The organism is Campylobacter sp. US50a (genome assembly GCF_004379015.1).
GTDB classification, from domain to species: domain Bacteria; phylum Campylobacterota; class Campylobacteria; order Campylobacterales; family Campylobacteraceae; genus Campylobacter_D; species Campylobacter_D jejuni.
Genome location: NZ_RYYJ01000001.1, coordinates 173,624 through 231,294, shown reverse-complemented (window position 1 = coordinate 231,294; position 57,671 = coordinate 173,624). Strand labels below are relative to the sequence as shown.

The 57,671-nt window shown below is 30.3% G+C and carries 48 protein-coding genes, 1 tRNA gene, 1 other RNA gene and 2 pseudogenes (1 of these 52 cut by a window edge); 27 read left to right on the top strand and 25 right to left on the bottom strand.

Annotation, left to right across the window (positions count from 1 at the left end; translation table 11 throughout):
• The 3 genes and pseudogenes from ELQ11_RS01140 to ELQ11_RS01130 all read right to left on the bottom strand — a co-directional run.
• Window positions 1-745, bottom strand: the 5' portion of a protein-coding gene (locus ELQ11_RS01140; RefSeq protein ID WP_126264538.1) for a PLP-dependent aspartate aminotransferase family protein. 419 nt of this gene lie to the left of the window's left edge; only the first 745 of its 1,164 coding nucleotides appear in the window; the start codon lies at window positions 743-745; its stop codon lies beyond the left edge, outside the window.
• Between the two features lie 12 nt (window positions 746-757).
• Window positions 758-2,171: pseudogene (gene dcuC / locus ELQ11_RS01135) on the bottom strand (C4-dicarboxylate transporter DcuC).
• A gap of 3 nt (window positions 2,172-2,174) precedes the next feature.
• The gene (locus tag ELQ11_RS01130) at window positions 2,175-2,537 is read right to left on the bottom strand and encodes a RidA family protein (RefSeq protein ID WP_126233342.1); all 363 of its coding nucleotides are present in this window, start codon (window positions 2,535-2,537) and stop codon (window positions 2,175-2,177) included.
• 168 nt (window positions 2,538-2,705) lie between these two features.
• Here ELQ11_RS01130 and ELQ11_RS01125 point away from each other — a divergent pair, with 168 nt between their 5' ends.
• The gene (locus ELQ11_RS01125; protein ID WP_126264539.1) at window positions 2,706-3,362 is read left to right on the top strand and encodes a transcriptional regulator; all 657 of its coding nucleotides are present in this window, start codon (window positions 2,706-2,708) and stop codon (window positions 3,360-3,362) included.
• Here the strand turns inward: ELQ11_RS01125 and ELQ11_RS01120 are convergent, their stop codons facing one another.
• Both ELQ11_RS01120 and ELQ11_RS01115 read right to left on the bottom strand, forming a co-directional pair.
• Window positions 3,363-3,833, bottom strand: a complete 471-nt coding sequence (locus ELQ11_RS01120; RefSeq protein WP_044778870.1) for a Cj1386 family hemin-binding protein — start codon at window positions 3,831-3,833, stop codon at window positions 3,363-3,365. It abuts the gene before it with no gap.
• A gap of 56 nt (window positions 3,834-3,889) precedes the next feature.
• Window positions 3,890-5,314 carry a catalase gene (locus ELQ11_RS01115; protein ID WP_052950116.1) on the bottom strand — a complete coding sequence of 475 codons (1,425 nt, stop codon included), beginning with the start codon at window positions 5,312-5,314 and terminating at the stop codon, window positions 3,890-3,892.
• 170 nt (window positions 5,315-5,484) lie between these two features.
• Here ELQ11_RS01115 and ELQ11_RS01110 point away from each other — a divergent pair, with 170 nt between their 5' ends.
• Genes ELQ11_RS01110 through fldA form a run of 3 tightly spaced genes read left to right on the top strand, consistent with a single transcriptional unit; the run spans window position 5,485 to window position 6,988 of the window.
• The gene (locus ELQ11_RS01110) at window positions 5,485-5,799 is read left to right on the top strand and encodes a DUF2325 domain-containing protein (RefSeq protein ID WP_002870622.1); all 315 of its coding nucleotides are present in this window, start codon (window positions 5,485-5,487) and stop codon (window positions 5,797-5,799) included.
• Window positions 5,800-5,801: 2 nt separating this feature from the next.
• Window positions 5,802-6,497 carry a hypothetical protein gene (locus ELQ11_RS01105; RefSeq protein WP_134225104.1) on the top strand — a complete coding sequence of 232 codons (696 nt, stop codon included), beginning with the start codon at window positions 5,802-5,804 and terminating at the stop codon, window positions 6,495-6,497.
• Window positions 6,497-6,988 carry a flavodoxin FldA gene (gene fldA / locus ELQ11_RS01100; protein ID WP_002871975.1) on the top strand — a complete coding sequence of 164 codons (492 nt, stop codon included), beginning with the start codon at window positions 6,497-6,499 and terminating at the stop codon, window positions 6,986-6,988. The genes ELQ11_RS01105 and fldA overlap by 1 nt, the downstream gene beginning before the upstream one ends.
• 43 nt (window positions 6,989-7,031) lie before the next feature.
• Here the strand turns inward: fldA and ELQ11_RS01095 are convergent, their stop codons facing one another.
• The 4 genes from ELQ11_RS01095 to selA are packed head-to-tail and all read right to left on the bottom strand — an operon-like array spanning window position 7,032 to window position 11,451.
• Window positions 7,032-7,562 (bottom strand): hypothetical protein, encoded by a 531-nt coding sequence (locus tag ELQ11_RS01095; RefSeq protein WP_002930951.1) that lies wholly within the window; start codon window positions 7,560-7,562, stop codon window positions 7,032-7,034.
• A gap of 5 nt (window positions 7,563-7,567) precedes the next feature.
• Window positions 7,568-8,278, bottom strand: coding sequence for a DsbA family protein (locus ELQ11_RS01090; RefSeq protein WP_052858252.1), 711 nt, complete (start codon window positions 8,276-8,278; stop codon window positions 7,568-7,570).
• Between the two features lie 48 nt (window positions 8,279-8,326).
• Window positions 8,327-10,132 (bottom strand): selenocysteine-specific translation elongation factor, encoded by a 1,806-nt coding sequence (selB, locus tag ELQ11_RS01085; protein WP_002893949.1) that lies wholly within the window; start codon window positions 10,130-10,132, stop codon window positions 8,327-8,329.
• Window positions 10,129-11,451: an L-seryl-tRNA(Sec) selenium transferase gene (selA, locus tag ELQ11_RS01080; RefSeq protein WP_134225103.1), complete on the bottom strand. Its 1,323-nt coding sequence runs from the start codon at window positions 11,449-11,451 to the stop codon at window positions 10,129-10,131. Before selA ends, selB begins: the two co-directional genes overlap by 4 nt.
• A gap of 77 nt (window positions 11,452-11,528) precedes the next feature.
• On the opposite strand from selA, the gene ELQ11_RS01075 reads away from it, so the two are divergent.
• Window positions 11,529-13,202: a 4Fe-4S dicluster domain-containing protein gene (locus tag ELQ11_RS01075; protein WP_126232382.1), complete on the top strand. Its 1,674-nt coding sequence runs from the start codon at window positions 11,529-11,531 to the stop codon at window positions 13,200-13,202.
• A 2-nt stretch (window positions 13,203-13,204) separates the two neighbouring features.
• Here the strand turns inward: ELQ11_RS01075 and ELQ11_RS01070 are convergent, their stop codons facing one another.
• The gene (locus ELQ11_RS01070; RefSeq protein WP_134225102.1) at window positions 13,205-14,506 is read right to left on the bottom strand and encodes an MFS transporter; all 1,302 of its coding nucleotides are present in this window, start codon (window positions 14,504-14,506) and stop codon (window positions 13,205-13,207) included.
• A gap of 166 nt (window positions 14,507-14,672) precedes the next feature.
• On the opposite strand from ELQ11_RS01070, the gene rdgB reads away from it, so the two are divergent.
• Window positions 14,673-15,275, top strand: coding sequence for an RdgB/HAM1 family non-canonical purine NTP pyrophosphatase (rdgB, locus tag ELQ11_RS01065; RefSeq protein ID WP_044778863.1), 603 nt, complete (start codon window positions 14,673-14,675; stop codon window positions 15,273-15,275).
• Between the two features lie 31 nt (window positions 15,276-15,306).
• On the opposite strand, the gene ELQ11_RS01060 is transcribed toward rdgB, so the two are convergent.
• The 6 genes from ELQ11_RS01060 to mqnE are packed head-to-tail and all read right to left on the bottom strand — an operon-like array spanning window position 15,307 to window position 21,951.
• Entirely contained in the window at window positions 15,307-17,778 is a 2,472-nt protein-coding gene (locus ELQ11_RS01060) for an RND family transporter (RefSeq protein WP_126254452.1), read from the bottom strand.
• The gene (locus ELQ11_RS01055) at window positions 17,778-18,347 is read right to left on the bottom strand and encodes a phospholipid-binding protein MlaC (protein ID WP_002862046.1); all 570 of its coding nucleotides are present in this window, start codon (window positions 18,345-18,347) and stop codon (window positions 17,778-17,780) included. Before ELQ11_RS01055 ends, ELQ11_RS01060 begins: the two co-directional genes overlap by 1 nt.
• Window positions 18,348-18,356: 9 nt before the next feature.
• Complete coding sequence (locus tag ELQ11_RS01050; RefSeq protein WP_002862045.1) at window positions 18,357-19,055, bottom strand: VacJ family lipoprotein; 699 nt, start codon at window positions 19,053-19,055, stop codon at window positions 18,357-18,359.
• Window positions 19,056-19,099: 44 nt separating this feature from the next.
• Complete coding sequence (locus tag ELQ11_RS01045; RefSeq protein WP_002862044.1) at window positions 19,100-19,543, bottom strand: phosphoribosyltransferase; 444 nt, start codon at window positions 19,541-19,543, stop codon at window positions 19,100-19,102.
• 14 nt (window positions 19,544-19,557) lie between these two features.
• Window positions 19,558-20,877 carry an NCS2 family permease gene (locus ELQ11_RS01040; protein ID WP_002893965.1) on the bottom strand — a complete coding sequence of 440 codons (1,320 nt, stop codon included), beginning with the start codon at window positions 20,875-20,877 and terminating at the stop codon, window positions 19,558-19,560.
• A gap of 9 nt (window positions 20,878-20,886) precedes the next feature.
• On the bottom strand, window positions 20,887-21,951 hold the full coding sequence (gene mqnE / locus ELQ11_RS01035; RefSeq protein WP_002862042.1) for an aminofutalosine synthase MqnE: 1,065 nt from the start codon (window positions 21,949-21,951) through the stop codon (window positions 20,887-20,889).
• 143 nt (window positions 21,952-22,094) lie between these two features.
• On the opposite strand from mqnE, the gene ELQ11_RS01030 reads away from it, so the two are divergent.
• From ELQ11_RS01030 to fumC, 4 genes are read left to right on the top strand one after another with little or no spacing between them, the layout of a single operon-like run.
• Entirely contained in the window at window positions 22,095-24,443 is a 2,349-nt protein-coding gene (locus ELQ11_RS01030) for a nucleotidyltransferase (protein WP_044778859.1), read from the top strand.
• Between the two features lie 4 nt (window positions 24,444-24,447).
• A complete protein-coding gene (gene glmS / locus ELQ11_RS01025) occupies window positions 24,448-26,244 on the top strand; it encodes a glutamine--fructose-6-phosphate transaminase (isomerizing) (protein WP_002871078.1) in 1,797 nt (598 codons plus the stop codon).
• Window positions 26,245-26,246: 2 nt separating this feature from the next.
• Entirely contained in the window at window positions 26,247-29,372 is a 3,126-nt protein-coding gene (locus ELQ11_RS01020; protein ID WP_052858241.1) for a S8 family serine peptidase, read from the top strand.
• A gap of 55 nt (window positions 29,373-29,427) precedes the next feature.
• Complete coding sequence (fumC, locus tag ELQ11_RS01015) at window positions 29,428-30,819, top strand: class II fumarate hydratase (RefSeq protein ID WP_002854099.1); 1,392 nt, start codon at window positions 29,428-29,430, stop codon at window positions 30,817-30,819.
• A gap of 28 nt (window positions 30,820-30,847) precedes the next feature.
• On the opposite strand, the gene ELQ11_RS01010 is transcribed toward fumC, so the two are convergent.
• Together ELQ11_RS01010 and ruvB are read right to left on the bottom strand one after the other, a co-directional pair.
• Window positions 30,848-31,891 (bottom strand): AI-2E family transporter, encoded by a 1,044-nt coding sequence (locus tag ELQ11_RS01010; RefSeq protein WP_044780168.1) that lies wholly within the window; start codon window positions 31,889-31,891, stop codon window positions 30,848-30,850.
• A 3-nt stretch (window positions 31,892-31,894) separates the two neighbouring features.
• On the bottom strand, window positions 31,895-32,902 hold the full coding sequence (gene ruvB, locus ELQ11_RS01005; RefSeq protein WP_002862037.1) for a Holliday junction branch migration DNA helicase RuvB: 1,008 nt from the start codon (window positions 32,900-32,902) through the stop codon (window positions 31,895-31,897).
• A gap of 90 nt (window positions 32,903-32,992) precedes the next feature.
• Here ruvB and ELQ11_RS01000 point away from each other — a divergent pair, with 90 nt between their 5' ends.
• The 3 genes from ELQ11_RS01000 to capC all read left to right on the top strand — a co-directional run bounded on the left by ELQ11_RS01000 (window position 32,993) and on the right by capC (window position 36,223).
• Window positions 32,993-33,403, top strand: coding sequence for a hypothetical protein (locus ELQ11_RS01000; RefSeq protein WP_002783915.1), 411 nt, complete (start codon window positions 32,993-32,995; stop codon window positions 33,401-33,403).
• Window positions 33,404-33,762: a transfer-messenger RNA gene (gene ssrA / locus ELQ11_RS00995) on the top strand.
• A 205-nt stretch (window positions 33,763-33,967) separates the two neighbouring features.
• Complete coding sequence (gene capC, locus ELQ11_RS00990; RefSeq protein WP_134225101.1) at window positions 33,968-36,223, top strand: autotransporter adhesin CapC; 2,256 nt, start codon at window positions 33,968-33,970, stop codon at window positions 36,221-36,223.
• A gap of 141 nt (window positions 36,224-36,364) precedes the next feature.
• Here the strand turns inward: capC and ELQ11_RS00985 are convergent, their stop codons facing one another.
• Complete coding sequence (locus ELQ11_RS00985) at window positions 36,365-38,449, bottom strand: RNA degradosome polyphosphate kinase (protein WP_134225100.1); 2,085 nt, start codon at window positions 38,447-38,449, stop codon at window positions 36,365-36,367.
• A gap of 187 nt (window positions 38,450-38,636) precedes the next feature.
• Here ELQ11_RS00985 and nrfH point away from each other — a divergent pair, with 187 nt between their 5' ends.
• From nrfH to ELQ11_RS00965, 4 genes are all read left to right on the top strand, one after another.
• Window positions 38,637-39,152, top strand: coding sequence for a cytochrome c nitrite reductase small subunit (gene nrfH / locus ELQ11_RS00980; RefSeq protein WP_010891930.1), 516 nt, complete (start codon window positions 38,637-38,639; stop codon window positions 39,150-39,152).
• Window positions 39,153-39,166: 14 nt separating this feature from the next.
• The gene (locus ELQ11_RS00975; RefSeq protein ID WP_126223059.1) at window positions 39,167-40,999 is read left to right on the top strand and encodes an ammonia-forming cytochrome c nitrite reductase subunit c552; all 1,833 of its coding nucleotides are present in this window, start codon (window positions 39,167-39,169) and stop codon (window positions 40,997-40,999) included.
• 126 nt (window positions 41,000-41,125) lie between these two features.
• The gene (locus ELQ11_RS00970) at window positions 41,126-41,680 is read left to right on the top strand and encodes a membrane protein (protein ID WP_002871401.1); all 555 of its coding nucleotides are present in this window, start codon (window positions 41,126-41,128) and stop codon (window positions 41,678-41,680) included.
• 63 nt (window positions 41,681-41,743) lie between these two features.
• A tRNA-Ser gene (locus ELQ11_RS00965) sits at window positions 41,744-41,833 on the top strand.
• Between the two features lie 72 nt (window positions 41,834-41,905).
• On the opposite strand, the gene ceuB is transcribed toward ELQ11_RS00965, so the two are convergent.
• From ceuB to ELQ11_RS00935, 6 genes are all read right to left on the bottom strand, one after another.
• Window positions 41,906-42,898: an enterochelin ABC transporter substrate-binding protein CeuB gene (ceuB, locus tag ELQ11_RS00960; RefSeq protein ID WP_052949159.1), complete on the bottom strand. Its 993-nt coding sequence runs from the start codon at window positions 42,896-42,898 to the stop codon at window positions 41,906-41,908.
• Between the two features lie 12 nt (window positions 42,899-42,910).
• The gene (locus ELQ11_RS00955) at window positions 42,911-43,666 is read right to left on the bottom strand and encodes an ABC transporter ATP-binding protein (RefSeq protein WP_126223058.1); all 756 of its coding nucleotides are present in this window, start codon (window positions 43,664-43,666) and stop codon (window positions 42,911-42,913) included.
• Window positions 43,663-44,601, bottom strand: a complete 939-nt coding sequence (locus tag ELQ11_RS00950) for an iron chelate uptake ABC transporter family permease subunit (RefSeq protein ID WP_002881476.1) — start codon at window positions 44,599-44,601, stop codon at window positions 43,663-43,665. The genes ELQ11_RS00955 and ELQ11_RS00950 overlap by 4 nt, the downstream gene beginning before the upstream one ends.
• Window positions 44,594-45,562 (bottom strand): ABC transporter permease, encoded by a 969-nt coding sequence (locus ELQ11_RS00945; protein ID WP_002881475.1) that lies wholly within the window; start codon window positions 45,560-45,562, stop codon window positions 44,594-44,596. The genes ELQ11_RS00950 and ELQ11_RS00945 overlap by 8 nt, the downstream gene beginning before the upstream one ends.
• A gap of 85 nt (window positions 45,563-45,647) precedes the next feature.
• Complete coding sequence (locus ELQ11_RS00940) at window positions 45,648-46,637, bottom strand: phospholipase A (protein WP_134225099.1); 990 nt, start codon at window positions 46,635-46,637, stop codon at window positions 45,648-45,650.
• Window positions 46,634-47,209, bottom strand: coding sequence for a molybdenum cofactor guanylyltransferase (locus ELQ11_RS00935; RefSeq protein ID WP_002871407.1), 576 nt, complete (start codon window positions 47,207-47,209; stop codon window positions 46,634-46,636). Before ELQ11_RS00935 ends, ELQ11_RS00940 begins: the two co-directional genes overlap by 4 nt.
• Before the next feature lie 61 nt (window positions 47,210-47,270).
• Here ELQ11_RS00935 and ELQ11_RS00930 point away from each other — a divergent pair, with 61 nt between their 5' ends.
• The 10 genes and pseudogenes from ELQ11_RS00930 to ELQ11_RS00885 all read left to right on the top strand — a co-directional run.
• Window positions 47,271-48,578 (top strand): NFACT family protein, encoded by a 1,308-nt coding sequence (locus ELQ11_RS00930; protein ID WP_070284897.1) that lies wholly within the window; start codon window positions 47,271-47,273, stop codon window positions 48,576-48,578.
• 1 nt (window position 48,579) lies between these two features.
• Window positions 48,580-48,918, top strand: coding sequence for a hypothetical protein (locus ELQ11_RS00925; RefSeq protein ID WP_052949164.1), 339 nt, complete (start codon window positions 48,580-48,582; stop codon window positions 48,916-48,918).
• An 8-nt stretch (window positions 48,919-48,926) separates the two neighbouring features.
• A complete protein-coding gene (locus ELQ11_RS00920) occupies window positions 48,927-49,652 on the top strand; it encodes a phosphatidate cytidylyltransferase (protein WP_134225098.1) in 726 nt (241 codons plus the stop codon).
• Entirely contained in the window at window positions 49,649-50,719 is a 1,071-nt protein-coding gene (dxr, locus tag ELQ11_RS00915) for a 1-deoxy-D-xylulose-5-phosphate reductoisomerase (protein WP_134225097.1), read from the top strand. The genes ELQ11_RS00920 and dxr overlap by 4 nt, the downstream gene beginning before the upstream one ends.
• 1 nt (window position 50,720) lies before the next feature.
• Entirely contained in the window at window positions 50,721-52,115 is a 1,395-nt protein-coding gene (locus ELQ11_RS00910) for a M99 family carboxypeptidase catalytic domain-containing protein (protein ID WP_070317612.1), read from the top strand.
• A complete protein-coding gene (gene tsaD, locus ELQ11_RS00905; RefSeq protein WP_126228988.1) occupies window positions 52,112-53,119 on the top strand; it encodes a tRNA (adenosine(37)-N6)-threonylcarbamoyltransferase complex transferase subunit TsaD in 1,008 nt (335 codons plus the stop codon). Before ELQ11_RS00910 ends, tsaD begins: the two co-directional genes overlap by 4 nt.
• Window positions 53,120-53,635, top strand: coding sequence for a prepilin-type N-terminal cleavage/methylation domain-containing protein (locus ELQ11_RS00900; RefSeq protein ID WP_134225096.1), 516 nt, complete (start codon window positions 53,120-53,122; stop codon window positions 53,633-53,635).
• Entirely contained in the window at window positions 53,635-54,885 is a 1,251-nt protein-coding gene (locus ELQ11_RS00895) for a DUF2920 family protein (RefSeq protein ID WP_126224892.1), read from the top strand. The genes ELQ11_RS00900 and ELQ11_RS00895 overlap by 1 nt, the downstream gene beginning before the upstream one ends.
• 9 nt (window positions 54,886-54,894) lie before the next feature.
• Window positions 54,895-56,721: a motility associated factor glycosyltransferase family protein gene (locus ELQ11_RS00890; protein WP_134225095.1), complete on the top strand. Its 1,827-nt coding sequence runs from the start codon at window positions 54,895-54,897 to the stop codon at window positions 56,719-56,721.
• A gap of 82 nt (window positions 56,722-56,803) precedes the next feature.
• Window positions 56,804-57,671, top strand: a pseudogene (locus tag ELQ11_RS00885) (flagellin hook IN motif-containing protein); the annotation flags it as partial.

The following is a 57,671-nucleotide window of genomic DNA, read 5'->3' as shown; positions in this document are numbered from 1 at the left end:
GTACTAAGTAAGCATCATCAGGGCTTGTTGTAAAGCCTAAAGCTTCTGGAAGTTTGTCAAAATTTTTCCATTCTTTTTCGTTGATTACTACTATACCCATGGTTACATCAGAGTGTCCGCTAAGATATTTTGTAGCGGCGATAACTGAAATATCCACCCCAAGTTCTAAAGGATTTAGAAAATATCCACTAGAATAAGTATTATCAATGGCTACAGGGATATTATGCGCATGGGCAATTTTGCAAAGTTTTGGTAAATCTATGATTTCATAAAGTATAGAACCTGGACTTTCACATAGGATAAGCTTGGTATTAGGTTTGATTTTTTCTTCTACATCACTTGCATCAGCTTTTAAAAAATCAATTTCAACTCCCATTTTGTCTAAAAATAATTCGCAAATCGTTCTTACAGGCCCATAAATTGCATCAGTAATTAAAAAATGTGCATCTTTGCTTGCATAGTTTAAAAGCACCATAGCTAATGCTGCAAGTCCTGTTGGGAAAAGTTGTGCTCTATAGCCACCCTCTAGAGTGCAAATAAGTTTTTCAAGTTCAAAATTGGTTGTTGTTCCTCTAGCTCCATAATTTAAAACACGATCTGTTTTTCTTAATTCTCTGTATTTTTGCCAAGTTGCGTGATCTTTAAAAAGTATGGTTGATGCACGCATAAGTGTAGGATTAACTGATCTTACTTCAGCGCCTTGATCACCTCTACCACAATGAATAAGTTTAGTTTTTGAGTTCATTTTTTCTCCTTTTTAAAGATAAATATAAGTCATAATAACATTTACAATAGCTGCTACAAGCATAGGAATAGCTGTTCTTTTAACCACGGCAAAAGGACTTACTTTTGCAATAGCTGAGATAGCTAAGATTGCTGGCGCAATAGGACTAACACATCTTCCAAAGCCCGTCATGATTTGAATTGGTGCTATCATGGTGATAGTTTCAACTCCAAAGTGTTTTGCTATATTTGGGATAAGTGGAGCAAAACTAAAAAATGCTGCATTTCCTGAACCCATTAAGAAAGCACAAACTGCAAGCAAGATTGAAACGACGATAATAATAGCCAAAACTCCAAATCCTGCATTTTTGCAAAATTCTATTAAAGTATCTACAAAACCTACAGATAAAAGACCACTTGCAAATACTTGACCACAAACGATGAGTGAAACTGTGATAACAAATAAATGTCCCATTCCTTTAAAGAAAATCATAATAGAATTAAGAGTTTCTACTATACTTTTATAGCGTATCATTTCAAAAATAATAGCCACAAAAGTTGAAATCACCATTGCTACTGGAACATTCATTTTAATGGCAGTGCTAGCAGCTGCTTTAACTTCTTCAGCACTACTTATTCCCATTAAAACCAAGATGCTATCAAGCACGGAACTAAATCCTAGGATTAAAACCAAAGGAATTATAGGTAAAATCGCATAAATTCTAGGAGGCTTTTTAAGTTCTTTTTCTTTACCTTCATTTTCATTTAGTTCTTTTTCAATTTCTTGTGCATTGAAGACAAAATTATCTTTTTTATCAAAAAATTTATTGCAAAGATATATCGCAATACCTACAGCTATAATGATAGGCAAGGTTGTAGGGAGTTGATAATGAACAAAATAAATTGCAGGATCAACTTCAGCTTTTTCTGAGGCCATGATCGATATATTGACAAATAGCAATCACACTTAAGGCAGAAAGTTTTGAAACGCCAGAACGTACAAGTATAGGATACATAGTAACCATAAGTAAAAGTGCCAAGCCTGCGTGAGAAGGGATGAAAAGAACTAAAAATTGCACGATAAAATAAGCAACTATGAGTAAAACATAAGGAGATTTTACGGCTTTTAAAGGTTTTTCAAAAACTTTAAAAAGTGCATAAGAAGCCCCTACATGATCCATATAAGCAGAAAAACCTGCTATAGTCATAAGTGTAAGTCCAAGTCCTGCTAATGTACTTGACATGGTTTGATTGAAAACTTGAAAAATATCAAAAAAACTTAAATTTAAAGAACCTTTTGCGACAATGTGTGGAGAAAGTCCAAAAATAGCAGCTAAGGAAAGTAAAAGTAAACCACTTAAAAGCAATGCCATGTGAGCATTGATTTTTTTATAAAGCATAAAAACAAGTAAAAAAATGCTAAATAGAGATAAAACAATACCTAGCATGTTTTATTCTTTTTGAGCAATGATCTCTATCTCTACTTTAGCTTTTTTTGGCAGATCTTTTACTGCAAAAGCACTTCTTGCTGGATAAGGAGCTTTAAAAAATTCAGCATAAATTTCATTAAATGCTATAAAATCATTAATATCAGCTAAAAAGCAAGTGGTTTTAATCACTTTATCATAACTGATACCATTTTCTTCTAAGATAGCACCGATATTTTTTAAAGATTGTTTGGTTTGTTCTTTGATATCAGAGCTTTCTATTTCTCCTGAAGCAGGGTTGATAGGAAGTTGTCCTGATATAAATAAAAGTCCATTTGCTTCTCTGTAAGCTGAGTATGGACCAATAGCTTTTGGATAGTTTGACATGAATTCTCCTTTGTTAAATATAGATTAAGCAGAGTGAATTTTATCACTACAATAATAACTTGTCAATAGTTTATTATTATAATAATAAAATTTTATTTTTTAAGAAATGTTTTAAAGTATAAAGAGTAGAATTTAATATTATATTAATTTTTTATTGAAGGCAGTTTTATGGATGAGGGACAAAAACAACAATTTATAAAGTTGACATATTTTTTAGGAGAAGTCCTAGGTGAGCAATATGAGATAGTATTTCATGTAATTACTGAAGATGGAGCTTATATTGCGGCAATTGCTAATAATCACATTAGTGGGAGAAGTTTAGATTCCCCCTTGACTGCTTTTGCAAGTGAGCTTATGCAAAATAAAAAATATTTAGAAAAAGATTTTTTATGTGATTATAAGGCTCTTGTTGGAAAATCAAAATTAATTAGAGGATCTACTTTTTTTATTAAAAATTATGATAAATTAGTAGGTATTTTGTGTATCAATCATGATACTAGCATTATGAGAGATTTAATATGCAAGATGATTGATTTAGAAAAAATTGGAGATATGGGTGATATTTTAGGAAATATTAGTTTTTCTCAAAATGATTCAAGCATAGAAACATTAAGTCACTCGATAGAGGATATTTTAGTTCAAAGTGTAGATTCTAGTTATTTAAATTCTGATTATCAATTAAGTATTACTCAAAAAGAAGAAATTGCTGAAAAGCTATATGAAAAAGGTATTTTTAATATAAAAGGAGCGGTTACTATCGTAGCAAAATTTTTAAAAATTTCAGAACCTAGTGTTTATAGGTATCTGAAGAAATTTAAAAAATAACTAAAATTTTTTGATAAATTTTAGTATTTTTAGGCTCATTTTCTTTAAAAAATTATTTTTAGATTTTTTGAGTAAAAATTCTGCCACATCTTTGCGTCCAAACATAATAGCAAAAGTATAAGGTGTCATTCCTAAACCATTGTTTTCATCAATATTTGCTCCATATTTAACTAAAAGTTCACACATAGGTAAGTATCCTTTAAAACAAACTCCCGCTAATGGGGTTTGTCCACGATCGTTTTTTTCATCTACTTTTGCACCTTTTTCTAAAAGCATTTTAGCGCTTTCATAAGAATTATTATAAGCTGCAAGCATAAGCAAGCTATCGCCTTTATGGGTTTTTAAATTTACATTTAAACCTGCTTCTATCATGATTTTAAGATTTTCATATTCATTATTTCTTGCAAAATTAAAAGCCATTTTACAAAGCTCTTCAAATCTTTTTTCTTCTTCTAAACTAAGAGTTATCATTGTTTTTCCTTAATTATTATAATCTTTAGTTTGCCACCAAAAGTGGCAAGTAAAAATTATTTTTCTAAAGCTTTTTTAATTCCTTTTGCATAATCAGGTGAAATTTTTTCAAAATGTTCTAAAGCTCTAGTGATAATTTTTTCATCAACTCCCTCCATAGAAGCGGCGATATTATGAAAAAGTTGAGTTTTTTGATCATCATTCATAAGATTAAATAAAGCTCTTGGTTGAGTATAAAAGTCATTATCTAGTGGAGCATATCTTTGTGCTACGCCTTCTAAGACTAAATCAGGTTCAAGATAGCTTTTATCTTCTTTTGGGCTGTTATCATAGCTGTTTGGTTCATAATAAGCAGCATCATTTTTATAATTATCAAAATTCATAGCACCAGCGACATTGTAAGTATTCACTTCGCTTTTTGCACGATTTACTGGTAAAAGATGATAATTAGTTCCTATTCTATATCTTTGTGCATCAGGATATGAAAAAATTCTAGCTTGCAACATTTTATCAGGGCTAAAGCCAATTCCAGGAACGATATTGCTTGGACTAAAGGCAGCTTGTTCAACTTCATTAAAATAATTTTGAGGATTTTTGTTTAGAATCATTTCGCCTATATCCATCAAAGGTACAAGACTATGAGGCCAAATTTTTGTTAAATCAAAAGGATTAAATCCAAGCTTTTCTATATCTTTTTCAGCAAGAATTTGAACTTGAACTTTCCATTTTGGAAAATCTTTATTTTCTATAGCATTATAGAGATCTCTTTGATGACTTTCCCTATCCTTTGCTATAAGCTCTGCAGCTTCTTGGTTGGTAAGATTTTTAATCCCTTGTTGGGTTTTAAAATGGAATTTCACCCAAAATCTTTCATTTTTATCATTAATAAAACTATAAGTATGGCTTCCAAATCCATGCATATGACGATAACTTGCAGGAATTCCTCTATCACTCATAAGAATGGTTACTTGATGTAAGCTTTCAGGACATAAACTCCAAAAATCCCAAGCAGCATTATTGCTTCTTAAATGTGTTCTTGGATCTCTTTTTTGAGTATGGATAAAATCAGGGAATTTATAAGCATCACGGATGAAGAATGTCGGAGTGTTATTTCCTACCAAGTCCCAGTTTCCTTCTTTGGTGTAAAATTTAATAGCAAAACCTCTCACATCGCGTTCAGCATCTGCTGCACCTGCTTCACCTGCTACTGTTGAAAAGCGTAAAAATAATGGAGTAACTTCGCCTTTTTGAAAAATTTTAGCTTTGGTATAAGCACTTAAGTCTGCCGTAATTTTTATTTCGCCATAAGCTCCACTTCCCTTAGCATGAACGGTTCTTTCTGGAATTCTTTCTCTATTTTGATGAGCAAGTTTTTCAAGTAAAAGATAATCTTGCATAAGTAAAGGTCCTTTTGCGCCTGCGCTTAATGAATTTTGGTTATCGGCTATAATGTTTCCAAAATCGTTAGTCAATTTTTTCATTGTTTTCTCCTAAATAATAAAATTTATTAATTAGTAAATTATATCTATTAAAAATTAAAATTAACTGAATAATTGCATTTTATTAATAATAAATTTCAAAATAAATTTAGTTTTTTTATATTATAATAATAATTATCAAAATATATTTTAAAAATCACAAAGGAGAATTTATGTCAGTTTTGGTTATTGGTGCAGATGAAATCACTCCTATTAGAGCTGTTTTACATGATTTAGGCGCTAAAAAAATAGAACACTGGGATGCGCGTAATGAAAATAGAGTTAATCGCAAGCCGATTCCTTGTGATACAGAATGTATAGTAATGTTAACAAGCTTTTTAAATCATAATACTATGAAAAAAATCAAAAGTGAAGCTAAAAAGCGTAAAATTCCATTAGTTTGTGCAAAAAGAAGTGTAAGTTGTGTGTATTGTGAATATTGTAAAATTTTTAATCTTAATAAAGAATTTTCTTGCTATAAAGGTTAAAGATGTTATTTGGATTTGATGATAAGCGAGAATTTATACCGCAAATTTATCGCTATTTAAACAATCAAGAGCTTATGTTGACTTTTTTAACTCAATATAATGCGAGCGTTGATAGCGCTCTAAAAATTCCTCTTTTATATGCAAAAAATACCAAGAGTTTAAAAATGATATTTGGAAATTTTTTACATGATATAATGCATGTTTCATTTGGTAAGATTCAAAATATAAATATCAAGCTTAATGCATACGCTTTCTACTTTCAAAAAAGAAAAAGCTTAATTTTTAATACTAAAATATCTAAGAATGTCGATCTTTTAAGACTTTTAAGAATTTATCTTTATGGCATTTGTTTTGATGCACAAATTTTATTTAGCTCTTATGTTTATGATAAGGTTTCTTTTCAAAATAATGGAAAAAATATAGATCAAGATGGTGATCTTATTATAATAGATAAGAAATTTGCAATTTTACCACTTTGCAAAGAGATTAATACATATAATTTAAAAATTGAAAATGAAATTTATGAATTATTGAATTTAATAAAAGAAAATAATTTTGAAAAATTTTATATTGTTTGTCCGCGTAACAAAAATTTCACACATTTTATTAAAATAAAACATTTTTTGTGTGATTTAAACAAAACTATGTTAAAATTAGTTCCGTATAAAATATCAAATCAAATTATAAGGAGAAAATAATGTCAGTAGCAGTAATCTATGGTAGTGCTATGGGGAATACAGAAGGAGCGGCTAATACAATTGCTTCAAAACTTGGAATTAGCGATGTTTTTAATATCTCAGATATTGATGCATCTAAAATAAATTCTTACGATAAATTAATTTGTGGAACTTCAACTTGGGGAAGTGGTGATTTGCAAGATGATTGGGATGGTTTTGATTTTTCAGGGCTTAGTCTTGGTGGAAAAACTGTAGCTGTATTTGGTATGGGTGATAGTGAAAGTTATTCTGACACTTTTTGTGGCGGCATGGGTAAATTAGCTCAAAATTTAAAAGATGCAGGTGCAAATTTGGTGGGAGAAGTTTCAACTGATGGTTATACATTTGAAGCAAGCGATGCGGTTGTAGATGGTAAATTTGTTGGACTTGCTCTTGACAATGATAATCAAGAAGATCAAACTGAATCAAGAATTGATGCTTGGGTAGAACAAATTAAACCTTATTTTGCTTAATAATTCTTAAAATCAAGAGTCTTTATACTCTTGATTGTCTTTTTTAAAAATAAAAAAAACTCACTATTTGATTTATAATTTTATTTTCTAAAGATAATTGACAGCGTTCTTTATTTCCAAGATAAGCCGTTCTTGCAAGAAGACTTGTTTTTTGAGAATTGTGATTTTTAGAGTTGATTTGTAAATTAACCTGCATAGTATAGTAGTTTTCTACCATCCATTCTCCATCACTTTCCAAAGGATCAAAATCATAAAAAAATCTTGCTGAAGTTGTGATTTTTTGAGCATAAGAATGCTTTTTCATATCTACAAGATTGATTAAAATTTCATAATCTGCATTCTCTTTTACTTCTTTTAAGCCTAAATTTTTAAGTTTTAAAGCCAAATCTCTATCCAAAGTAGTTTGAAGTTGGCTAGGATTTTGAAAGGAAATTTTAAAACTTTGTTGTTTTTGTGATCTGATAAAAATGCCTTCATTGCTTGTTTGAATAAAGCTTTGTATGAAAGTTGCATTGGTGCAAGCACTCATAAAGAGTGCTATAAAAAAGCTTAAAATTAAAGCAAATTTAGACATTAGGTTTATTTAATAATAGTTGGAGTAGCGCTAAGACCTAATGAGCGATATTTTTCATATAAGGAAAAAACTTCTTTTAATTCTGCATCACTTACTTTTGGATAATTTTTGATATTTGCATCATAGTATTTGTTTAAAATTGCGATTTTTTCTTTATCATTTTTTGCTTTTTTTGCTTCCTTGTAGATTAGAGCGGATTTTTCAAAAGCAGATTTTCCATGTACTGGAGTTAAAATATAATTAACTTGATAGTTTTTAAGTTCATCATCAATTTGAGCTAAATGTTCTCTACAATAAGGGCATTCAGGATCTGAAAAAACATAAATTGCAGGTTTATTTTTATCTCCCAAAGCTATTACCATGGTTTCTTTTTGTGCTACAGCTTTAGCATTTTTTGTAAAATTTTCCCTTGCTTCTTGAAATTTTTTCATTTCATATTCTTGAGCATAAGAAATTCCCGTTTTCAAGTCGATAAGATCAGGGGTAATAAAACTATCTTTTGTAAAAAGAATGTTTTCTTGTTTTTGTCCATTTAATTCAACGCTTACAATAACACTTTCAAAACCCGTATTACCAACCTTTTGACGATTTGATACGCTAACGGTAGCATTTGGAAATTGTGCTTTAATGCTTTTTGAATAAAAATCACTAATTTCTGAATTACTTGCAGCAAACAAAGATGCTGAACAGGCAAGAATTAAACTTAATTTTTTCATAGTTTATAAATCCTTTAAATAAATTATGTTTAATTCTATAATGATTTTCTAAATGTTTGTTAAAAATCTTTTTTCAGCTTCTTTGCTTACTTGAGGAAATTTGTCTAAGTATTCTAAATAAGCAATAGCATATTTTCTTGAAAGATTGAAATATTCTTTCATACTTTGCACATCAAGACTTTGATTTTTTAATAAATTTAAACATTCTTGCATAAGTTTTTCAAGAGCTTGTTTTTCTATAAAAAGATTGTGTGAAAGTCTTACAACTAAGCCTTTTTGGGTAAGTTTTTTGAGTATATTATCTCCGCTTTTTCTATCAAGTTCTAAAAAATCATAAAGATTATAAGGAGCTTCGGGTTTAATACCTTGTTTTTTTAAAATTTCATATAATTGATTATTATTTTTTTCTTGAAGTTTTTCAAAATCTATGCCTTTTTTAAAATAAATTCCATTTTGAAAATCCAATAAATTTGACATTTCTTTAAGTCCGAGTTCGCAAAAATTTTCACTTGCCCAAGTAATCCTTAAGGCTAAAGAATGTGCTGAAAGCATGGCATAAGGATTTTTTTCAAGTATAAATTTGATGAAATTTTTAATTTCTTCTAGACTTTGTAAATGATATACATTAAGATTTTTTTCATCGACAAATACTTGATTTAATTCTTTTGCTAATTTCAATGCTTTTTGATGAGAGAGTTTAAATCTTTGATAGCTTGAAAGCAAACCAAAGCCGTATTTATGTGCGTCTTTTAAGAAAGAAAAAGCTGCTTTAAAATCTTTATTTTTCAAAAACATTAAAAATTTATTTTTTTGTTCTTTTTTTAAAGGTTCGCTTAAAGGATTTAAAACCTTACCACCGCCTATAACGCGATTGTTTTGTAATAAAATAAAAGCCTCATCAAAACTTAAAAATACATTTTTATCAAAACTAAAATGCACAAAAAATTCATCATTTTCTAGTTTTTTTAATATATTTATTTTGCATTCTATTTGTCTTGAACCCACGCAAAAAATCATTTTGCTATTTTGTAAATTTTTTGCTTTAACTAAAGCATCGCATTCTTTAAAGGCTTTAAAATAACCTTTTTTACTTAGCAAATAACCTTTTTTCAACTCTTTATAATCACAATTTAAACTTAAAGCCACACGGTTACAAGCTTTGATTTGCTCTAAATTAGTATCGTGGTTTTGTATATTTTTAACAATGAGTTCTTTTTGAGTGTCTAAACAGATGATTTTTTCATTTAAAGTGATGCTTCCTTCATTAAGACTGCCTGTAACGACAGTTCCTATGCCTTTTAGAGAAAAAACTCTATCGATATAATAATGAAAAATCAGTTCTTCATCGTTTTCTTTATTTTCTATGGTATAAAGATAATTTTTTAATTCTTCTATGCCTTGATTATTTTTTATACTGGTGTGAAATACTTTTAAAATGGGATAATCTAAATTTTTTAACTCTTCTAAAATTTCTACACTTTTTTGCTCTATATTTTCACAAAGATCACATTTGCTAAGCACTAAAATGATATTTTTAATATCAAGAATTTTTAAAATTTCTAAATGTTCTAAACTTTGTTCTTTTAAACCTTCGTTAATATCTACGACAAATAAACAAACACTAAAGCCAAAAGCTCCACTTACCATAGTTTTAACCAAATCTTTATGTCCTGGAACATCGATAAAAGAAATGTTTTTATCTTTTAATTTAAGATTTGAAAAACTTAAATTAATGGTGATTTGTCTTTCTTGTTCTTCTTTTAAACTATCGCCTTCAAAACCATTTAAAGCTTTAATGAGTGAAGTTTTTCCATGATCAATATGTCCTGCGGTTCCTATAATAACAGATTTCATAAGTTTTCCATTTGATTGATTATAAGAATAAGTTTTTGAAGTTCATTTTCTCGTATAGTTCTAAAATCAAGAACAAATTCATCATTTTCAATGCGTCCTATGATATTTTCTTTTCTAAATCGAGTTTGTAGTTTTAAAGCATCTCCTTGAAAAGTCAGTATATAAGTATCTAAACTTTTATCAGGCATAGAACCTCCTCCTACTAAACTTTTGCTTTTTTTAAGCTGGGTTTGAAAAATTAATTCTTTTTGCACTCTTAAAGCTTTTTTTTCTATAAAGGATAAGTCATCATTTAAAAGTTTTAAGGTAATAATTTTTTCATAATCTTTTTGCAAATAAGCTTTTAAGCTTTCGTTTAAAAAAGATAGAGTTAATTTATCCACTCTTAGCATTCTTAAAAGTTGATTTTGTTTAAGCTTTTCTATGAGTTCTTTTTTTCCAAGTATAATGCCTGCTTGCACACTACCAAAAAGTTTATCTCCGCTAAAACTTAAAATATCACATTCTTGCACGAGTTTTTTGATTTTAGGTTCATTTTTAATCAGTTTTTCGTTTAAATTTTCACACCAGCCAGAACCTAGATCATAATAACTCAAAAGCCCTTTTTCTTTTGCTAGTTCATGTAGATCTTTTATATTTACTTCACTGTGAAAACCCATAAGAGCGAAATTAGACTTGTGGGTTTTTAAAATTAGAGCGGTATTTTCACTGATAGCTTGTTCATAGTCTTTTAAGTGTGTTTTGTTGCTAGTTCCAACTTCGCAAAGCTTTACACCTGCAGCTTTTATCACTTCAGGCACACGAAAACTTCCGCCAATTTCTACAAGTTCTCCTCTTGAGCTTATGACTTCTTTATCATAACAAAGAGAATTAAGTACTAAAAAAACTGCCGCAGCGTTGTTATTGACCACTAAAGCATCTTCGCATTCAAAAAGCATTTTAAGTTTTTCTAGTACCAAAGCATAGCGAGAGCCTCTTTTTCCATTTTCTAAATCAAACTCTACATTAGAATAATTACAAATGATATCTTTACATGCTTCATAAAGTTCTTCATGGATTACACTTCTGCCAAGGTTTGTGTGTATAACGACTCCGCTTGCATTAATCACACTTTGTAAGTCTTTGCGGTAAAAAGTTTTGATTTCTTTTTTGATTTCTAAAAGTAGTTTATTTTTAGAAATTTCATCTTGGGAAAAATTTTCTTTTAGTTTTGCGACAACTTTTTTACAAAAAAATGCTTTGATATAAAAAGGATAGGATTTTAAGCTCTCATCTTCAATAAGAGTGTTAATCTGTGGAAAAGTTCTCAATTTGTTCATCTTAAGCCTTAAGAAAATATTTGGTTATTTTAACATAGAATTTATAAAATGATGTTTTAAAGAGATTAAGGAAGACAATGCAAGATTTTGTTTATATAAAAAATGATGTTTTAATCCCTTTGCCTGATGCTATTGAAATTTTAGATCAGGCAAATGATAAAGAAGCATTAGTTTGCAATGATAAAAATCAAAAAGCACAAATTTATGCCCCTGAGATTAATTTTTATCTTAAAAATTCTCAAGATGAAATTTTAGAGCAAAGTAAAAATGTTTTAACGCTTTATGAAGCAAGAGCTAGCGTTTATGACTTAGGGCTTGATTTGGAACAAAGCAAAGAAGTGAAAAATCGTTTGATTTTAGTAGATAGCGATACTCAAACCGTAGAGTTTTTAAAAGAACATGGATTTAAGGTTATTGCTTTAAGCAGTGCAGAAATTTTAGCTGTTTTTGGAAGTGTAGGGGAACTTTGTGCTGTGGTTAAAAATCAAGGCGAAGAAGTGGAAATAGATTTTGATTTTTTACTTTTTAAAGCTGAGGATTTAAGCGTTGTGCGTAAAGATTTTACAAGACAAAGTGGATGTTATAATCTTTTAAATTTTGAAAATCTTGAAGTATTGTTAGAGTTTTTGCAAAGCAAAAGTCCAAAATATCATTATAAAACTTATATTAGCTATAATGCTAGCGTGTGTCAATACCACGAAAGACGCAGTGAGCATTGTGCAAAATGTGCTGAAATTTGTCCTACTGTGGCGATTTTAAAAGATGATGAAAAAAAGCATTTAGAATTTTCTCAAGTGGATTGTTTGGGTTGTGGAGGATGTATTAGTGTGTGTCCTAGTGGATCACTTGATTATGCTCCCATGCCAAGAGAAAGTTTTTTTACCCTTTGTGAGTTTTATAAAGATAAAAAAATTTTAATCATTCCTAAAAAAATGTCTTTAGAAAATTTAAATCTTGCTTTACCAAAAGATGTTTTACCCTTTATGATAGAGGGTGAAAAATGGCTTTCTTCTATGCATTTTTTAACGCTTTTGCAAAATAGCGGAGCAAATTTGGTTTTTTATACGGACTTTGTATCTCGTGGTAGCAATGAGGCTATTGTACTTTTAAATGCTTTTTTTGAGAGAAAATTTCAAAAAAAAGCTATTTTTGTTGCTAAAAATGAAAAAGAATTGCAAAATGTTTTAAAAGAGCAAGAATTCATACAAGATTTAAAATATGATTTTCATAACAACACCTTAACTACAAGAGAAAATTTTGCCAAAAGAATGCAAGAAATGATAAAAAATGAAGATTTTGGCAGTATAGAAAGTGGCGAATGGTTGCGTTATGGCAAGGTAGAAATCAATCCTAACACCTGTACGCTTTGTCTTTCTTGTGTGGGTGCCTGTAATGTAGGAGCTTTAATCGCTGATAAACAAGAAAATGCTTTGAAATTTAATGCTTCTCTTTGTACGACTTGTGGGTATTGTGAGTTAAGTTGTGCCGAAAAAGATACTTTAAAATTATTTCGTAGTGGAATGGAGTTTAGAGCTTCTTATTTTGAATATCAAACCATGGCAAAAGATGAGCTTTTTGCCTGTATAGAATGCGGTAAAGAATTTGCCACCAAAAAAGCTGTAGAAAAAATAGCCAATTTAATGAAACCTAAATTTGGTAATGATGAAAATAAAATCAAAACACTTTATTGTTGTGCAGATTGCAAGGCAAAAGTGATGATAAAAGCAATGGGTTTTGCGGGGCAAAATTAGATTTAGATCTTAATTTTGCCTTCTAATTCTTTTTTATTTGTAAGTTTACTATCAAATTTAACAACAAGATTTTTAGAGTTTTTATAAATATCTACAACTCCTAAATTTTCGCTAAAAGTACTGAAATTTAAAGGTGTTTCTAAAGGTAGATAAAGGTTTTTAAAATCAGCTGGATTTTTTAAGAAAAATAATGCCACAAGCCAAATTAGAGCTAAAACCACTAAAATAATAGCCAAAAGATTTAAGGCATCTAGATGTAAAAATATCCCTCCGATAATACCACCTATAAAACTTCCACCATATCCAAAAGCATTAAACAACCCTAATGCTGCACCTTTTTCATGAACTTTACAAAATTTTGATGCGCAACTTTGCATAATAGGTTCGTGTAAATTAAAACCTATAAAAAAAATCACAACTGCTATGATAAAAAAATCTATAGAATTACTAAAAGTAAAAAAAAGATAAGAAAGTATGAAAAAAACAATTCCTAAGAGTAAAATTTGTTTAGCTAAACCTCTTTTTTCGCCTAAACTTCCAGCAAAGCCCATAGCGATAAAACCTGCTATCATAGAAGCGCTATAAACAATCCAAAGTTTATCAGAAGCAAAGCCTAAATGTTTTACTAGGATAATAGGAATACTTAAAAATGCTATACTCATAAGCATTTTTTGCATGAAATTAGTAAGATTCATAAGGGCTAAATTTTTTTGTTTAATAAGATGAAAAAAAGGAGTTTTTTCATTTTCATGAGTGATTTTATTTTCTTTAGGTACAACGGTATAAAGTAAAATTATACATAAAAGAGACAAAGCCGCACTAAGATCAAAAAGGCTAGATAAACCCCATTTTGCACTCATTAGAGGAGAAATGACCATAGAAGCTGCAAAACTAAGTCCTATAAAAGAACCCATTACCGCCATGGCTTTACCACGATTTTCTTCTGTGATAAAATCACTTATCATTGCTGTAGCCACAGCTCCAATAGCTCCTGCACCTTGGAGCATTCTTCCTAAAAGCATGGTGTAAATATTTTCCGCAAAAGAGCAGATTAAAGAGCCTATTATAAAAATAATCAGTCCAATGAGCATGGTTTTTTTACGACCAATTTTATCACTTAAAATCCCAAAAGGCATTTGTAAAATCATTTGGGTTAAGGCATAAACACCAACTAAAAGTCCCACTAAAAATTCATTAGCGCCTTCAAGTTTTAAAGCATAAAGACTTAAAACTGGCAAAACTATAAAAAGCCCAAAAAATCTTGTTCCAACTATGAAAGATAAGGGTAAAACATTATTTAGCATTATCAATTTCCTATTAAATTTGAAATTTAAATTAGGATAATTTTACTATGAAATGTATTAAGCATTGATTAACATCGTTTTATCATTTAATATTTAAAAGCTACGCACAAGGATAAATTTTATAAAATCATATTTTTGTTTTTGATATTATTTTGGAGCTTTTGTTATGAAGATTATCCTAGCTACGAGCAATAAGCATAAGGTTTTAGAACTTAAAGAAATTTTGAAAGATTTTGAAATTTATGCTTTTGATGAAGTTTTAACGCCTTTTGAGATTGAAGAAAATGGAAAAACTTTTAAAGAAAATGCTTTGATTAAAGCAAGAGCGGTTTTTAATGCTTTGGATGAAAAGCAAAAAAAAGATTTTATCGCTTTAAGTGATGATAGCGGCATTTGTGTAGATGTTTTAGGAGGAAATCCAGGAATTTATTCTGCTCGATTCAGTGGTCAAGGTAATGATAAAAGCAACCGTGATAAGCTTGTAAATGAAATGATAAAAAAAGGTTTTAAACAAAGTAAGGCGCATTATGTTGCTGCTATTGCTATGGTAGGTTTGATGGGGGAATTTAGCACGCATGGAACAATGCATGGAAAAGTGATTGATACAGAAAAAGGTGAAAATGGTTTTGGTTATGATAGCCTTTTTATTCCAAAAGGTTTTGATAAAACCTTAGCCCAGCTTAGCGTGGATGAGAAGAATAACATCTCTCATCGTTTTAAAGCTTTAGAGCTTGCAAAAATCATTTTAAAGATTTTAAATAAAGGATAAGAAATGAAAAATTTTTTAAAATATATAGCTATTATTGTTTTAATATATGCTCTTTATGTTGGTTTGGAAACTTGGCTTTCTTAGAATAAATAGTGATTAAAAAGCTTGGTAATAAGAACAAACTTCCACTTAAAAGCAAAATCATTACAAAAACGGTTAAAATTCCAAAATAAATTGTTGGAATGAAATTACTACTCATCATCACGCTAAAACCTAAAACTATGCTAATTGTGGTATAATAAAGTGCCGAACCTATACTAAGGTGAGAAATCATAATGGCTTCTTCTAGGCTTTTGTTTTTAATTTCTTCTCTAAAACGATAAATATAATGTATAGCATCATCAACGCCTATACCTATAGCAATAGCAGCTATAGTAATACTCATCATATCCAAAGGAATACCTAAAAGCCCCATAAGAGCAAAAACCACACTTAAAGGAATAACATTTACCAATATAGCCGCAACTGAAAATTTTAAATCCCTAAAAACAATGATAAAAAGTATGAAAATAGCTAAAATTACAAATATAAGAGTATCAAATTGTGATGAAAAAAGACTTTGAAGCATATTATTATAAAGCACCATTATGCCTGTGATTTGCACTTCTACTCCATCGTTTTTTACAAGCTCGTTGAGCTGATTTTTAAGATCTATTAAAAACTCATTACGTCTTAAATTCGGATCAGAATCAACAATACGCATGCTAAATCTTAACTCGTTATTTTCTATACTTACAAAAGGTGAAAGCAAGTCTTGTTTAAATTTAGCAGGTAAATTCTCATTTAAAAACGCAAGGGCAAAATCATCTAACTCTTTTCCATCGTTGATATTTTTCCCTAGGGTTAAAAGACTATTAAGACTTAAAACCGAGCCTACAAATTCTTTGTTTTCTAAAAATTCATGAACTTTTTTTGCAATACGTGTTTTTTTAGAGTCAAACCAATAAGTTTCTTGTGTGGCTAAATTTTCAAATTCACTTTCAAAACTATCAAGTGCATCGCTTATATTTTGATCGTTTTTATTATTTGGAAAACGAATAATCACTTCTAAAGGCAAGGTTCCACCTAGATTTTTATCAATAACCAAAAGTCCTTTTTTGATTTCGCTACCATCTTTGAAATAATTGACAAAAGAATTTTCAACTCTGAGTTTTGAAATGCCTATTAAAGCTAAGATTATAGCAAGAACTGAAATTCCATAAATCATGCGACGCTTTTTAGGATCAAGAGCGGTTTTAGCACAAAAGGCTAAAAGATTAAATTTAAACTCTTTTTTATGATAATTTTTTGGTTTTAAAAGAACCAAGATACTTGCTAAAAATAAATAACTAAAGATAAGAGCTAAACCTATACCTATACTCATCATAATACCAAGTTTTATGATAGGTTCGATATTTGATAGGATTAAAGAAAAAAATCCTATCATCGTTGTAACAATGGCATAAAGGCTAGGATTTGCTTTGGCTAGTAAGGTTTCAAGCACTATGCGCTCAACTTTAGCTTTGGGATGATTTTGGGTGCTTTCGATAAAATGCGTGATCAAATGAACAACTACACTTAAGGTGATAATTAAAACTAAAGCAACGTAATTTGATGAAATAACCGTGATTTGAAAATTTAAAAGTGCAAAAACTCCACTAGCCGCACTTAAGCTTATAAAACAAATAAAAAGAGGTAAAAAAACAAAACGCCATGAACGGAAAAAATAATAAAGTGCAAATCCCAGTAAAAATACAAGAGAAACACCATAAAGCACAAGATCAGATTTTATATAAGCTATCATATCATCAGCGATCATGCTTACGCCACCAAGGTAGAGCGTATCTTTATTTTTTTCATAATTTCGAACTATGCTTTTAATAGTATCTAGACTTTGTTTCGTGATAACTTTTTGCTTGTCTTGATGTTCTTTTATGGCAAGACGAATTCGATCTTTTTCTTTTTCATTGGTAGCAAGATCGCGTTTTTCTACAAGATCATTATAAACTGTATCAGGCTTTAAGTAAATAATAAGCCCTGTTACTTTTCCATCTTTTGAGATGATATTATTTTTATAAAAGGGACTATTTAAAATTTCATTTTGGGCTTTTGTGCGGTTTATATCTTGGCTTTCTATGTTTGGGATATTTTTTAAAAGTTCTTTTAAATCCGTATTTTTTGAACTTTGAAGCAAAGGGGCATTGATGATACTAAAAACGCGTTCTACTAAAGGGGCTTTTTCTAATTCTTCATGAAGTTTTTTTAATTTGGCTAAATTTTCATTTGAAAAAGGTTTTTCATCATAGGGTTTAAAGGCTAAAAGTAAAAAATTATCACTTTTATAATGTTTTGAAATTTCTCTAAAAGTTTTTAAATCTGCATCATCTTCTAAAAGTAAACTTTCAGCACTTGCATCTACACTAAGCTTAAAAGCAAAAAAGCTTAAAAACAGGCATATAAACAAGGTTCCAAAAAAAGTACTTTTTGGACGAGAAATAAAAAACTTTAAAAGCTTTGCAAACATTATTCTATGACAATACTTTCAAGTTTTTGAAGTAGGGCATCAAAGCCTTGGTTGGCTAAAATATCTCCAAATTGCGATCTATAAGTTTGTACTATACTCACACCTAAAACATCTACATCATAAATAAGCCAGTTGTTATTATCATTGTAAAATTTGAAAATGATATTTTTTTCTTCCCCATCTACTACCATAGAAGTGGTTAAAAAATAGCGTTTTTCATTTTTTAACTCACCATTTTTGACCTTTAAAACTTGATCTTTATAAAGACTGAGTTTATCGGTAAAACTTTTTTTAAGACTTGCTTCAAAGGCTGTGGTAAATTTTTCTTGTTCTTTTGGATTTAATTTAGAATAATTTTTCGAAAGACTGAGTTTTGCCATGAGTTTATAATCTATTATACTATCAAAAAGTTTAAAAATTCCATCAGCAGCTTGTTTTTTATCTTCTTTGCTATCTTGTAAAAGTTTTAAGCTTGCATCAATGTTTTTTTGCATAGTACTAGAAATTTCATCTAGCTGCAAGGCAAAAGCATTAAAAAATAAAGCCAAGATTAGAAATATTTTTTTCATTATTTTCCTTTATTTGCTAAGTTCATTGCGTCTTTGCTCGTAAGCATCCCGCAAGAATGGATATAAATTAGGCGTGTTGTGATAAATTTCATCAATTTCATCAAGTCTAAAACTAAGTTCATTACCAAATCCATAAGCACTTATAGCTATACTTGCCCAAGTAGGATCAATGTAAGCGGTAAAACTTGCATACCAAGTTGCAGGTAAAGTAAGAGTGTCTCTAAGATTACTAGGGCCAAGTATAGGTAAGACAATATGAAAACCGCTTCCTACGCCCCAGTGAGCCAAAACGGTTCCTAAGTCCGCGGGATGTTTTTTAAGACCCATTTTTGATGCCACATCCATAAGTCCACCAAAGCCCATAATGGTATTGGCAGTAAATCTTTTAAATTCTTCTCCTGCTTCTTCAAATTTAAACTGCAAAACATTGCTTATAAAACGCAAAGGAGCAAGTAAATTATCAAAGAAATTTCTTACTCCTAATCTTATAAATTCAGGGGTGATGGCGTTATAGCCCTTAAGAACGGGACGCAAACCATAATCATACAAAGCCACATTAAAGCTTGTCATAGCTTTGTTATATCCTGAAAGCGGATCGTTTACTTGATAGTTTTGGTATTCTTGTTCAAAATCATCTAAATTTTGTTCTTTAGCAAAAGCAAAAATAGTAAAAAAAATTAAAATAAAAGATATAAATTTTATTCTCAAGCAAAAACTCCTAAAAATTTTAAAAGTAAAATTATAGCAAATTTTTAATCAAGATTTATATCCCAGTAAAAATCCACCCATTCAGTAGCTTCTTTTGCTTTAAAATCAGGCTCCAAAAGAGCAGTTTTTTTGTAAAAAATGGTTGCAATTTTAAGTTCTATATGAGGAAATTTTTCAAGCAAAACTTTTTTTATTTCTACTAAACTTTCTCCGCTATCTACTATATCATCAATGAGTAGAATTTTTTTGTGCTTGCTTAAATCAGGAATATTAAAAATTTCAATAGTATCAAGTTTTTTTGTATCATCGTAATGAATTGAGTTTAAAGCAAAAAGCTGACGTGTTTTTAAAGCTACTGCTAAAGAGTGTCCTAAACTCATTCCTCCTCTTGCTATAGCTAAAAGTGCATCAGGGTTAAAATCTTTTTTAATTTCTTTAGCAAGAATTTTTACATCTTCTTTAAATTCTTCATAGGAGTAAAATATCATTATATATCCTTAATTTATTGTAGTGCCATAAGTAAAAAATTACCCAAAGATAATAAACTTAAAACTATAATGCCAAGATTGATTTTATCCCATTCGCGTTTAAAAATTCTTACAAGCAAATAAGAAAGAAAACCAAAAGCAAAACCTGTGGTGATAGAGTAAGTAAAAGGCATCATGATAATAGTAAAAAAGCTTGCTACAGCTATAGCACTATCTTTAAAATCTATATTTTTAACTTCCATAAACATTAAAATTCCAACCATTACAAGTACGGGGTATATTGCGTTTGCAGGAATGGCTTTAAAAAGTGGCAGTAAAAAAAGTGTAAAAGCAAAACAAATAGCTACAACTAAAGCTGTAAGCCCCGTTCTTCCTCCGCTTTCAACCCCTGTAGTGCTTTCTACAAAAGCAGTAACTGTGGAAGTGCCTGTCATAGCTCCTAAGGCTGATCCTGTTGCATCTGCCATTAAGGTTTTGCTTAGTTTTTTTTCTCCATTTTTGGGATCATCAAAAATCTTTCCTCTTTCACCCACACCTGTGATAGTTCCTATACTATCAAAAAGTTGAGTGATGAAAAAAGTAAGAATTATAGGTATCATAGTAATATTTAAGGCGCTTTTGATATCAAGTTGTAAAAAGATGGCTCCTAAACCATTTTCCATGCTAAAATTTGGCAAAGAAAAGATTTGCACAGGAAAACTTGCATTATCTAAATGAAAAATCCAAGCGATAATAGAGCTTACTAATACCCCCAAAATAAAAGCTCCGCGAAGTTTTATAGCCCAAAAAAAGATGATTAAAGCTAGGGTAAAAATTCCAAAAAGCACATGAGGGCTTTTGAAATTTCCTATGCTGACTAAAGTATCTTTATTATGCATTATCACACCCATTTGACTTAAGCCTAAAAATGCAATAAAACAACCTATGCCTGCACAAATTGCAAGGCGTAAATCTTTTGGGATATTGCGGATTACCCAAAGGCGAAAATGTGTAAAAGAAAGTATGAGAAAAATAATACTTGAAATAAAAACAGCTCCTAAGGCACTTTGCCAAGCTATGTTTTGACCTAAACAAACCGCAAAGGTAAAATAAGCATTTAAACCCATTCCCACGCTCATAGCTACAGGAGTATTGGCAAAAAAAGCATTAAAAGCACTTGCAACTATGGTGATTAAAGCTGTTGCGGTGATTAAAGCTTCTATAGGCATTCCTGTATTTCCTACTATGCTAGAATTTACAGGGATAATATAAACCATAGCCAAAAAAGTAGTAAGCCCTGCTATAACTTCAGTTTTAAAACTCGTATTGTTTTCTTTGAGTTTAAAAAAGTCCATTTTTTCTCCTTAGTAGGTTTTTAGCTCGTTATATAAACTATCGCGTTCTACAGGAATAAGATTTGAAGTTTTTATCATATCGATAAAAGTTTTTAAACTTGTGCCTTTGGCAGATTTTGCACCACCTGCGCTTTGTATGCTTTCTTTTTCTATAGTGCCATCTAAATCATTAGCCCCAAATTCTTGTGCTACCATGGCTAAATTTAAAGTCATTGTTGCCCAGTAAGCTTTGATATTTTTAATATTATCAAGCACTAAACGAGCAATGGCAATGGTTTTTAAAATTTCTTCACTATCCATGATTTTATCAGTTTGTATAAAGCTATTATCCCTTTGCCAAACTAGAGGGATAAAAGCATTAAATCCACCGGTTTGATCTTGAAGATCACGCAGTCTTAACATATGATCGATCCTGTGATGTCTTTCTTCTATATGTCCAAAAAGCATGGTAGCATTACTTTGTTTGCCTTTTTCATGCCAAAGTTTATGAATTTTAAGCCAATTTTCACTGCTAACTTTTCCATGACAAATTTTCTTACGCACTTCTTCATCAAAAATTTCAGCTCCACCGCCTGGCATGGAATCAACGCCGTATTCAAGCATTTTTTCTATCACTTCTTCATAGCTCATTTTAAAACGACGATGTAAAAAATCAATCTCAGCAGCAGTCATAGCTTTTACATGAAGATTAGGATATTTTTCTTTTATCATTTTAAAAATTTCTAAATACCACTGCCAAGTTGTATCTTTGTTATGAGCTGAAACGATATGTACTTCTTTAGTTTCTCGTTTTACAGTTTCATCGACGATTTTCATGATTTCTTCATGAGTCATCAAATAAGGATTAGGATTTTTTCGGTGTGCTGAAAAGGCGCAAAATTTACAGGTATCTGCACAGATATTAGTTGGATTGATATGGCGATTGATATTAAAATAAACTTTTTTTCCATGAAGTTTGGTGCGTTTTTTATGGGCGTATTTGCCTAGGGTAAAAAGATCTAGATCCCAAAGTGCATTGGCTTCTTCTTGGTTTAATCTTTCTTCATTTTCTAGTTTGGTAATTAAATTTTTCATTTTAATTTTACTCTTTTGCTGTTTTTAAATAAAGCATTATAATTTTTGCTTACTGAAAAAGAGTTTATAGAAAAAGCCAAAATAAAAGATATTTTTGTTAAGATTATTATTAAAATATTAAAATTTAAAAGAGAGTGGAAATTTTGTTAAATAAAGAATTAGAAATTTTTAAAAAAAATCTTAGTTCCTATACCCAAAGTTGTAGAAAATTTTTTCTTAAGCAAGGGGCGTTTAGTTTATATCATTCTAAAAATATGGATAATTTCATAAAAAAAGCTTATGATATAGTTCTTAAAGATTATTTTGATGATTTTTCACCTCCAAGTGATAATATCCCTTTTTGTGTTTTAGCAAGCAAAGCATATGCAAACAATAGTCTTTGTTTTAATGAAAGTATTTCTTTGATTTTTGTTTATAAAGATATTAAGGCTTTTCATTTAAAACCTATGATTAAGGCTTTTATTGAAATTTTAAATGATACACATTTGCAAATTGACTCTGTTATCTTAGAATTTAATGGACTTTATAATGCTAGCAATGAGCTTAAGACTTCTATAATACAAACTCGTTTCATATGTGGTTCTAGGATTTTATTTAAAGGGATTAAGACGAAATTTGAGAGTATTTTAGAAGAAAATAAAAATGATTTTGCCAAGCTTTTGCTAGAAAATTTTAAAGAATTTGATATTCCATTTATAAAGCAAGAATTTAATATCTTAAAAGATTTTGGCGGATTAAATCATTTAAGATTCTTAGAGAGTTTGCTTGTTCTTTTTAAGACTTCTCCAAAAAATTATGCTTTAAATTTTATAGATGAAAAAAATTTAAGCGAGTTGCGTTTAGCTGGAGATTTTTTACTTTCTTTAAAATCAGCGATGAATTTATTAAGTGCTAAAGATGAGGATGAGTTTTTACTTATTAATGTTCATGATTTGAGTGAATTAATGTATAAAAAAGCTAAAAAACATTTTGGAGCAAATGAGTTGTTGGTTCAAAAGGCTTTGCAAAGTATGCATACTATAGGTTTTTATACACACTTTCTAGCAAAGCAAATTCAAGATGGATTAAATCATACCCCTAAACAAGAGTATAAATTTAAAACTCTTATAGAAGTTTTAGAATACTTATTAAAACTTGAAGATAAAGAGGTTATTTTCGATCTTAACTTGGTTTTTGCCCTAAGAAGATTGAAATACGGTAAAAAAGATATAGAAAAAGCTTTAATACTTTTTGAGAAAATTTTTTATAAAAGGCATAGTTTTTGTGTTTTAAAACTTTTGCTTGATAGTGGAATTTTAAAAGATTTATGCAAGCCTTTTTGGACAGTTCGTTTTTTAAGTGATGAAGAAGGAAATTATAGTTTTGATGAGCAAGTTTTTCTTATGTTAAGTGAATTTGAAAAATACGAAGATGAGCTTGAGATACTCCAAAAACTTAAAACCGATGAAAAAATGATTTTAAAGCTTGTGATACTTTTAAGCGCTATAGAAAGTGAAAATGAAATTTCTTTAGCAGGCATATATAGAGCGTATTGCTCCAAATTTGATTTAAAGAATGAAATTTTAGAATGGGGTCTTAAAATATTTAAAAACAATAATGCCTTAAAAGATCTTGTAGAAAAAGAAGATATATACAATCCTATTGTTGTAAGTAGTTTGGTTTCTAAATTAGAAAATTTAGAAAATTTAGAGCTTTTATACACTTTAACTTGGCTAAAGGCTAAGGCTTTAAATTACAATGCTTTTTATTTTAGAGTTCTTGATAAACTTTTAGAAAATGCAAAACAAGGTTTTGAAGATGAAAATCTACTTGAAGAAAGCGCAAGAAGAGTAAAAAAAGAATTAACACTTAAAAGAAGTAAGATTTTTTTAGAGCAAGATGAAATTTTGCAAGATAAAATCATACATATCAAATCAAATCTTTTTATTATAAAAAATACTTTTGAAGATATTGTTATGATTTCTAAATTAGCCAAAGAAAATGATTTTAAATTTTGGTTTAGCAATGAAACAAATCTTAGTTTGCAAATTGTTGCACCACTTCATTTTAATATTGCTATTATTTTAAGTTCTTTAACAAATTTAAATCTTATTTTCATGAATTTTTTTGAACTTTTTGATGATAAAATTTATTTAAGATTTGAATATGATAATATTATCAGTGATGAACAAAAACTAAAACTTTGCGAGCTTTTAAATTCAAATCTTTCTGGTTTTAATTTGAAAAAAATTAAAAAGCCAATCATTAAAAAAGATGAGTTAAAATTAGACTTAAATTATTCTAAAATGTATGCCAAATTAGGTCTTAATACTAAAGATCAGCAAGGTTTAATGGCGTATTTGATGAATGTTTTTAATGAACTTGAACTTGTTTTATGTGCAGCAAAAATTCAAACCATAAGACAAAGGACGCGTAATATTTTTATTTTTCAAAAGAATGAAAAACTAGAACATAGCGAGCAAAAGTTAGTTAATTTATTAATAAGTGAGTAAAAAAATGTGTGGAATCGTAGGCTATATAGGAAATAATGAGAAAAAACAAATTATACTAAATGGACTTAAAGAATTAGAATATCGTGGCTATGATAGTGCGGGTATGGCAGTGATGCAAGAAGGTGAGCTTAGTTTTTTTAAAGCTGTAGGAAAACTTGAAAATTTGGCGAATAAATGCACGGATTTTGAAAGTCAAGGTTATGGTTTTGCTATAGGTCATACAAGATGGGCAACTCATGGTAAGCCTACTGAAATCAATGCACATCCTCATTTAGGACAGTATTCTTGTGTGATTCACAATGGTATTATAGAAAATTATAAAGAAATCAAAGATAAACTTGAAAAAGAAGGCGTGAGTTTTTTAAGTCAAACCGATACTGAAGTTATTGTCCAGCTTTTTGAATTTTATGCAAGAAATTTGGGAGTTTTTGAGGCTTGGCAAAAAACCATCAAAGAACTTCGCGGTGCTTTTGCTACTTTGTTAGTAACAAAAAAAGATCCCAATCATGTGTATTTTGCAAAAAATGCTGCTCCTTTGATTATCGGTAAAAATGCAAATAAAGAATGGTATTTTTCTTCAGGTGATGCACCTTTGATAGGAAGTTGTGATGAGGTAATGTATCTTGAAGATTTAAGCTTGGGATACGCGAGTAAAGATGAGCTTGTCGTTTATGAAAATGATGTTTTAAAATCACTTTGTTTTTCTAAGCTTTCAGGCGATAAGGCTTATGCAAAAAAAGACGGCTTTCGTTTTTTTATGGAAAAAGAAATTTATGAACAAAGTCGCGTGATGAGTGAAGTGTTAATGGGACGTATTCAAGGCGATGAAGTCGTTTTTGATGAACTAAATAATGAAGATTTAAGTCAAGTAGATGAAATCACGCTTTGTGCTTGTGGAACAAGCTATCATGCTGCAATGGCAAGTGCTTATTTGTTTGAAAGAATTGCTAAAGTTAAGGCTAAAGTGGAAATTGCAAGTGAATTTCGCTACCGTGAAGCAATTATAAAAAAAGATTCTTTATTTATCGTTATTTCTCAAAGTGGAGAAACAGCAGACACTTTAGAGGCTTTAAAGATTGCAAAAGAGCAGGGCGCTAAGACTTTTGCAATTTGTAATGTGGATAATTCTAATATAGTGCGTTTAGCACACCTAAGTCTTTTAACTCGTGCGGGCATAGAAAAAGGAGTTGCTTCAACTAAAGCTTTTGCCACTCAGGTTTTAACACTTTGGATGCTTGCTATTTTTATGGCGCAAAAAAGAAATTTAAATGTTTCTGCTGAAATTAAAGCGCTTTTACATACTCCAAATTGTGTGAGTGTAAAACAGGCTTTACATGAAAAAATTCATCGTTTATCCAAGCGTTATTTAGATGGACATGGCTTTTTCTTTATAGGTAGAGATGTGTTTTATCCTTTGGCCTTAGAAGGAGCTTTAAAACTTAAAGAATTATCTTATCTTCACGCTGAGGGTTATCCTGCAGGAGAGATGAAACATGGCCCTATTGCTCTGGCTGATTCTAAACTTTATACTATAGCTTTAATGCCAAAGCATATGCTTTATGAAAAAACAAAATCAAATGTTGAAGAGCTTATAGCTAGGGATTCTACAGTGCTTAGCATTTCGCCTTTAGAATTTGATTTGAGTGATGATTTTATAAAAACCAATGAGCAAGATCACTATATGTGTGAATTTTTTGAAATGATGATAATTACTCAACTTTTAGCAATGGAAATTTCTATAAGACTTGGTAATGATGTGGATATGCCAAGAAATTTGGCTAAAAGCGTAACGGTAGAATAGAAATGAAAAAATTTTTTTGTTTAACTTTCGTTTGTAAACTTTTTGCTTTAAGTGAATTTGAACTTCATCATATTGATAAAGTACATAAGCTAGGGTATAGTGGAGATACTATTATAATAGGTGTAGCCGATGATGCTTTTAATCAAGATCATATTAGTTTAAAGGATAAGATTTTAAAGTCTACTTATCCTACTGATACAGCTGGGAAACAGCTTATACCTGATTTGCAAAAATCAACACACGGAAGTCATGTAGCAGGTATAGCTGTTGGAGCAAAGATAGACGATAGTAAACCTTATGGAGTGGCTTATGGGGCAAAATTTTATGGAGCTGGGGTATTTCCAAATGGCTCTTACACTCAAAATCCTAATATTTATAATTTTTTCAAAAATGTGAGTATTATTAATAATAGCTGGGGTATTAAATTTTATCCTTATTTTAATCTTAGAGCTTCAAATTCTGGATTAGTAGATTGTACTCAAACTAATCAAGGGAAAAGCTATAATATCTGTAATACTCCTTTGGAGTATGTTATGAAAGCAGATAAAGTTGCTAATGATATGATGAGGCTTAGCAAGGATAAGGGAGTATTAAATGTATTTGCTGCTGGTAATGAAGGAATTCTTAGCCCTGCTTTGCATGCGATTTTACCAAGTTATGATGAATCTTTAAGAGCTTGGTTGGCTGTTGGAGCTTTGGATGCAAATGAGATTACTTTAGAATCAGATGGGACTTTAACAATTAAAAGTCAAGGTTTGGCCGATTTTAGTAATGGTTTTAAGGGAGCTACGAATTTTTCTTTAGTTGCTGCTGGGGTAAATATTAATAATGTTGATTCAAGCACTAATGATAACTTTACAAAAAAAAGTGGAACTTCTATGGCAGCACCTATGGTGAGTGGAACAGCGGCACTGGTCAAGCAAAATTTCCCCTTTTTGGATGGTAAGCAAATTGCTGATATACTGTTAAGTACAGCAAATAAAAATTATAAGGCTCCAAAATTTACTGTTAAACAAGTAACCGATGGAACAAATCAACCTAAATTTCTTATTGTGTATATTTCGCAAGATCCACCTAAGATAGAAGATGAAATAAAACGGGATTTAAAACAGCTTTACAATGGAATGCAAGTTCAAGTTAATGGACAATGGATTGATTATAGTGATTATATTTGGGATAATAGAGATAGTGCGCAGTCGCAAAAACTTAATACTTCCACTATTAGTTCTATTAATGGAGTAGTTAGGGTTGAAAAAGAAGAATTATTTGGACAAGGAATTTTAGATGCACAAAAGGCGTTAAAAGGACTGAGTATTTTAGATGCAAACAGACTCAGTGACCAGGATGTATTAAAATATGATCAAGAACCTAATACAGCTTATTATACTATAAATACTGCAGGTTATGATGCTGAATTTTCTAATGATATTAGTCAAAGAAAATGGGATGAAACTACTCATTTATCAAGCGCTATTAATAAACCTACACATTTAGCTAATCTTAACATAGGATTATCTAAAGAAGGTGAAGGTATTTTGATTATCAGTGGTCAAAATACTTATGAGGGTGCAACTTTAATCAAACAAGGAGAATTAAAGCTCAAAGGAAAAGTTAAAAATAATGCTTATGTAGAACAAGAAGCAATGCTAAGCGGTAATGGTATTGTAGGGCAAAATTTAAACAATAAAGGCATAGTTAGACCTGGAAATGAAGATTTGAGTGATTTAACTGTGCAAGGAACTTATACTCAAGAAGGAGTTGACTCTAAATTACAACTTGATTTTGGTAATTATAAAAATTCTAAACTGATTGCAAAAACTTATGATATTAAGAGCGGGAATTTAGAATATATTCCTTTACCTAAATACTATATCTTAAATAAGCCAGTGAAAATTAATTTAGGAGATTTGGAAAAAAGTTTATCATCTTTTAATCATGTTTTGGTGCAAAATACTTATGCTTTAAATTTTGATTTTGTTTTAAGTGATGATTTAGTGAGTATTAATAAAATCTTAATAAAACCTAATTTAAAACCCAATGCTTATGAAATTCCTAATACAAGCTTGGGAAATGCTTTAAGACAATTGCGATCTAGAGCAGACTTGAGTCGGACTTATCAGGAATTTTTTGCTTCTTTAGATAATGGAATAGATGTAAAGACTAAATTAAATAGAATAGAAGGTTCAGAGTATTTAAGCACTTTTAGTAATCATAATCAATCTAATTTGATACAAAATAACATATTGTTTACTCTTCATCCTCTTAATATTAATAATTTTGCACAAAACAATAATATGTTACTTGCTAGTGCTTATTTACCTAGAATTTTTAGTAATGAAGAATATTTTTGGCACCTTACTCCAAGCTATAAATACTATAAAGATAAAGATTTTTCAGGTCAAAAAACAGGTGCTAATATCTCTTTAGGAGAAAATTTCTCATCAGGCTTTTTAGCTTATGCTTTATCTCTTTCTAGCGCTAGATTTAATTTTAATAATGGTAGTGATTTGAAGAGTTATAATATGGACTTATTGTTTAATTATAACCATGATTTAGATTTTATAAAAATATTAAGTGGATTAGGTATAGGTGTAGGATTTAATACTCTTAATCGTTTTGTAGTAGAGCAGCCAATTGAAGGCAAGTATAAAACATTGCAAACTTCAGCCCAGCTTGGTGTAACTAAAGATATTATTTTAGGTCAAGATTTTATTTTTAATCCTTTAATGTATTTTGCACATAGTTTTTTTTATCAAGAAGATTTTAAAGAAAATAAAAGTCCTTTTGCTAAAAATTACGAAAGTTTAAAACATCATAGCATAAATGCAAATTTAGGTTTTAATCTTGCTAAAAATATAGAGCAAGATGATTATCAAGCTTCTTTTTCTACTTTTGTAATTTTTGAAAAAAGAATTTATGGAAGAACTTTAGAAAATAAGGCTAGTTTTGTTGATTTTCCTATTGCTTTTATTCAAAAATATAAATTAAAAGATAATATTTTAAGTCAAGGTTTTAATTCAGAATTTTTATATAAAAACAATGTATTTTGGCAGTTTATGTTAATGAATAGATTTTCTCATAATGCCTATGAATTGCATTTAATGAGTTCAATAGGAAAACGTTTTTGAAAGTATTTATTTTTTTAGCTTATAATAAATAAAATTTTAATCAAAGGAAAAAATTATGGAATACAGAGTTGAACATGATACCATGGGTGAAGTTAAGGTCCCAAATGACAAATATTGGGGAGCGCAAACTGAAAGAAGTTTTGAAAATTTCAAAATCGGTTGTGAGAAAATGCCAAAGGTTTTAATCTATGCTTTTGCAAATCTTAAAAAATCTTTAGCTTTAGTCAATAACAAACTTGGCAAACTTGATGATGCTAAAAAAAATGCTATAGTTCAAGCTTGTGATGAGATTATCGCAGGTAAATTTGATGATAATTTTCCACTTGCGATTTGGCAAACAGGTTCAGGTACGCAAAGCAATATGAATATGAATGAAGTTATTGCAAATCGTGCCACTGAAATCATGGGCGGGGATTTTCGCAAAGAAAAGCTTGTACATCCAAATGATCATGTTAATATGAGTCAAAGTTCAAATGATACTTTTCCAACAGCTATGAGTATCGTTGCAGTTGAGCAAGTAGAGAAAAAGCTTATCCCTGCGCTTGATGAGCTTATTGCAACTTTTGAAAAAAAAGTAAAAGAATTTGATGGTATTATCAAGATAGGACGCACGCATTTGCAAGATGCTACGCCACTTACTCTAGCACAAGAATTTAGTGGATATCTTTCTATGCTTTTGCATTCAAAAGAGCAAATCATCGCTTCTTTACCAACTTTAAGAGAACTTGCCATAGGAGGAACCGCAGTAGGAACAGGGCTTAATGCACATCCAGAATTAAGCCAAAAAGTAAGTGAAGAGTTAACTCAACTTATAGGTACGAAATTTGTTTCAAGTCCAAATAAATTTCATGCTTTAACGAGTCATGATGCGATCAATTTCACTCATGGAGCTATGAAAGGTTTGGCTGCAAATTTAATGAAAATTGCAAATGATATTAGATGGCTAGCTTCAGGTCCAAGATGCGGTCTTGGTGAGCTTATCATCCCTGAAAATGAGCCAGGAAGTTCGATTATGCCAGGTAAGGTAAATCCTACTCAGTGTGAAGCTGTTACTATGGTTGCTGTACAAGTGATGGGGAATGATGCAGCTATCGGATTTGCAGCAAGTCAAGGAAATTTTGAACTTAATGTGTTTAAGCCTGTGATTATTTATAATTTCTTGCAAAGTCTTGATTTGTTGGCTGATTCTATGCATTCATTCAATATCCATTGTGCTGTAGGTATAGAACCAAATCGTGCAAAAATCGATCATAATCTTCATAATTCTTTAATGCTAGTTACCGCTCTAAATCCACACATAGGTTATGAAAATGCTGCTAAAGTAGCCAAAAATGCCCATAAAAAAGGTATTTCTTTAAAAGAAAGTGCAATGGAGCTTGGTTTGGTTAGCGAAGAAGATTTCAATAAATTTGTTGATCCTACTAAAATGATAGGCCCAAAAGCTTAAAACATAAAACTTGCCTTTTTAAGGCAAGTTAAATTAAATTCTTATCTTTTAAAATCACATACATTCTTAAAGTTGATACAAAAAAGGTTAAAATTGCAGGACCTAGTATAATACCCCAAAAACCAAAGGTAGAAATTCCTGCTATCATAGCCAAGAAAATTAAAAGTTCGTTGATTTTGGTTGGGGTTTTTACAAGTTTTTTGTTGATCCATTTGATGATTAAAGGTTTGATTAAAGTATCTGCTATAAAAGAAATTACAATTACAGAATAAATAAAAATAACAAGAGCTGAGTTAAGATTGTTTGAGGCAAATTCATAAAGACTTACAGGCACATAAATTAAAGCTCCTCCTATAGCAGGTATGAGAGAACTTACAGCAAAAATTACTCCCATTAAAATTCCATCATAACCATAAAACATTGTGATTAAACCAAAAAGTGCACCTTGAAATATCGCTACAATCACCATAGAGTAAAGCACAACAGCCATAACATTACCCACTTCACTTAAAACATCATCGAGTTCTTTTTTATCAATAGGAATGATGGATTTAAGATAGATAACAAGTTCTGTTCCATATAAATTTGCAAAGAAGTAAAACACACAAATTAAAACCATATCTATAAGAAATTTAGCTCCTGATTTTGTAAAACTTGAAGCATAACTTAGAATTTGTTTGGAAATGCTATTTAAATCTATAGAAGCTAAAAATTCTTTGATTTTAGGTTCTAAAAAATTAAAGCTTTCAGGCAAGGTAAATTGATAGTTTTTGACATAATCAAGTGTTTGTGTGACTAAATTGATATCAAAATTCTTTAAAGCTTTGGCAAGTTCTATCATGGCATAAACAAAAGGTGCAAAGAAAAGCAAAACCATGCAAGCTGTTGTAAGAATGGAAGCTAAAAATTTATGTCCTTTAGTAAGATTTAAAAATTTTGCATTGATGTTTGAGGTAGCTACCGCCATTAAACTAGCTATGATAATCACAAGTAAAAAACCTTTAAAAAGATAAAGCAAAAGAAATAAAATAACTAAAATAAAGCTTATAAGAAAGATTTTTCCATTTTGCAAAATTTACTCCTCAAATAAAGTTTTTTCATAGTTTAATTTTAAAGCACTATAGCTTTTTGTGCTAGCTATACGCCCTTTTGCAGTGCGTTCTATATAGCCATTAGCAAGCAAATAAGGCTCGATTACATCTTCTATGGTATTTTCATCTTCGCTTAAAGCCGCAGCAATACTTGCAAGCCCGATAGGTTTTTGCTTAGCAGCGGTTAAAAGTTCAAGATATCTTAAATCCATCGCATCAAAACCAAGCTCATTAACTCCTAAAGAATTTAAGGCCTCATTAGCCCTTTTTTCTGTGATAATCTCTTCATCATTAACATCAGCAAAATCTCTTACCCTTTTTAAAAGCCTTAGAGCTATTCTAGGGGTTGAACGACTTCTTTTAGCGATCTCAAGTGCGGCTTTTTCTTCGCAAGTTTTATTAAGTTTTAAAGCTGCTTTTTGCAAGATGAGAGCAAGTTCGCTATCTTTGTAAAATTCTAATCTAAATTGCATACCAAAACGATCGCGCAAAGGATTACTAAGCATACCTGCACGTGTTGTAGCCCCTATGAGAGTAAATTTTGGTAAATCAATTTTTATGGTTTGAGCAGCTGGGCCACTACCTATGATAATATCAAGGCGGTAATCCTCCATCGCAGGGTAAAGCACTTCTTCGATAGCAGGGCTTAAGCGATGAATTTCATCGATAAAAAGTATATCTCCTTCGCTAAGATTGGTTAAAATAGCGGCTAAATCCCCGCTTTTTTCTATCATAGGAGCGGCGGTTGTTTTGATATTTGCACCCATTTCATAGGAGATGATATTAGCTAGTGTTGTTTTTCCAAGTCCTGCAGGACCGCTAAAAAGTATATGATCTAAACATTCATTGCGTTTTTTAGCTGCAGCTATAAAGACATTTAAATTTTTTTTAATGCTTTCTTGACCTATATAACCATCAAAATTTGAAGGACGCAACGAAGTTTCGTAAGTTTCATCAAAGGAGTATTTTTCTATTTCTACTATTCTATCCATATCTTTGCTTATATTTTGGAAAAATTAAAATAAGATTTTAGCTAAAATTTGCTAGAATTTACATTAAACTTTAATGATTATGGTTTAAAAATGGGAATTTTAACAAAATTAGAATTAGATTATGAAATTGACGATATAGAAAAATTTTTACAATTTTTTAGAACCATGTGCGATAGGTTTGAACCTTTAATCATCAAGCTTGGAAGCGATAGTGTGCGTTATAAAGAAGCCATAAAAGAGCTTGAAACTTTAGCACACAATACCGCTTGGGCAGCAAGACGTTTAAATCTTGAAGAAGTGACTGATTTTTGTGTATTTTGTGAAGAGATGATGGCGCAAGCAAATCGCTTTAACGGACCTGCTAGTGATGAATTTACGGATTGGATGCTTTTGATGAGCGATCAGTTTGAAAAATATTGTCGTTCATATGAAAATGATGATTCTGTTTTAGCGGTTTTTAATCCTTTAATTGTTAATGTTCCAAATATTATTTCTAAATAAGGGAGCGACTTGGCTTCGACAGGAGTAAGTCTGCTTAGATGGCATGTCGCTTTGGGCAAAGCGTAAAAAGCCCAAATAAAATTAAACGCAAACAACGTTAAATTCGCTCCTGCTTACGCTAAAGCTGCGTAAGTTCAGTTGAGCCTGAAATTTAAGTCATACTATCTAGCTTAATTTTCGGTCATTTTTGATAGTGTAGCCTTGCGTTTGACAAGCGTTGAGGTGAAATAAAGTCTTAGCCTTGCTTTTGAGTTTTGGAAGATGAGCGAAGTAGGGTGAAGTAGTCATCTTTGCTAAGCATGTAGAGGTCTTTGTGGGATTATTTTTGGACAGGGGTTCGATTCCCCTCGCTTCCACCATCACGCTAATGTTAAGTAAATCATAAGTTTATTTCAAATTTTTAGAATTTTTTATATGAAGTTAAGATCGATTTATTACCCTTAAAGCTTTGATATATTAGGTTTTATAATTTTTCATTAAAAATTTATAGTTTTATTTTTAAGCTTATTTTTAGGGGGGGGGTATAATTTTTCCTTCAGTTTAAATTTATTGAAGGAGAAACTTATGAAGAAAAATGCTTCGAGCAAGATATTGCTAAGCTTAGGTGTAGCAACTTTGCTTTATTCGGGTGCTTTTGCAGCAGAGATTACTTTTAACAGTGATAGTGATTTAGACAAATATTTTGATATCAATGAAAAAGACAATGTTGCTACTTTTAAAAATGAAAATTACAAAAATCAAGATCTAACTTTTAAAATTAATACTTTAGCCTTTGATGATACCCCTGAAGATGCTAAAATCAACATTGATTTAGGTAATAATTCTTTAACTTTAGAAAATACTAGAAATAGTGGTGGCGAAACTGCTGCTTTAGTAAGAAATTTCAATGTAGATGCGAAAGATTTTAAAACTACTGATATAGGACTTAATTATTATAATGCAGGAATTATTAATGCTAATCTTACAATGGTAGGCTCAGGTGAAGATTTTGATCTTGATAATATAGATAAAAATAAAGCCTCATTTTTGTTAATTTTTAATGGTAGTAGAGAAAATACTAACGATACTGTAAATGGCAGCTTAACTGTAAATGGAGACTTTAGCGCAACAAATAGTGCTATTGTTTCAATGAAAAGCGATACTTTTAAAGTCAATGGAATAGCAACGATTGAAAAATCAGGTCTTGGATTTTTATCTCAATCTTATTCGAATTTAGATGCAAATGATTTTATTGTTTTAAGAGCAAAAGACATAAAAACAGATAAGCTTAATGATGAAACTAACGCAGGAGCTTTGATTTTAAAAAGTGCAAGTTCTTATATAGATGAAAGCTTGCTTAATGGCGATGATTATGTTACTTCTCTTGATGTTACAGCTGAAGATAATAAGTATGGCGGTGTCTTTGTGGATTATAAACTTAGCGTTCAAAACTGCGGTGGTGATAAATGCTTAGTGATTAATGGAGGTGCTACTGCAGCGGCTAAAAATTTAACTAATCAAATCGCAGTAGATCTTGAAGCTATCACTAGAATCATAGATGGTTTAGATAATGAGCAAGCCAAAGAAGCCCTTGAAAAACAAAAAACTGAACTTGAACAACTCAAAAAAGAAGCTCAAGAAAACGGTGGTAAAATCGATGATGAAAAATACGTTGATTTAGTAAATAAAAACTTAAATTTAAATCTTAGTGCTAATGATAAAGCTTCTATCCTAGCTCTTCGTTCTATCACAGAACAATTAGGAAGTATAGGGGCAGATTTAGCAAGTAGAGAAGGTGTAAAACTAGCTTTAGATATCAAAAAAGACACAGACAATACAGGTAAATCTGTATCTAATCTAAATTCAGCTTCTAGTGCAGTTAATACCACTATGAATATTTCTAATGATGTTTCTATAGGTTCTCGTGTAGCAATGCTAAACAATCCTTTTGGAACTTATGCTTCTAAAATGAATGATCTTAAATTTGCTGCTTTAGATAGCGATATGAGACCAAGCTATGTAAATGAATATACCAATAGTGTTTGGGCTAATGCTTTTGGTGGTGCTAACATTATCGATGGAGATAGTGGTGCAATGTATGGTGCTACCGTAGGGGTAGATAAACAAGCTAATGATAATGTTTTATGGGGTGCTTATTTTACTTATGCAAATGCTAAAATCAAAGACAATAATTTAGAACAAAAAAGTGATAACTTCCAATTAGGTATGTATTCTACTATCAATATAGCTCCACAATGGGAACTTAATCTTAAAGCTTATGCTCAAGTTTCTCCAACTAAACAAGACAATATTCAAACAGATGGTGCATATAACTCAGATTATACAAGCAAATTCTTAGGACTTAGTGCTAATGCAGGTCGTGTGTTTGACTTTAGTGATAATACTTTATTTATCAAACCTTTTGCAGGGATAAATTATTATTTTAGTTATACTCCATCTCATACAGAAAATGGTGCTATTGCTAAAGATATTGATTCTATGAAAAACAATTCTGTAAGTGTTGAAGTGGGTGCTGAATTTAGAAAATATATGAATGAAAACTCTTATATTTTTGTAACTCCAAAAATAGAACAATTTGTTATCAATAGGGGTGATGATTACACAGCTAATTTAGCTATAAATAATGCTTTCTTTACTAGTGTAGAAGCTAACAACAAGAAAAAAACATATGGGCAAATTATCGTAGGGGGTAATATAGATTTTACAAATCAACTCAGTATGAATCTTGGTTTTGGTGCTAAACAAATACTAGCAGGTAAAGTAGATAATAAAAATGAAACTTACTTAAGTGGTCAAGTAGGACTTAAGTATAAATTTTAATCTTAAAAATCATTTCTAAATCTTTTTATAGTTTAGAAATGATTGTTTATTTCTATGGGAAATCTCCTAGGGCTTTATCTTAAAGCCCTTTTTTATAACAAACAAGTAAATAAGTCTTTAGAGTAAAAACCCTAAAAACTTTTAGTTTTCTTTGAAAAGCTTGGAAGCTAAGTGCGTTGCACGACTTTGATCTGTATCTTTTTTAAGTGTTTTATAAATTTTACTTACATATTCTTCTAGGGTTTGTTGAGAATCTATGGTTTTTTCAGAAGAAGGAATTTTTTCATATTCTCCATTGTTTTTAAGCTCATAAGCTAAAACATTATCGCTAAGTTGCAAGCGTAAAAATTGAGCTAATTTAGCTTTGCTTCTTTCATCATATATAGGGGTCATAAGTTCTAAGCGACGCTCTAAATTTCTTGGCATCCAATCTGCACTCGATATAAAATAATTTGGCTCACTATGTTTAAAATAAAATACTCTAGCATGTTCTAAGTATTTTCCTATGATGCTTCTAACGCGTATGTTTTTGCTGTATTCTTCATCAGGTTTTAAGCAACAAATTCCACGTATGATAAGATTGATTTGTACCCCTTCCATACTTGCTTCATAAAGCGCTTGTATGATATCACTATCCACAAGAGAATTCATTTTAGCTACAATCACACCTTCATTTTTTTTGCTTGTTTCAATGCGTATCATTTCTAAAACTTTTTCTTTGATTTGATTTGGACTCATTGAAAGAGTTTGAAGACGACGGTTTTTGCTAAAGCCTGATAAGATATGAAAAAATTTTGTCGTATCTCTTGCAAATTCTACTTTGCTTGTAAAATAACTCACATCAGTATAGATTTTAGCACTGCTTGCATTGTAATTTCCTGTGCTTAAATGTATATAAAATTTAAGCTTATCCCCTTGTTTGCGTATGACTTGAGAAACCTTAGCGTGGACTTTAAAACCTGTAATGCCATAAATAACATGAGCTCCGGCATTTTCTAAAGCTTTCGCCCAATGAAGATTATTTTCTTCATCAAAACGTGCTTTTAATTCTACCATCACAGTTACTTGTTTTCCATCGCTTGCAGCATCAATTAAAGCTTGAACTATATTAGAATTTTTTTCAACTCTATAAAGTGTCATTCTTATGGAAATTACTTCAGGATCTTTGCTTGCTTCTTTGATAAATTTATAAACTGGATCAAAACTTTCAAAAGGTTGTATGATGAGTATATCTTCTTTTTCTACAGCATCAAAAATAGATAAATTTTCATCAAAAGGTGGTAAAGTTTTAGGCGTGTAAAGTGGGCTTAAAAGATGCGTAAAGTTTTTATTTCCCGCGATTTGCCAAAGGCTAGGGAGATTGAGTAAAATAGAATATTCATAAACATCTTTATGAAAAATTTTCATGTGTGTATTAAGAAATTCTACGATTTGTTCATCTGCATCTTTTTGAATTTGCAATCTTACAAAAGCTCCTTTTCTACGAAGTTTTAAGCCTTGTTCTAAAATCATCATAAAATCATCAGCTTCTTCCTCTTCTATTACTATATCTGCATTTCTAGTCACTCTAAATGCTGCTGAAGCTAAGAGTTTATAGCCTGGAAAAATTTCTTCTGCGTGTTGGTGGACTATACTTTCTATAGGAACATAAATATTTGCACTTACCTCATAAAAACGAGGTAAAACCCTTGGAATTCTAATCATTCCAAATTTTACAAGTTCAGGATGTGCTTTATCACAAATTTTAACCGCTAGTGAAAAAGATAAGTTATTTAAATGTGGAAAAGGGTGAGTCGCATCAACAGCTATTGGAACAATAATAGGAAAAATATTAGAGAAAAAATACTCATCACATTTTTGTTTTAAATTTTCATCTAAATTCTCATAATGCTTTATGAAAAGATTTTCTTTTTCTAATTCACTTGTGATTTCATTAAAATAACGCTCCAAAAGCTCTTTTTCTTGGTGTAAGTATTTGCGTATGGCTTTTAATTGTTGTAACGGGGTCATTTCATCGCTACTGCTTGCATTAACTCCAGCTGAAAAAAGTTGTTTTAAGCCTGCAACGCGTATCATATAAAATTCATCTAAATTAGTGCAATATATAGCTATAAATTTTAATTTTTCTAATAAGGGTAAATTTTTAGAACATTGGTCTAAAACACGAGAATTAAAGCGAAGCCAAGAAAGTTCGCGATTGATAAACATATCAGGACTTATTTGCATTAATTTTTCCTTTTTTTGTTATATTTTATCATTTATTTTAAAATTATTGAATAAAAGTTTCAAATTTTTTAGGTTAATTAAGAGTAAATATATCTTTAAAATTATATTAAATTCATCTATGTTAAAATTACAAAATTTATTTTTGGGAAATTCTGTGACATTATTGTTTTATTGAAGATTTTAAGAAATGATAATTTTAAGGAGGAAAATTTTGAAGAAAACTTCGAATCTTTTTACTATTTTTCTTGTTTTGCTTTTTGTTTTCTTTGCGGTTGGGTTTTATACTTTTTATAATGCTAAGGGCACATCTTATTTAAGTAATGCAAGCGAATCTTGTAATAACTGCCATATTATGAATGAAGTTTATAACGAATACATGGCAGGACCACACTCTCAAAAAGTCAAAGGCGAACCAAGAGCAACTTGTGTGGATTGTCATTTGCCACATAATTTTGTAGCTAAGTGGATAGCTAAAGCGCAAAGTGGTTTAGGACATGCTTATGCTTTTACTTTTAAACTTGATGAGTTGCCTACAAATTTGAGTGCGACTGAAAAAAGCAGAAAAATGGTGCAAGAAAACTGCATACGCTGTCATGCAGATTTTGCTCAAACAGCTATCAATGCTACAACAAATCCACATGCAGACAAGTCATTAAATTGTGCTTCTTGTCATAAAGATGTTGGACATAAACACGGAATTTAATAAGGAGAAGATGAATGAAAAAAAATATTTTACGCTTGGGTATTGTTGTTTTGGTTTTACTTATAGCGGGAGTTTTATGGCTAAATAATGATATCAATCAAAAAAAAGAAGATGAAGCAAATAAAAATGCCATTGCAGCAAATGCTGATTTTTCTTTGCTTAGTGATGATGATCCAAATTTTGAAAAATGGGGTAAGGTTTTTCCAGAGCAGCTAAAAATGTATTTAACAGTTGAAAAAGAAGAGCCTAAAGCTACTGAATTTGGTGGTAATTTAGCTTATTCAAAATTAATTCGCTTTCCTCAATTAACCATACTTTGGGCAGGATATCCTTTTAGTCTTGATTTCAATGAAGAAAGAGGGCATTTTTGGGTTCAAGTAGATCAAATGAAAACAGCAAGAAACAACAAAGATTTTCTTAATGCTCACGGCCTTGCTGCTTTTAAAGGCCAGCCCGCAGCTTGTATGAATTGTCATAGTGGATGGACTCCATGGCTTATAAAAAATGTTGCTAAAGGGGATTTTACTGCTTTTAACTCTACAAATTATTGGACCATGATTAAAAATATCCCAGCCGTTGATGGTATAGTGGAAAATTCACCTGAACATGCAGGTCCACATGGTGGTAAAAGAATGGGTGTAACTTGTGCAGATTGTCACAATCCAAATGATATGAGTTTAAGACTTACTCGTCCAGCAGCTATTAATGCTTTAGTTTCTAGGGGATATGAAAAAGATCCAGTACAAGGCGTAAAAGCTACAAGAGAAGAAATGAGAACTTTAGTTTGCTCTCAATGCCATGTTGAATACTATTTTAAACCAACAGGGGAAAAAGTAAAAGTAATGGGTGAAACTATTGTAGATGATAGTTCTAAAAAATGGTGGAATGGAACTCAGAAAAATTATGATGAGTATGAGTTTTGGAGAGATGGAAATAAAGCTAAAGAGATTGAAACCGATGGTATAGTTTTAACTTTTCCTTGGAGTGAGTGGAAAAAAGGACAACCATTTAGAATTGAAATGCTAGATGATTATTATGATAAAGTTCGTGGAGTATTTGGAGCTGATTTTACTCATAAATTAACAGGGGCACAAATTATTAAAATTCAACACCCAGAAAGTGAACTTTATAGTGGCGGTGTGCATGCTGCAAATGGAGTAAGTTGCGTGGATTGTCATATGCCTTATGTTAGAGAAGGGGCTAAAAAGGTTACTCAACACAATATCACTTCTCCTTTAAGAGATATTAACTCTGCTTGCAAATCTTGTCATAAACAAAGCGAAGATTATTTAAAAGCTCAAGTACTTGACATACAAAATAGCGTTGCACATGATCAAAGAACTGCAGAGTACGCAATTGTTAGTTTGATTATGGATACTAAAAAACTACGCGATGAATTAGGCAATATGGAAAAATTCCAAAGCGATGGAAAAGCTGATGCGAAAAAAATTAGCGAAGAGCTAAAAGAAGTTTTAGAACTTCATCGTAAAGCCCAAATGAGAGCGGATTTTGTTAATGCTGAAAACTCAACTGGTTTTCATAATCCTCGCGAAGCTTCAAGAATGTTATTGCAAGCTGTTGATATGGCAAGAATGGGACAAACTAAACTTGTAGAAATTGCAGCAGCAAATGGAATTAAAGATTTTAAAACTTCAAATTTAGGTTTTGAAGATATTCAAAAATTTAATCCAGGAGAGCTTTATTATAAAGTAGATGTTAATGGTCATAAAGCTGGAGAGCGTTACTATGCAGATGAAAAAGATGTTAATGGCAATCCTCCAAAAGAACTTTTAGACCATGATAAAGAGCTTGTTCCTTATAATTATCAAGTGATTGATAAAAAATAATTCTTAAGCCCTATAATCATAAGGGCTTTTTCTTTTCATTGTTTTAAAAAATATAAACTTTTTATTTAAAATTCACTTTATTTTGTCAAAATATCACAAATTTTAATAATAAAAAAAGGACTTAAAATGATTAATAAAAATAAATTGTTTAGACAGGTTCATATCTATCTTAGTTTGTTCTTCTTGCCTTGTGCTTTGCTTTTTGCTTTAACGGGTATAGCGTATATTTTTGGTATTAATCAAGATGTGGGTTTGAAAGTTGAGCAGTATCAATTGTCAAAAGTTATAGAAAGTGGTAAAGAAAGAGAAGCTTTAATAGAGTACTTAAAAACAAATGGTTTAAAAGTGCCATCTAATACAGATATCATTAAAAGTAAAGATAAAGGCATAACAATAGGCGGAACTCATTATAGTGCTAATATAACTCAAAATTCTACTAATGAATACAACATTACCTTAAAAACAAGATCTTTACTTGGAGATATGATTATGCTTCATAAAGATAAGGGCGCTTGGTATTTTTCTGTGCTTAGCATAGGCTTTGGTATTACTTTATTTATGCTTTATATTTCAGGGCTTATGATTACTTTGTTTGCAAATAAAAAAGATAGAAGTAAACAATTTGCAGTTCTTGGAGTAGGGGTTGTTGTAACTTTGCTTTTGGCTTATCTTAGCCTTTGATTTTTCCTAGCTTTTTAAGCTAGGTATTATTTATTTTTTTGTATAATCACACTTTACTTTATTGGACAGATGGGTGAGCGGCTGAAACCACACCCCTGCTAAGGGTGCAGATCTTAACGGGTCTCGAGGGTTCAAATCCCTCTCTGTCCGCCACTAAAACTTTCTTGAAAATTTCAAGTATTTTATTAAGCATCAAAGCAAGAGACTAGCCCTTGCGAGGTTGTATTATTTTACAGCATTTTTGATTTCTAAAATCATAGTTTTTAAAGACTCTAGTCCATTTCCACTTGCTAAATACCAGTATTCTGGATCAAGATAGATGATTTTTTTGTTTTGTGCTGCTTTGGTTTTAGCAACAAGCGCATTATCGAGTATGCCTTGAGCGCGTTCTTTGTTGCCTACAATGATATTTCTATCAACAACAAAAATATAATCAGGATTTTTTTCTAATATAAATTCAGAATTGATACTTTTGCCGTGTGTACCTACTTTTATATTCTCATCTACCGCGTTAATCCCTAAAACATCGTGAATAATCCCAAAGCGAGATTGAGGACCAAAGGCTGAAATTTTGTTAGAATTTGTAAGAATGATAAGAGCTTTTTTATCTTCATTAACTATGCTTTTGGCTTTTTCAATTTCATTTTTAATATCTGAAATTTTTTCTAAAGCTTCTTTTTCTAAACCATAAAGTTTTGCAATGCTTAAGACATTGTTTTCAAAAGAGCTTAAAAAATTTGCATTATCAAGACCTACAAATAAAGTTGGAGCTATTTCTTTTAATTTATCATAAAATTTACTTTGGCGTCCAGAAATGATGATAAGATCAGGTTTTAAAGCATTAATGGCTTCAAAATCAACTTGTTGCACTCCACCTACACTAGGTTTGTTTTTAAATTGTTGTAGGTATTTTGGTAAATTTTTAGCAGGAACGCCTGCGACTTTATCGTTTAATTTTAAAGCATCAAAAGTATCTAAAATTCCAAGATCTAAGATCACTACCTTAGAAGGATTTTTAGGGATTTTATTTTCTCCTAGACTATCCTTTACTAAAAAACTATCACCCTCATCACTCATGCTAATAGGCAAAACTTTCACCGTAGCAGTGTTGGTTTTTGTTGTAGAGCTTGCATTGTTTTCATTTGAGTTTGAATTACAAGCTGTTAAGATTAGACTTAAAAAAAATGCAAAAAATGCAAAAACTAAAGATTTTTTCATATTTTCTCCTTTTTAAAAATAAATACAAATTTTCTTACCATCAATTTGACTTACAGGTATATCCATATCATAAATTTGTTTTAAATTTTCTTGATTGATGATTTCATCTTTTGAACCTTGTTTTAAAAGCTTCCCATCTTTTAAGGCTATGATTTCATCAGAATAAATCGAAGCAAAATTAATATCATGCAATACAACAGCTATACTTTTGTTAAAGTCTTTGACTAAATTTTTCATTAGTTGCATGATTTGTACGCTATGTTTCATATCAAGATTGTTTAAAGGTTCATCAAACATTATAAATTCAGTATCTTGAGCGATGATCATGGCTATAAAAGCTCTTTGTTTTTGTCCGCCGCTTAATGTATCTAAAAATTCATTTCTTAAGTTGCTAAGCCCCATGTATTCTAAAGCTTCATTGATTTTGATTTTATCGTTTGCATTAAGTCTTCCTTGAGAATGTGGAAAACGCCCAAAAGCGACTAATTCTTCAACTTTTAATCTTAAATTGATATTGTTTTGTTGTTTGAGAATGGAAATTTTTTGTGCTAAGATTTGCACTTTATAGTCTTTTAAATTCATTCCATCAATATAAATTTCTCCGCTACTAGGTTTTATCAAACGACTTGCTAGAGCTAAAAGAGTGGATTTTCCAGCACCGTTGGCTCCTATTATAGAAGTGATTTTGCCTTTATGAAAATCAAGGCTAAGATCTGAAATAATGGCTTTATTGTCATAAAATTTGGTGATATTTTTTAGTTTAATCATAATTTATTACCCTTTAATACAAGATAGATAAAATATATCCCGCCTAAGAAATTAATAACCACGCTTATAGTGGCATTATAATCAAAAACTCTAGAGACAAAAAATACCCCTCCAAGCAAAGCTAAAATGCTAATGAGTATACAAGCACTTAGTAAAATACTATGCTTTGCAGTTTTAAATAGTTCATAAGTGATATTTACTACCAAAAGCCCTAAAAAGGTTATAGGACCTACAAGCGCGGTGCTAATAGAAGTTAAAATAGCTATGATAATCATCAATTGTTTTGAAATTTTTTGATAATTTATCCCTAAATTTATCGCTAAATCTTTGCCTAAATTCAAAGGATCCAAAAATTTCATATAGCGAAAAATCCATATAAAACTTAAAAAGCTAATAATATAAGCAAGAATTAAAACATCAAAAGCAATATTATCAAAGCTAGCAAACATTCTTCCCTGTATCACCATGAATTCATCAGGGTCGATTAATACTTCAAAAAAAGAGCTTAAAGTGCTAAAAAGTGTTCCAAAAACTAAGCCTAAAAGCATGATAAGATAAATGCTTCTATCGCTACTAAATAAAATTTTATAAAGTCCTAGTGAAAAAACTACCATACAAACCAGAGTGATTAAAAAATTGATATCGTTTTTATAAACACTTAAATTAGCCGCACCAAAAGAAAAGATAAGAGCACTTTGAAGTAACATATATAAAGAATCTAATCCTATGATAGCAGGGGTTAGAATTTTGTTATTGCATAAAGTTTGAAAAATCACTGTTGAAACAGCGATACAAATAGCTACTATGATAATAGCTGCAATTTGTAAAAAACGACTTTTTAAGGCGTACTCATCAAAGCCATTTAAACCCACAAGTATAAAAATCCCTATCATGTTAAGTGTTAAAAAGCTTAAAATCAGCATTTTTTTACGCATAAACTTTCCTTTTTAACAAAAGAAAGATAAAGATTAAAGATCCTAAAACACCTGTAGTGATACTTAAAGGCATTTCAAAAGGAAAGATGACAAGTCTTGAAATGATATCGCAAACAAGTAAAAACAAAGCTCCACAAAGTGCTATATAGATAAGATTTTTTCTAAGGTTATCACCTAGATAAAGAGCTACTAAATTTGGGATAATTAGCCCTAAAAAAGGGATAATCCCAACGCTTACAATCACTAAGCTAGTGATAATGCTTACAATCATCAAGCCTAAAAATAATATACCATTATAAGAAATTCCAAGATTTAAAGCTATATCTTCGCCCATGCCAACTATGGTGATTTTATGAGCTAAAAAATAAGCAAGTATAAAAAGTGGTAAAGAAATGTAGAGCAATTCATAATTTCCTTGCATAACATTTGCCATACTGCCTTGTAACCAGCCTTGGATATTTTGTATATAATTTAAAGCATAAGCAAAAAAAGTGGTTATAGCACTAATAATGCCTCCAAACATCAAGCCTATCAAAGGTACAAAAATCACATCTTTGAGTTTGATTTTTCTTAAAATTTGGATAAATATAAAAGAACCCAAAAGCGCAAATACAGATGCAATGATAGCTTGAGTGAAAAAAGACGTTCCAGCAAAAAATATTAAAGAAACAAGTATGCCAAATTTAGCACAATCCATAGTCCCTGCTGTAGTTGGGGAAACGAATTTATTTTGCGTGAGTTGTTGCATGATAAGCCCGCATATACTAAGACTCATTCCTGTGAGTAAAATCGCTATAAGTCTAGGAATTCTTGTGAGAGTTATGATTTCTAATTGAGTGGAGTTAAGATTAAGAATATCTTTTGCATTGATACTGATAACTCCTATAAATAAACTTATCATTCCAAAGAATAAAAGTAAAGCTATAAGCGCTTTTAAACTCAATATATGCTTAAAAAACAAATCTTTCCTTATAGTAATAATAATTATCAAAAATGAAATTGTAATGAAATTTGTTTTAAGAAATGATAAAACTACAAAGGATATTTTAGTAAGAAATCAAAAATCCAGTGGAAAGTCTTTGCAAGTGTTTGTTATAGTCTATAAGGCTTTCTCCATAGCCATTAAAGTATTGTAAATACCAATAAATTCCGTTATTAAAAATATCATATCCTAGATCAACCTGTATAGCACCTTTGTTATCGTGGAATTTAAGATTGTTTCTTAGCATAAGATTGATAAAATAATCATCGCCTAAATACGCTAAATTCACATCAAAATTTCCCATATAATGCAAGATGGCAGGATTATCATCATCTTTTTTGCTTTCAGGAATCCTATACCAAAGGCGTGGAACAAATAAAAATTTATTATATAAAATAGCTGTAGATACATAAATTCTATTCCATGAGCGAGATTGCAAATTCTCATCTCCCTTACCATTGCTTTCATGCAATATACCTACGCGTAGATTGTTAAAAAATTCATAATCTTTAAGATACAAAGGAAAATCTATAAAAAATTCTGGCTGATAGTTGGTTTCTCTAAAAGGAGAAGAATGTTCATAAATTTGCCACCAAGAAGTTTGGGTATAGGCTATATAATATTTTTCATCCAATCCTAGCAAATTTTCAAAAAGCCTTTTTTTAATGCTAAGTTGAAATTTAGCTTCACTTTTATTGTGATTTTCTTCCAGAGAGTTAAAACTATAAGCCAAAGGTAGAAAATAATTCATTTTATAAGCGCTAATGCCAAGAGGGTTAAAGTATTCATCTTCTTCAAGATAATTTGCCAAGGCAAGACGAGCAAAATCTTGTCTTTCTTCTTTGGCTGCAATAATAGATTTTTCATTTTGAGTAGTTTGTTTAGTTTTATTTTGTTCTTGAGGGATTAAAACAGATGAATTTTTTAAAGCGAGTTTTTTGTAAATTTCCATAGCTTTTTTATAATCGCCTTGTTTTTCATACTCTAAAGCTTGTTGTAAATTACTAGCCCATATAAAAACACATAAGCTTAAAAATAAAGCAATTTTTCTCATTTTAACTCGCTTTTAAATTTTTCATATTCTTCATAAAAATTAAGATTTAAAAAAGCATCTTCATCTTCAAATTCTACAAATTTGGTTTTAATCTCAGAAAATAAAAGTCCTATTTTTTGTTCATTTTTTTCTAAGAAATTTTTACAAGTTTGAGCTAAAGAGCTGTGGTAAAAGCCACATAAGGGATGTTTATGTAAAGGGGTTTTGGCTATGATTATTTTATAGTTTTGCTCTAAAAAAGGAAGCATTTTTAAAAGCTCATTTTCACCTACTTTAGGACTATCCACACTTAAAACAAAAACAAATTCATTTTTAAAATTTGAAAGTATAGAGTAAAGCGCAAGCATAGGAGAGTAAACTTCAAATTCTAAAGAATCTTTTATCAAGTTAAAATGGTTTTCAAATTTGTCTTCTTTTGCGCTCACATAGACATTTTTAAAAATTTTAGAAAATTTATTTACTTGAAATTGAGTTAAATTTTGATTTTTAAGAATCAATTTGCTTTTATCTTGTCCCATACGACTAGATTTACCACCACATAAAATCACACAATTTAGCTCATTAAGCTGCACAAATTTCCTTTTTTAGTTTAATTCTACCACAAATTCGCTAAAATATTTTATAATTTCTTTTATGAAATACACAGAACTTTTACAATTGCAAACTTTTTTTTCTCAGTTTAAAAAAATCGATTTTATCAAGCGTATCAATGACAATATTTTGGAATTAAGCTTTGATAAAGAAAGATTTATTTTTGATCTCACTCGTGCAATGAGTGCGATTTATGCAGCTAAATTTAATGCAAAAAATTATAATGCACCTTTTGATTTTATGCTTAAAAAGTATTTTAGCAATGCTTTTATAAAGGAAGTTAAAGTCCTTGAAGGCAATCGTATTTTATGTTTTAGTGTAAAAGCTAATAAGGCTTATAAAAGCTATGAGAGCAAAATTTATTTTGAATTTACGGGTAAAAATACCAATGTTATTCTTACAGATGAAAAAGATTTGATCATAGAGGCTTTAAGGCACATTGATAAAAGTTATCGTGTAGTAAAACCTAATGTGATTTTAGAGCCTTTAAAGCCTTATAAAATGGATGAAAATTTTGAGGAAATTAAAGATTTTAAAGATTATTTTTCTCGCAAATTTACAAGCATTTATGAGAGTAAAATCAAACAAATAAAAAATTTAAAACTTGCACAAGTGGATAAAAAAATACAAAATTTACAAGAACTTTTTTCTAGTTTAGATGAAGAAAATTCTTTACTCTTAAAAGCTTTAGAATACAGAAAAAGGGCTGATGTATTGTTTGCAAATTTGAGTGTTTTAAAAGATTATGAAAGGGAATTTAAGCTTGATGATTTTGAAGGCAAAGAGCTTGAATTTAAGCTTGAATTTAGTCCTAAGCAAAGTGCTAATTTATATTATAAAAATGCTAAAAAATTAGAACAAAAAGCTAAAAATTTAAACATACAAAGGCAAAATTTAAAAGAAAAGTTAGATTTTACCTTGAGTTTAAAAGAATTATTGCTTCAAGCTAAGAGTGAGATAGAGCTTGAAATTTTACTACCTAAAAAAAATAGCAAAAAAAATCAAGATCATAAACAAGAAGATCTTGTGGCAAATTTTTATTTTAATGAGTTTAAAATTTGCGTGGGTAAAAATGAAAAAGGCAATGAATTTTTACTTAAAAATGCTAAAAAAGATGATTTGTGGCTTCATGTAAGGGATATTCCTAGTGCACATACTTTGATTGTATCAAACAAGCAAAAAATCAGCCTTGATGTGATAGAATTTGCTGCGAGGCTTTGTGTAAGCTTTTCTAAGTTAAAGAAAGGTTCGTATTGGGTCGATTATACCTTAAAAAATTTTGTTAAGGTTCAGCAAAAGGCGTTTGTAAATTATACAAATTTTAAAAGTATTAATATCACGAAGGATTAAAATGCCAGTTAGCCCATTAGGAAATGTCAATTATATAAATCAAAATATGGCTTATCCAGCTACACAAGCAAGCAATGAGCTTGCAAAAGAAGGTTTTGCAGCTACGCTAAATATGGCTGAATTTAATGAAAAAGAAAAAACTTTGAACAAGCTTGAAAAAGTCAATGAGACTCATGAAATCAAAGAAGAGATCAAAGAGAAAGCCGAACAAGAAGAAAAAAAGAAAAAACACAATCAAGAAGCTAAAACTAGCGATGATGAGAAAAATGAAGAAGATGAGTCTAAAGATCCAAATTTTAAAGACGCACAAAACATTCATCGCTTAGATATTAGTATATAAGGAAAAATATGTTTAATACAACTAGAATTATTTCAGCTCTTGTGATGATAGGGGCTATTATTATTATCGCGTTGATTGATCAATTTTTTATCAATTTTATCGTTTTTGCGGTTTTATTGTATTTATCTTTTAGTGAAGCAAAAAAACTTTTTGCTTTAGAAAATATTTCTATTGTCCCTTTGGTTATAGCTTTTATTTTGGGAAGTTTATCGCATAAAGCTTTGCTTTTTGGGATTTTAACTTTGTTATTAGTTGTTGGATATTTGGTTTATAAAAAAGCTTCCTTAAAACCAGCTCTTATTTATATTTATCCTAGTTTGCCTATTTTAGCACTTTGGCAAGTGTATTTAGATCAGGGTATGTTTGCGCTTTTTTGGCTTATCATTATCGTTGCAGCTTGTGATAGTGGGGCGTATTTTATCGGAAAACTTATGGGTAAAACCCCTTTTTCTCCAACAAGTCCAAACAAAACCTTAGAAGGTGTTATAGGTGGCTTGATTTGTGCGAGTGTTATTGGAACTATTTTGGGAGTTTTTGTTTATAGTTTTTGGCTTTCTTTGCTTTGTTCGTTTTTTGTAGCGATTTTTGCAGTGATTGGTGATTTGCTTGAGAGTTATTTTAAAAGAGAAGCAGGTGTAAAAGATAGTGGAGATCTTATCCCTGGTCATGGGGGCGTGCTCGATAGGATCGATGCGGTGATCATTGCTGCTTTTGTAATGGTTGCTCTTTTATGATACTTTTTGGAAGTACGGGTAGCATAGGAGTAAATGCTCTTAAACTTGCTGCTTTAAAAAACATTCCCATTTCTGCTTTAGCTTGTGGGGATAACATCACTCTTTTAAATGAACAAATCGCAAGGTTTAAGCCCAAATTTGTTGCCATAAAAGATTCAAAAAATAAGCATTTAGTTAAACACGATAGAGTTTTTATAGGACAAGAAGGTTTAGAGCAAATTTTAACAGAATGCCAAGACAAACTTTTGCTCAATGCCATTGTAGGTTTTGCAGGACTTAAAAGCACTTTAAAGGCTAAAGAACTTGGCAAAAACATAGCCTTAGCTAACAAAGAAAGTCTTGTGGTGGCTGGGAGTTTTTTAAAAGGGGCTAAATTTTTACCCGTTGATAGTGAGCATGCGGCTTTAAAATTTTTACTCGAAGCTAAAAAAAATATAGCAAAACTTTATATTACAGCAAGTGGTGGTGCTTTTTATAAGTATAAAATCAAAGATTTAAATCAAGTCAGCGTCAAAGATGCTTTAAAACATCCTAATTGGAACATGGGAGCAAAGATCACTATAGATAGTGCAACTATGGCAAATAAGCTTTTTGAGATTATAGAGGCTTATCATTTATATGATTTTAAAGAAATTGATGCTTTAATAGAACCAAGATCTTTAGTGCATGCAATGTGTGAATTTAAAAATGGAGCTAGCACAGCGTATTTTTCAAAAGCAGATATGAAATTAGCTATTTCAGATGCTATATTTAAAAAACAAGATACACCTATTTTAGAGGCTGTTGATTTTAGCAAAATACCTGCTTTAAAATTTCATAAAATTAGCACAAAAAAATATCCTATTTTTAAGCTTAAAAATACATTTTTAAAAGAGCCAAATTTAGGTGTTATCATCAATGCTGCTAATGAAGTTGGTGTTTATAATTTTTTAGAAAATAAAAGTAGATTTTTAGACATTGCTAAATGCATTTTTAAAGCTCTTGATCACTTTGGAGTACCTAAAATTTCAAGCATAGAAGAAGTTTTTGAGTATGATTTTAAAACAAGAGAGTATTTAAGGAGTTAAAATGAAATTTTTTTTAACAATTTTATTTTTTATAACAAGTATTTTTGCTTTAGAACTAGACTTTAGCGTAGGAGAAAATGGAAAAAGCCTAGATGATAATAATACAGTTTTGATTTTTGGTGGAATTCAAGGCGATGAGCCTGGTGGATTTCATGCGGCAAGTTTGCTTTTGAGTGATTATAATATCACTAAGGGTAAGATTATAGTGGCTCCAAATTTAGCTTTTGATAGCATTATCAAGCGTTCGCGTGGGAATAATGGGGATTTAAACCGTAAATTTGCAAGTATTAGCCCAAAAGATCCTGATTATAAAAGAGTTCAACGCATTAAAGAGCTTATTTTACTTCCTGAAGTTAGTATGGTGATCAATCTTCACGATGGTTGGGGTTTTTATAAACCTACTTATATCGATGCGATGCAAAATCCTAAGCGTTGGGGAAATTCAAGCGTGATTGACACAAGCGAAATCAATGCAAGCAAATACCCTGATCTTGAAAATATCGCTACTCAAACCGTAAATAGTGTCAATTCTTCACTTGCTGATCCAAAGCATGCTTATCATCTTAAAAACACCAAAACCCAAGAGCTTGGTGATACGGAAATGCTTAAAGCTTTAACTTATTTTGTGATTTCAAATCACAAAGCTGCTTTTGCAAATGAAGCGAGTAAAAATCTGCCTGTAAATTTAAGAGCTTATTATCATCTTTTGGCAATTGAAAATTATCTAAAAACCGCAGGAATTGAATTTAGTAGAGATTTTGAACTTACTCCACAAGGGGTTGATAAAGCCATAAATAAAGAGCTTGAAGTGAAGCTTTTTAATGATAGAATTTTACTTTCTTTGAAAAATCCAAGAAAGGTTATCAACTATGTGCCTTTTCCAGTAAATAAAGAGTTAAATTATAATACAAGCAATGAACTTACCGCTGTTATCGCAGAAGGAAATTCTTTTTATATCCAGTATGGCAATCGTTTTCAAACAAGATTATATCCTGAGTATTTAGAATTTAGTGATGCTTTTAATGAGGTAACTTTTCAAGTTGATGGCAATGAAACCACCGTTCCTTTTGGAACCAAGGTGAAAGTAAAAGAGAATTTTCTTATCCCAAAGATAGCTAATGTGCGCGTAAATATCATAGGCTTTGATCATGGAAAAGATGAAAGTGGTATTTTAGTTCATAAAAAAAATATGCAAACACAATACTCTTTAGATATGGCAGGCAAAATTTATAGAGTGGAATTTTATGAGTTAAGAGGGGCGAATTTGCAACAACTTTTAGAGGCAAATACCAATAGCAAGTTGATCAAAAATGCTAAAAATTTGGATTTAAACACTCTTAAAATGGCAAGATCAAAAGATAAATTCTTAGGTTCTATTTTAGTGGAATTTGAATGAAAAATCTTATCCTAGCTATAGAAAGTTCTTGCGATGATAGTTCTATAGCTATCATTGATAAAAATACCTTAGAGTGTAAATTTCATAAAAAAATTTCCCAAGAATTAGATCATAGTATCTATGGGGGAGTGGTACCTGAACTTGCTGCAAGACTTCATAGCGAGGCTTTACCAAAGATACTTAAGCAATGCAAAGAGCATTTTAAAAATCTTTGTGCCATAGCTGTGACAAATGAACCTGGGCTTAGCGTTTCTTTGCTCAGTGGAATTTCCATGGCAAAAACCTTAGCAAGTGCTCTAAATTTACCCTTAATCCCTATAAATCATCTTAAAGGTCATATTTATAGTCTTTTTTTAGAAGAAAAAATTTCTTTAGATATGGGAATTTTGCTTGTTAGTGGTGGGCATACTATGGTGATTTATCTTAAAGATGATGCAAACTTAGAGCTTTTAGCAAGCACAAATGATGATAGTTTTGGAGAAAGTTTTGATAAAGTGGCTAAAATGATGAATTTAGGTTATCCTGGTGGGGTCATCATAGAAAATTTAGCAAAAAATGCCAAACTTAAAAATATCTCTTTTAATATACCTTTAAAGCATTCTAAAGAACTCGCTTATAGTTTTTCAGGGCTTAAAAATGCAGTGCGTTTAGAAATTTTAAAGCATGAAAATTTAAGCGATGAGATAAAAGCTGAAATAGCTTATGCCTTTGAAAATACGGCTTGTGATCATATCATGGATAAATTAGAAAAAATTTTTAATCTTTATAAATTTAAAAATTTTGGCGTTGTAGGCGGAGCTAGTGCAAACCTTAATTTGCGTTCGCGTTTGCAAAATTTATGTCAAAAATATAATGCAAATTTAAAACTAGCTCCTTTAAAATTCTGCTCTGATAATGCTTTGATGATAGCAAGAGCTGCAGTTGATGCTTATGAAAAAAAGGAATTTGTAAGCATAGAAGAAGATATTTTAAGCCCTAAAAATAAAAATTTTTCAAGGATATAGATGAGAAAAGCTTTTACTATATTAGAACTTGTTTTTGTGATCGTTATCTTAGGAATTTTAGCTGCTATTGCTTTACCAAAAATGAGTTCAAGCAAGGATGAAGCTGAAGTTAGCAAGTCTTTAAACAACCTTAAAACTTTGATCAATGATATAAGCATTTATACTTTAAAAAATGATCATTTAAGCTCTATAAAAACGATGAGTAATGTAAGCGGGGTTGAAAATGCTGATCTTGGCAATTTTAACGGCACAAAAGAAGTAAATTTTCGCGTAGGCGATGATAAAGAATGCTTAAAACTTGTTTTTATAAATAAAGCTGATTTTATGCTCATGGGAATTTCAAGCAATGAGGCAAGTAAAAATGCTATCATCAACGCAGCCAATCAGACTCATGAAGATTTAGAAAATATAGACTTTACAAGCTCTTCTAGTAATAAAGCTTGTGTGATTTTAAGTAAGAATGAAAATTTTAAAAACCTAGCGAGCAAAACTTATCTTTTAATAGGAGGAAGGTAATGATAGTGAGTAAAACTTATGAGATTGACTCTTGTGATGATGTAGAACTTGGTATAAAAAGAGAATCAAAGCTTGAATTTAAGCTTTGTTTTGATGATGAAAAAGAAGTAAAAGCTTTAGTGTTTATTATCCCTGGGCTTGGTGGAGATGCGGATGAAAATTACCGTGAACACTTAGCTGAATTTGTAGCAGGCGAATTTAATGTGGCTGTAGCAAGTGTGAATTATCATTGTATAGGAAATCGTCCTCAAACAGGCTCTACTTTTTATTTAGATGATATAGACAAGCTTATTTTAAAAGTAAGTTGCGAAGCTATAGACATAAAGCTTCCTTATGATGTTGATAAAATTCAAGACTATAAACAAATGAGTGAAATTTTTCATTTTGTAAATAATCAAATAACCAAAGGTAAGCAGAAAGGTAATTTTGCACCAAATTATTTTTTAAATTTGCATGTGAGTTTGCAACCTGCAAAAAATGAGTATCAAAATTTTGGGATTATGCAGGCTCAAGATCTTTTAAATGTTGCACTTTATCTTAAAAAATATGCTCCTTTTGATGCTATGGGGGGGGGTATACCAGTTATCATGATAGGTAGTTCTCACGGGGGATATTTAGCGCATTTGGCAGCTAAGATTGCTCCTTGGCTGATAGATGGAGTGATAGATAACTCAAGTTATGCTAAATTTCTTTGGAGGCTTGTTGGGTTTGGTAAAGAAGTTGATTTTATGGAATATTCAGAGTTTGGTACTTTTAATTTTTATCAAAATATTAGAGTTTGTTGCTCTAGTAAAACTTTTTGGACAAGTAATTCAAGCTCAAATAATTTTTTTTCAGTATCAAGAAGAATGATAAGATATATCTTAGAACCAAAGCATCTTGAAATTCAAGCAAATTATCCAAAACCATGCTATACAAGCTATCATTCTTTTTACGATAAAGAAATAGCTCCACCTGATGAAAAATTAGAACTTTACAAATATTTAGAACAATTTGGGTTTAATGCAGAGCTTTATATGATAAAAAATTCAGATCAAGTTGATGGTAGATTTATCAAAAGTTTAGAACATGGCATGGGAATGTCCATAAAAACTTTGATTTCTAAAGAACTTCCTTTAATGCTAGAAAAAATAAAACAAAATCCAAAAAAAGATTGTAAAGAAAAATGTATCTCTTATCCTTGTGAGGATTTGTTGTATCAATTTAGTGAAAAAGATGACAAAATATCACTCAAAATAGATAAAATTTAAGGAAATTTCATGACTATATTAGAAAAAAACATACAAGCTTTATTAAGTGGAGTAAATGAACCCTTAGGAAATAAACTTTTAAATTTCATACAAAATAAAACTTGCTCTCGTTTTAATATAGATGAAAATTTAAATATCTTTGATAAAACTCATAATGTTTTCATGTATGAAAACTTAGAAGAAGAATTAAATTTTTTCTATCAAAGTATTTTAGAAAAAACTCCTAGATATCCTTTTGTATGTATTTATGGTATAGGCAATGCCTTGCTTATTAAAAATTTAGCTAAACACTATAAACATCTTTTTGTATTTGAAAGCGAAATAGAACTTTTTATCCTAGCTTTAAGTACACTGGATTTGAGTGAAGAGCTTTGTAGTGGAAAAATTTATCTGGTGGATATTCAAGAGAAAAAAATAAATTTACAACTTAGAATACTTTTTGACCAAAATGATGTATTTTTATGGTTAAATCTTTATGAGATGTTTATTAATAATAATTTTTATAAAAAATATTATTATGAGGAAATTTTGAATGCAGATAAAATTATACATGAAAATATTAATCTTGTAATAAGAAATTTAGATCCTGACTCCAAAATTTCTTTGTCTTGTTATGAAAATTTTTACAAAAATATACCTTTAATGTTGAAAAATATACCTTTTAAAAGAATTATTGATGAAAGAAAAGGGCTTTTTGAAAGCTGTATAGTTGTATGTGCCGGTCCTAGCCTTCAAAAGCAAATTCCATTGTTAAAAAAATATCAAGAAAATTTTGTGATTTTTTGTGTTGATGGAGCTTATCCTTTGCTTATAAAACACAATATAACTCCTGATTATGTGTTAAATCTTGATTTTGAAGAATATCCGCTTGAATTTTTCAAAGAAGTTAATCCAGAAAATAAAACCTTATTTATATTAGCGGCAAGTACTCACCCTAGCGTGGTTGATTATCTTTATAAAAAACAAATTCCTTTATCTATAGCATTAAACGATAATCTTCCTTATCAAAATCTTCATATTAATGATTTTGGTTATCTTGAATTTGGAACACATGTTGGGCATGCTTGTTATACTTTGGCGATTGCTTTAAAATTTAAAAATATAATTCTTATTGGGCAAGATTTATCTTTTGATAAACAAGGAAATTCTCATTTTGATAGTTTTGATTTGGGGAGTGATATAGATACAACCTTAGATATTCCTACATTAAAAACAGTTGCTTATGGAGGTTTAGGAGAAGTTTTAACACATTTAGCTTGGGATGATTATAGAAAAAAATTAGAGGATTTATTTGCAAGAAATTCCCAAGTGAATTTTTTAAATGCCACAGAAGGCGGTGCTAGGATAGAATTTACGAAAGAAATTAATTTTGAGTTATGTTGTAAGAAATTTAAGAATTTAAATAATAAATTAAATAAGTCTCTTCCAAAAACTTTAACAGCTAATCGTAGTGTTAAAATTTTAAATAAAATTTTAGAAACTTTCAAAGAAGAAAAACAAAATGCTTTATTTTGTTTAGAACATGCTATGAGGTTAAATGATGCATTGAAAATGATTTTAGCTAGTGATAGAAAATTACCTTTAGATTTTTTAAAAAATACATATGAAAGTGTTAGCAATTTTGAATCTTTTTTAGAAATAAATTCTTTCTTAAATAATGGGGTTTTAAAAGGGGTGATTTTTCATAAAGGTAAAATATTAAGTGAAGTTATTATTAGTAAAATTGAAGATGAAAAAGAATATTTATTGATGTATTTGAAATCTTATAAGCAATGGCTTGAAATTTTTATTTTTAGATTGCAATTAAAATATGATATTTATAATTTTTTAGTTTAAAGTATAAATTTTTAAAAAAAAGTAACGATATAGGGTATAACAAGTTCATGGATGAGCTTGAATTTATTTAAAAGGATTTAAAATGGGATTTCGTATTAACACAAATGTCGCAGCATTAAATGCAAAAGCAAATTCAGATCTAAATGCTAAAAGTTTAGACAGTTCATTAGCAAGACTTAGTTCTGGTCTTAGGATTAACTCCGCAGCAGATGATGCTTCAGGGATGGCGATAGCAGATAGCTTAAGATCTCAAGCAAATACTCTAGGTCAAGCGATCTCAAATGGTAATGATGCTTTGGGTATCTTACAAACTGCTGATAAGGCTATGGATGAGCAACTTAAAATCTTAGATACTATCAAGACTAAAGCTACTCAAGCAGCCCAAGATGGTCAAAGTCTAAAAACAAGAACCATGCTTCAAGCAGATATAAACAAACTCATGGAAGAGCTTGATAATATCGCAAATACTACTTCATTTAATGGTAAACAACTTTTAAGCGGTGGTTTTACCAATCAAGAATTTCAAATCGGTGCAAGTTCAAATCAAACAGTAAAAGCAACCATAGGTGCAACTCAGTCTTCAAAAATCGGTGTAACTAGATTTGAAACAGGTTCGCAAAGTGTGAGTTCGGGTGTAGTAGGACTTACTATCAAAAACTATAATGGTATAGAAGATTTTAAATTTGATAATGTTGTGATTTCAACCTCTGTTGGAACAGGTCTTGGAGCTTTAGCTGAAGAGATTAATAAAAATGCTGATAAAACAGGAGTTAGGGCAACTTATGATGTAAAAACTACAGGAGCTTATGCTATAAAAGAAGGAACTACTTCTCAAGACTTTACTATCAATGGGGTTGTAATTGGCAAGGTTGATTATAAAGATGGAGATAATAACGGTTCTTTGATCTCAGCTATCAATGCGGTTAAAGACACAACCGGAGTTCAAGCTT

Excerpts from the sequence above, each read along its gene's own strand:
- ELQ11_RS01130 (WP_126233342.1), bottom strand. The coding sequence starts at position 2,537 with ATGTCAAACTATCCAAAAGCTATTGGTCCATACTCAGCTTACAGAGAA.
- ELQ11_RS01125 (WP_126264539.1), top strand. The coding sequence starts at position 2,706 with ATGGATGAGGGACAAAAACAACAATTTATAAAGTTGACATATTTTTTA.
- ELQ11_RS01120 (WP_044778870.1), bottom strand. The coding sequence starts at position 3,833 with ATGATAACTCTTAGTTTAGAAGAAGAAAAAAGATTTGAAGAGCTTTGT.
- ELQ11_RS01115 (WP_052950116.1), bottom strand. The coding sequence starts at position 5,314 with ATGAAAAAATTGACTAACGATTTTGGAAACATTATAGCCGATAACCAA.
- ELQ11_RS01110 (WP_002870622.1), top strand. The coding sequence starts at position 5,485 with ATGTCAGTTTTGGTTATTGGTGCAGATGAAATCACTCCTATTAGAGCT.
- ELQ11_RS01105 (WP_134225104.1), top strand. The coding sequence starts at position 5,802 with ATGTTATTTGGATTTGATGATAAGCGAGAATTTATACCGCAAATTTAT.
- fldA (WP_002871975.1), top strand. The coding sequence starts at position 6,497 with ATGTCAGTAGCAGTAATCTATGGTAGTGCTATGGGGAATACAGAAGGA.
- ELQ11_RS01095 (WP_002930951.1), bottom strand. The coding sequence starts at position 7,562 with ATGTCTAAATTTGCTTTAATTTTAAGCTTTTTTATAGCACTCTTTATG.
- ELQ11_RS01090 (WP_052858252.1), bottom strand. The coding sequence starts at position 8,278 with ATGAAAAAATTAAGTTTAATTCTTGCCTGTTCAGCATCTTTGTTTGCT.
- selB (WP_002893949.1), bottom strand. The coding sequence starts at position 10,132 with ATGAAATCTGTTATTATAGGAACCGCAGGACATATTGATCATGGAAAA.
- selA (WP_134225103.1), bottom strand. The coding sequence starts at position 11,451 with ATGAACAAATTGAGAACTTTTCCACAGATTAACACTCTTATTGAAGAT.
- ELQ11_RS01075 (WP_126232382.1), top strand. The coding sequence starts at position 11,529 with ATGCAAGATTTTGTTTATATAAAAAATGATGTTTTAATCCCTTTGCCT.
- ELQ11_RS01070 (WP_134225102.1), bottom strand. The coding sequence starts at position 14,506 with ATGCTAAATAATGTTTTACCCTTATCTTTCATAGTTGGAACAAGATTT.
- rdgB (WP_044778863.1), top strand. The coding sequence starts at position 14,673 with ATGAAGATTATCCTAGCTACGAGCAATAAGCATAAGGTTTTAGAACTT.
- ELQ11_RS01060 (WP_126254452.1), bottom strand. The coding sequence starts at position 17,778 with ATGTTTGCAAAGCTTTTAAAGTTTTTTATTTCTCGTCCAAAAAGTACT.
- ELQ11_RS01055 (WP_002862046.1), bottom strand. The coding sequence starts at position 18,347 with ATGAAAAAAATATTTCTAATCTTGGCTTTATTTTTTAATGCTTTTGCC.
- ELQ11_RS01045 (WP_002862044.1), bottom strand. The coding sequence starts at position 19,543 with ATGATATTTTACTCCTATGAAGAATTTAAAGAAGATGTAAAAATTCTT.
- ELQ11_RS01040 (WP_002893965.1), bottom strand. The coding sequence starts at position 20,877 with ATGGACTTTTTTAAACTCAAAGAAAACAATACGAGTTTTAAAACTGAA.
- mqnE (WP_002862042.1), bottom strand. The coding sequence starts at position 21,951 with ATGAAAAATTTAATTACCAAACTAGAAAATGAAGAAAGATTAAACCAA.
- glmS (WP_002871078.1), top strand. The coding sequence starts at position 24,448 with ATGTGTGGAATCGTAGGCTATATAGGAAATAATGAGAAAAAACAAATT.
- ELQ11_RS01020 (WP_052858241.1), top strand. The coding sequence starts at position 26,247 with ATGAAAAAATTTTTTTGTTTAACTTTCGTTTGTAAACTTTTTGCTTTA.
- fumC (WP_002854099.1), top strand. The coding sequence starts at position 29,428 with ATGGAATACAGAGTTGAACATGATACCATGGGTGAAGTTAAGGTCCCA.
- ruvB (WP_002862037.1), bottom strand. The coding sequence starts at position 32,902 with ATGGATAGAATAGTAGAAATAGAAAAATACTCCTTTGATGAAACTTAC.
- ELQ11_RS01000 (WP_002783915.1), top strand. The coding sequence starts at position 32,993 with ATGGGAATTTTAACAAAATTAGAATTAGATTATGAAATTGACGATATA.
- capC (WP_134225101.1), top strand. The coding sequence starts at position 33,968 with ATGAAGAAAAATGCTTCGAGCAAGATATTGCTAAGCTTAGGTGTAGCA.
- ELQ11_RS00985 (WP_134225100.1), bottom strand. The coding sequence starts at position 38,449 with ATGCAAATAAGTCCTGATATGTTTATCAATCGCGAACTTTCTTGGCTT.
- nrfH (WP_010891930.1), top strand. The coding sequence starts at position 38,637 with ATGATAATTTTAAGGAGGAAAATTTTGAAGAAAACTTCGAATCTTTTT.
- ELQ11_RS00975 (WP_126223059.1), top strand. The coding sequence starts at position 39,167 with ATGAAAAAAAATATTTTACGCTTGGGTATTGTTGTTTTGGTTTTACTT.
- ELQ11_RS00970 (WP_002871401.1), top strand. The coding sequence starts at position 41,126 with ATGATTAATAAAAATAAATTGTTTAGACAGGTTCATATCTATCTTAGT.
- ceuB (WP_052949159.1), bottom strand. The coding sequence starts at position 42,898 with ATGAAAAAATCTTTAGTTTTTGCATTTTTTGCATTTTTTTTAAGTCTA.
- ELQ11_RS00955 (WP_126223058.1), bottom strand. The coding sequence starts at position 43,666 with ATGATTAAACTAAAAAATATCACCAAATTTTATGACAATAAAGCCATT.
- ELQ11_RS00950 (WP_002881476.1), bottom strand. The coding sequence starts at position 44,601 with ATGCGTAAAAAAATGCTGATTTTAAGCTTTTTAACACTTAACATGATA.
- ELQ11_RS00940 (WP_134225099.1), bottom strand. The coding sequence starts at position 46,637 with ATGAGAAAAATTGCTTTATTTTTAAGCTTATGTGTTTTTATATGGGCT.
- ELQ11_RS00930 (WP_070284897.1), top strand. The coding sequence starts at position 47,271 with ATGAAATACACAGAACTTTTACAATTGCAAACTTTTTTTTCTCAGTTT.
- ELQ11_RS00925 (WP_052949164.1), top strand. The coding sequence starts at position 48,580 with ATGCCAGTTAGCCCATTAGGAAATGTCAATTATATAAATCAAAATATG.
- ELQ11_RS00920 (WP_134225098.1), top strand. The coding sequence starts at position 48,927 with ATGTTTAATACAACTAGAATTATTTCAGCTCTTGTGATGATAGGGGCT.
- dxr (WP_134225097.1), top strand. The coding sequence starts at position 49,649 with ATGATACTTTTTGGAAGTACGGGTAGCATAGGAGTAAATGCTCTTAAA.
- ELQ11_RS00910 (WP_070317612.1), top strand. The coding sequence starts at position 50,721 with ATGAAATTTTTTTTAACAATTTTATTTTTTATAACAAGTATTTTTGCT.
- tsaD (WP_126228988.1), top strand. The coding sequence starts at position 52,112 with ATGAAAAATCTTATCCTAGCTATAGAAAGTTCTTGCGATGATAGTTCT.
- ELQ11_RS00900 (WP_134225096.1), top strand. The coding sequence starts at position 53,120 with ATGAGAAAAGCTTTTACTATATTAGAACTTGTTTTTGTGATCGTTATC.
- ELQ11_RS00895 (WP_126224892.1), top strand. The coding sequence starts at position 53,635 with ATGATAGTGAGTAAAACTTATGAGATTGACTCTTGTGATGATGTAGAA.
- ELQ11_RS00890 (WP_134225095.1), top strand. The coding sequence starts at position 54,895 with ATGACTATATTAGAAAAAAACATACAAGCTTTATTAAGTGGAGTAAAT.